Annotated in this window: 54 protein-coding genes (2 of these 54 running past the window's edge); 14 read left to right on the forward strand and 40 right to left on the reverse strand. The window is 69.5% G+C overall.

The annotated features are described in order from the left end of the window. Positions 1-1,201 carry the beginning of a DNA translocase FtsK 4TM domain-containing protein gene (locus ACQP2E_RS32775; protein WP_433826847.1) on the reverse strand. It extends 1,343 nt beyond the left edge of the window, so only the first 1,201 of its 2,544 coding nucleotides appear in the window; it begins with the start codon at positions 1,199-1,201; its stop codon lies off the left edge, out of view. Positions 1,202-1,287: 86 nt separating this feature from the next. Between ACQP2E_RS32775 and ACQP2E_RS32780 the strand changes: the two genes are divergently transcribed. Then, complete coding sequence (locus ACQP2E_RS32780; RefSeq protein WP_433826848.1) at positions 1,288-1,701, forward strand: YbjN domain-containing protein; 414 nt, start codon at positions 1,288-1,290, stop codon at positions 1,699-1,701. A gap of 49 nt (positions 1,702-1,750) precedes the next feature. Here the strand turns inward: ACQP2E_RS32780 and ACQP2E_RS32785 are convergent, their stop codons facing one another. The 5 genes from ACQP2E_RS32785 to ACQP2E_RS32805 all read right to left on the reverse strand — a co-directional run bounded on the left by ACQP2E_RS32785 (position 1,751) and on the right by ACQP2E_RS32805 (position 7,782). Then, positions 1,751-3,310 (reverse strand): S1 family peptidase, encoded by a 1,560-nt coding sequence (locus ACQP2E_RS32785; protein WP_433826849.1) that lies wholly within the window; start codon positions 3,308-3,310, stop codon positions 1,751-1,753. Between the two features lie 87 nt (positions 3,311-3,397). Then, positions 3,398-5,086, reverse strand: a complete 1,689-nt coding sequence (locus ACQP2E_RS32790; protein WP_433826850.1) for a ribonuclease J — start codon at positions 5,084-5,086, stop codon at positions 3,398-3,400. A gap of 13 nt (positions 5,087-5,099) precedes the next feature. Further along, positions 5,100-5,993: a 4-hydroxy-tetrahydrodipicolinate synthase gene (gene dapA, locus ACQP2E_RS32795; RefSeq protein WP_433826851.1), complete on the reverse strand. Its 894-nt coding sequence runs from the start codon at positions 5,991-5,993 to the stop codon at positions 5,100-5,102. 26 nt (positions 5,994-6,019) lie between these two features. Next, positions 6,020-6,544 (reverse strand): DUF2752 domain-containing protein, encoded by a 525-nt coding sequence (locus ACQP2E_RS32800; protein WP_433826853.1) that lies wholly within the window; start codon positions 6,542-6,544, stop codon positions 6,020-6,022. Between the two features lie 5 nt (positions 6,545-6,549). Continuing rightward, entirely contained in the window at positions 6,550-7,782 is a 1,233-nt protein-coding gene (locus ACQP2E_RS32805; RefSeq protein WP_433826854.1) for a winged helix-turn-helix domain-containing protein, read from the reverse strand. 40 nt (positions 7,783-7,822) lie between these two features. Between ACQP2E_RS32805 and ACQP2E_RS32810 the strand changes: the two genes are divergently transcribed. Together ACQP2E_RS32810 and ACQP2E_RS32815 are read left to right on the forward strand one after the other, a co-directional pair. Continuing rightward, on the forward strand, positions 7,823-8,392 hold the full coding sequence (locus ACQP2E_RS32810; protein WP_433826855.1) for an N-acetyltransferase family protein: 570 nt from the start codon (positions 7,823-7,825) through the stop codon (positions 8,390-8,392). Between the two features lie 4 nt (positions 8,393-8,396). After that, positions 8,397-8,768: a thiol-disulfide oxidoreductase DCC family protein gene (locus ACQP2E_RS32815; RefSeq protein WP_433826856.1), complete on the forward strand. Its 372-nt coding sequence runs from the start codon at positions 8,397-8,399 to the stop codon at positions 8,766-8,768. Between the two features lie 1,241 nt (positions 8,769-10,009). Here the strand turns inward: ACQP2E_RS32815 and ACQP2E_RS32820 are convergent. From ACQP2E_RS32820 to rimP, 18 genes are all read right to left on the reverse strand, one after another. Then, positions 10,010-10,861: an MFS transporter permease gene (locus tag ACQP2E_RS32820; protein ID WP_433826857.1), complete on the reverse strand. Its 852-nt coding sequence runs from the start codon at positions 10,859-10,861 to the stop codon at positions 10,010-10,012. Beyond that, complete coding sequence (locus ACQP2E_RS32825) at positions 10,858-11,310, reverse strand: hypothetical protein (protein ID WP_433826858.1); 453 nt, start codon at positions 11,308-11,310, stop codon at positions 10,858-10,860. Before ACQP2E_RS32825 ends, ACQP2E_RS32820 begins: the two co-directional genes overlap by 4 nt. Positions 11,311-11,401: 91 nt before the next feature. Next, positions 11,402-12,106 carry a 4-hydroxy-tetrahydrodipicolinate reductase gene (gene dapB, locus ACQP2E_RS32830; RefSeq protein ID WP_433834134.1) on the reverse strand — a complete coding sequence of 235 codons (705 nt, stop codon included), beginning with the start codon at positions 12,104-12,106 and terminating at the stop codon, positions 11,402-11,404. A 58-nt stretch (positions 12,107-12,164) separates the two neighbouring features. After that, positions 12,165-13,055 carry a phosphatase PAP2 family protein gene (locus ACQP2E_RS32835; protein WP_433834136.1) on the reverse strand — a complete coding sequence of 297 codons (891 nt, stop codon included), beginning with the start codon at positions 13,053-13,055 and terminating at the stop codon, positions 12,165-12,167. A gap of 93 nt (positions 13,056-13,148) precedes the next feature. Then, positions 13,149-14,483: a M16 family metallopeptidase gene (locus ACQP2E_RS32840; RefSeq protein ID WP_433826860.1), complete on the reverse strand. Its 1,335-nt coding sequence runs from the start codon at positions 14,481-14,483 to the stop codon at positions 13,149-13,151. Further along, positions 14,484-16,826 (reverse strand): polyribonucleotide nucleotidyltransferase, encoded by a 2,343-nt coding sequence (locus ACQP2E_RS32845; RefSeq protein ID WP_433826861.1) that lies wholly within the window; start codon positions 16,824-16,826, stop codon positions 14,484-14,486. Positions 16,827-17,015: 189 nt separating this feature from the next. Further along, positions 17,016-17,285, reverse strand: coding sequence for a 30S ribosomal protein S15 (gene rpsO / locus ACQP2E_RS32850; protein ID WP_111651421.1), 270 nt, complete (start codon positions 17,283-17,285; stop codon positions 17,016-17,018). A gap of 114 nt (positions 17,286-17,399) precedes the next feature. Further along, entirely contained in the window at positions 17,400-18,332 is a 933-nt protein-coding gene (locus ACQP2E_RS32855; RefSeq protein ID WP_433826862.1) for a bifunctional riboflavin kinase/FAD synthetase, read from the reverse strand. Between the two features lie 47 nt (positions 18,333-18,379). Then, positions 18,380-19,219: a tRNA pseudouridine(55) synthase TruB gene (truB, locus tag ACQP2E_RS32860; RefSeq protein WP_433834138.1), complete on the reverse strand. Its 840-nt coding sequence runs from the start codon at positions 19,217-19,219 to the stop codon at positions 18,380-18,382. 51 nt (positions 19,220-19,270) lie between these two features. Continuing rightward, positions 19,271-20,590: an MATE family efflux transporter gene (locus tag ACQP2E_RS32865; RefSeq protein WP_433826863.1), complete on the reverse strand. Its 1,320-nt coding sequence runs from the start codon at positions 20,588-20,590 to the stop codon at positions 19,271-19,273. Positions 20,591-21,042: 452 nt separating this feature from the next. Beyond that, the gene (locus ACQP2E_RS32870; protein ID WP_433826864.1) at positions 21,043-22,047 is read right to left on the reverse strand and encodes a DHH family phosphoesterase; all 1,005 of its coding nucleotides are present in this window, start codon (positions 22,045-22,047) and stop codon (positions 21,043-21,045) included. Further along, positions 22,044-22,502 carry a 30S ribosome-binding factor RbfA gene (gene rbfA, locus ACQP2E_RS32875; RefSeq protein ID WP_433826866.1) on the reverse strand — a complete coding sequence of 153 codons (459 nt, stop codon included), beginning with the start codon at positions 22,500-22,502 and terminating at the stop codon, positions 22,044-22,046. The genes ACQP2E_RS32870 and rbfA overlap by 4 nt, the downstream gene beginning before the upstream one ends. 74 nt (positions 22,503-22,576) lie before the next feature. Further along, a complete protein-coding gene (locus ACQP2E_RS32880; RefSeq protein ID WP_433826867.1) occupies positions 22,577-22,870 on the reverse strand; it encodes a DUF503 domain-containing protein in 294 nt (97 codons plus the stop codon). Between the two features lie 34 nt (positions 22,871-22,904). Then, positions 22,905-23,930 carry a TRM11 family SAM-dependent methyltransferase gene (locus ACQP2E_RS32885; protein ID WP_433826868.1) on the reverse strand — a complete coding sequence of 342 codons (1,026 nt, stop codon included), beginning with the start codon at positions 23,928-23,930 and terminating at the stop codon, positions 22,905-22,907. A 100-nt stretch (positions 23,931-24,030) separates the two neighbouring features. Beyond that, entirely contained in the window at positions 24,031-27,132 is a 3,102-nt protein-coding gene (infB, locus tag ACQP2E_RS32890; protein WP_433826870.1) for a translation initiation factor IF-2, read from the reverse strand. Positions 27,133-27,239: 107 nt separating this feature from the next. Beyond that, positions 27,240-27,626 carry a YlxR family protein gene (locus ACQP2E_RS32895; protein WP_433826871.1) on the reverse strand — a complete coding sequence of 129 codons (387 nt, stop codon included), beginning with the start codon at positions 27,624-27,626 and terminating at the stop codon, positions 27,240-27,242. Then, positions 27,604-28,620, reverse strand: a complete 1,017-nt coding sequence (gene nusA / locus ACQP2E_RS32900) for a transcription termination factor NusA (protein WP_433826872.1) — start codon at positions 28,618-28,620, stop codon at positions 27,604-27,606. Before nusA ends, ACQP2E_RS32895 begins: the two co-directional genes overlap by 23 nt. After that, positions 28,617-29,237 carry a ribosome maturation factor RimP gene (rimP, locus tag ACQP2E_RS32905; protein ID WP_433826873.1) on the reverse strand — a complete coding sequence of 207 codons (621 nt, stop codon included), beginning with the start codon at positions 29,235-29,237 and terminating at the stop codon, positions 28,617-28,619. Before rimP ends, nusA begins: the two co-directional genes overlap by 4 nt. A 194-nt stretch (positions 29,238-29,431) precedes the next feature. On the opposite strand from rimP, the gene ACQP2E_RS32910 reads away from it, so the two are divergent. From ACQP2E_RS32910 to ACQP2E_RS32920, 3 genes are read left to right on the forward strand one after another with little or no spacing between them, the layout of a single operon-like run. Beyond that, a complete protein-coding gene (locus ACQP2E_RS32910; RefSeq protein WP_433826875.1) occupies positions 29,432-29,911 on the forward strand; it encodes a hypothetical protein in 480 nt (159 codons plus the stop codon). A gap of 17 nt (positions 29,912-29,928) precedes the next feature. Then, positions 29,929-30,354: a ferritin-like domain-containing protein gene (locus ACQP2E_RS32915; protein ID WP_433826876.1), complete on the forward strand. Its 426-nt coding sequence runs from the start codon at positions 29,929-29,931 to the stop codon at positions 30,352-30,354. Positions 30,355-30,373: 19 nt separating this feature from the next. After that, positions 30,374-31,081 carry a nucleotidyltransferase domain-containing protein gene (locus ACQP2E_RS32920; RefSeq protein ID WP_433826877.1) on the forward strand — a complete coding sequence of 236 codons (708 nt, stop codon included), beginning with the start codon at positions 30,374-30,376 and terminating at the stop codon, positions 31,079-31,081. A gap of 85 nt (positions 31,082-31,166) precedes the next feature. On the opposite strand, the gene map is transcribed toward ACQP2E_RS32920, so the two are convergent. Next, a complete protein-coding gene (gene map, locus ACQP2E_RS32925) occupies positions 31,167-32,024 on the reverse strand; it encodes a type I methionyl aminopeptidase (protein WP_111651597.1) in 858 nt (285 codons plus the stop codon). Between the two features lie 67 nt (positions 32,025-32,091). On the opposite strand from map, the gene ACQP2E_RS32930 reads away from it, so the two are divergent. Next, positions 32,092-32,472, forward strand: coding sequence for an STAS domain-containing protein (locus ACQP2E_RS32930; RefSeq protein ID WP_433826878.1), 381 nt, complete (start codon positions 32,092-32,094; stop codon positions 32,470-32,472). Here the strand turns inward: ACQP2E_RS32930 and ACQP2E_RS32935 are convergent. From ACQP2E_RS32935 to ACQP2E_RS32965, 7 genes are all read right to left on the reverse strand, one after another. Further along, a complete protein-coding gene (locus ACQP2E_RS32935) occupies positions 32,381-34,258 on the reverse strand; it encodes an ATP-binding SpoIIE family protein phosphatase (RefSeq protein WP_433834140.1) in 1,878 nt (625 codons plus the stop codon). The two genes, ACQP2E_RS32930 and ACQP2E_RS32935, sit on opposite strands and share 92 nt — an antisense overlap. A gap of 67 nt (positions 34,259-34,325) precedes the next feature. Next, positions 34,326-35,060, reverse strand: a complete 735-nt coding sequence (locus ACQP2E_RS32940; RefSeq protein ID WP_433826880.1) for a gamma-glutamyl-gamma-aminobutyrate hydrolase family protein — start codon at positions 35,058-35,060, stop codon at positions 34,326-34,328. Positions 35,061-35,076: 16 nt separating this feature from the next. Next, entirely contained in the window at positions 35,077-35,784 is a 708-nt protein-coding gene (locus ACQP2E_RS32945; RefSeq protein ID WP_433826881.1) for a gamma-glutamyl-gamma-aminobutyrate hydrolase family protein, read from the reverse strand. A gap of 168 nt (positions 35,785-35,952) precedes the next feature. Continuing rightward, positions 35,953-36,717, reverse strand: a complete 765-nt coding sequence (locus ACQP2E_RS32950; protein ID WP_433826882.1) for a 3-oxoacyl-ACP reductase — start codon at positions 36,715-36,717, stop codon at positions 35,953-35,955. Further along, positions 36,718-38,073: an aldehyde dehydrogenase family protein gene (locus ACQP2E_RS32955; RefSeq protein ID WP_433826883.1), complete on the reverse strand. Its 1,356-nt coding sequence runs from the start codon at positions 38,071-38,073 to the stop codon at positions 36,718-36,720. Positions 38,074-38,088: 15 nt separating this feature from the next. Continuing rightward, on the reverse strand, positions 38,089-39,435 hold the full coding sequence (locus ACQP2E_RS32960) for a glutamine synthetase family protein (protein WP_433826884.1): 1,347 nt from the start codon (positions 39,433-39,435) through the stop codon (positions 38,089-38,091). Between the two features lie 13 nt (positions 39,436-39,448). After that, a complete protein-coding gene (locus ACQP2E_RS32965; protein ID WP_433826885.1) occupies positions 39,449-40,972 on the reverse strand; it encodes an amino acid permease in 1,524 nt (507 codons plus the stop codon). A gap of 1,192 nt (positions 40,973-42,164) precedes the next feature. Here ACQP2E_RS32965 and ACQP2E_RS32970 point away from each other — a divergent pair. The 5 genes from ACQP2E_RS32970 to ACQP2E_RS32990 are packed head-to-tail and all read left to right on the forward strand — an operon-like array spanning position 42,165 to position 46,565. Beyond that, complete coding sequence (locus ACQP2E_RS32970) at positions 42,165-42,575, forward strand: MerR family transcriptional regulator (protein WP_433826887.1); 411 nt, start codon at positions 42,165-42,167, stop codon at positions 42,573-42,575. A 43-nt stretch (positions 42,576-42,618) separates the two neighbouring features. Further along, positions 42,619-43,896 (forward strand): sensor histidine kinase, encoded by a 1,278-nt coding sequence (locus tag ACQP2E_RS32975; RefSeq protein WP_433826889.1) that lies wholly within the window; start codon positions 42,619-42,621, stop codon positions 43,894-43,896. Beyond that, on the forward strand, positions 43,893-44,552 hold the full coding sequence (locus tag ACQP2E_RS32980) for a response regulator (RefSeq protein WP_433826890.1): 660 nt from the start codon (positions 43,893-43,895) through the stop codon (positions 44,550-44,552). Before ACQP2E_RS32975 ends, ACQP2E_RS32980 begins: the two co-directional genes overlap by 4 nt. Positions 44,553-44,601: 49 nt before the next feature. After that, on the forward strand, positions 44,602-45,513 hold the full coding sequence (locus tag ACQP2E_RS32985) for an ABC transporter ATP-binding protein (protein ID WP_433826892.1): 912 nt from the start codon (positions 44,602-44,604) through the stop codon (positions 45,511-45,513). Next, the gene (locus tag ACQP2E_RS32990; RefSeq protein WP_433826893.1) at positions 45,510-46,565 is read left to right on the forward strand and encodes an ABC transporter permease; all 1,056 of its coding nucleotides are present in this window, start codon (positions 45,510-45,512) and stop codon (positions 46,563-46,565) included. The genes ACQP2E_RS32985 and ACQP2E_RS32990 overlap by 4 nt, the downstream gene beginning before the upstream one ends. Before the next feature lie 57 nt (positions 46,566-46,622). Here ACQP2E_RS32990 and ACQP2E_RS32995 read toward each other — a convergent pair whose 3' ends face one another. The 3 genes from ACQP2E_RS32995 to ACQP2E_RS33005 are packed head-to-tail and all read right to left on the reverse strand — an operon-like array spanning position 46,623 to position 49,996. Further along, the gene (locus tag ACQP2E_RS32995; protein WP_433826894.1) at positions 46,623-47,225 is read right to left on the reverse strand and encodes a TetR/AcrR family transcriptional regulator; all 603 of its coding nucleotides are present in this window, start codon (positions 47,223-47,225) and stop codon (positions 46,623-46,625) included. A gap of 9 nt (positions 47,226-47,234) precedes the next feature. Next, positions 47,235-49,367, reverse strand: coding sequence for a YhgE/Pip family protein (locus ACQP2E_RS33000; protein WP_433826895.1), 2,133 nt, complete (start codon positions 49,365-49,367; stop codon positions 47,235-47,237). Next, complete coding sequence (locus ACQP2E_RS33005) at positions 49,355-49,996, reverse strand: ABC transporter ATP-binding protein (RefSeq protein WP_433826896.1); 642 nt, start codon at positions 49,994-49,996, stop codon at positions 49,355-49,357. The genes ACQP2E_RS33000 and ACQP2E_RS33005 overlap by 13 nt, the downstream gene beginning before the upstream one ends. Before the next feature lie 111 nt (positions 49,997-50,107). Between ACQP2E_RS33005 and ACQP2E_RS33010 the strand changes: the two genes are divergently transcribed. Next, positions 50,108-51,088: an LLM class F420-dependent oxidoreductase gene (locus ACQP2E_RS33010; protein WP_433826898.1), complete on the forward strand. Its 981-nt coding sequence runs from the start codon at positions 50,108-50,110 to the stop codon at positions 51,086-51,088. Between the two features lie 23 nt (positions 51,089-51,111). Here ACQP2E_RS33010 and ACQP2E_RS33015 read toward each other — a convergent pair whose 3' ends face one another. Together ACQP2E_RS33015 and ACQP2E_RS33020 are read right to left on the reverse strand one after the other, a co-directional pair. Beyond that, a complete protein-coding gene (locus ACQP2E_RS33015; RefSeq protein WP_433826899.1) occupies positions 51,112-51,234 on the reverse strand; it encodes a hypothetical protein in 123 nt (40 codons plus the stop codon). 1,092 nt (positions 51,235-52,326) lie between these two features. After that, positions 52,327-52,893, reverse strand: a complete 567-nt coding sequence (locus tag ACQP2E_RS33020) for a PadR family transcriptional regulator (protein WP_433834142.1) — start codon at positions 52,891-52,893, stop codon at positions 52,327-52,329. A 186-nt stretch (positions 52,894-53,079) separates the two neighbouring features. On the opposite strand from ACQP2E_RS33020, the gene ACQP2E_RS33025 reads away from it, so the two are divergent. Then, entirely contained in the window at positions 53,080-53,919 is an 840-nt protein-coding gene (locus tag ACQP2E_RS33025; protein WP_433826900.1) for a GNAT family N-acetyltransferase, read from the forward strand. A 38-nt stretch (positions 53,920-53,957) separates the two neighbouring features. Here ACQP2E_RS33025 and ispG read toward each other — a convergent pair whose 3' ends face one another. The 3 genes in view from ispG to dxr are tightly spaced (at most 7 nt apart) and all read right to left on the reverse strand, a layout consistent with a single transcriptional unit that may run on beyond the window. Then, positions 53,958-55,130, reverse strand: a complete 1,173-nt coding sequence (ispG, locus tag ACQP2E_RS33030) for a flavodoxin-dependent (E)-4-hydroxy-3-methylbut-2-enyl-diphosphate synthase (protein ID WP_433826901.1) — start codon at positions 55,128-55,130, stop codon at positions 53,958-53,960. A gap of 7 nt (positions 55,131-55,137) precedes the next feature. Continuing rightward, positions 55,138-56,397, reverse strand: coding sequence for a M50 family metallopeptidase (locus ACQP2E_RS33035; protein WP_433826903.1), 1,260 nt, complete (start codon positions 56,395-56,397; stop codon positions 55,138-55,140). Next, a protein-coding gene (gene dxr, locus ACQP2E_RS33040) for a 1-deoxy-D-xylulose-5-phosphate reductoisomerase (RefSeq protein ID WP_433834144.1) crosses the window boundary here: on the reverse strand, positions 56,397-57,020 show its 3' portion. 585 nt of this gene lie beyond the right edge of the window; 624 of the gene's 1,209 nt are visible here — the last part of the coding sequence; its start codon lies beyond the right edge, outside the window — the gene reads right to left on this strand; it ends in the stop codon at positions 56,397-56,399. The genes ACQP2E_RS33035 and dxr overlap by 1 nt, the downstream gene beginning before the upstream one ends.

The following is a 57,020-nucleotide window of genomic DNA, read 5'->3' on the forward strand; positions in this document are numbered from 1 at the left end:
CGGCATCCACGTTGAACTGCTCGAAAACCCCGGTGAGCGCCGCCATGATCTCGTCGTTGGCGCGGCTGCGAGCCTTCGCCGGAGGGCCGGTGGCGAGGATGTTCGCCGGCGGCAGCCGGTAATCGCCCTTGACCGCCGAGATCTCCAGTTGCTCGGCCCGGGTGGGCGGCATCGGCGTGTGCTCGGGTGCCGGCTTCTTCCGGCTGGTCGGCACCTTCGGCAGGGCCACCGTGTCGTGGAGGATGATCTCCTCGTCGAAGTCGTCAAGCGGTTCCGGCTCTGTTGCGGGCTCGGCCAGCGCCGCCTGCCGCCGCCGCGGCTGGCGGCGTGGTTTCGGCTCCGCGGCCTCTTCCTCGTCGTCGTCCTCGGGCAGCTCGGCGATCGGCCGCGGCTGGTGCGGCGCCGCGCGCCCGGAAACCAGGTCGATCACCTGGATGATCCGCTCCGGGATGCGCGCGATCGGCGTCGCGGTGATCACCAAGAAACCGAAGACGAAGAGCAGGACCAGCAAGGGTACGGCCACCCAGGCGGTCACGGCCCGCTCCAGCAGGCCGCCGATGCCGTAACCGAGCAGGCCGCCGGCCTGGTCCACGGCAAGGCTGTCGCCCGGACGCTCGGAGACGTGCATCAGGGCCGCCGTCGCGACGATGATCGCCGTCCAGCCCACCAGGGTGCGCCCGCGGTGATCGGCGTCGGCGGGCTCGCGCATCAGCCGGATCGCGCCGTAGAAGAGCAGCAGCGGGAACAGCGCAGCGAGACTACCGAGGAAGAGCCGGATCGAGTCGGCCAGCCAGACGCCGACCGGCCCGCCGCTGTTCGCCCAGATCGACACCGAGACCAGGATCGCGAAGCCGAGCAGAAGCAGCCCGGCGCCGTCCCGGCGATGCTCGGGATCGATGTTGCGCGCGGTCGCGGCCTGCCGGCCCACCCCGCGGAACACCCAGCCGACGCTGTGCGCCATGCCCATCCAGAGCGCGCCGACACCGCGGCCGAGGCCGGTCGCGAGCGTGGCGCCGGCCGTGGAACGGCGGGCCACCGGACGCTTGCGTGCTGCGGTCGTCTTACGTGTCGTGCCGGTACGCGCGGCCGGTTTCCGTGCCGCGGGCTTGCGAGCGGCCGGTTGCTGGGCACGGTTGGTACCGGCGCCGCGCGGCGTGGACGCGGCGCGACCCCGGCTCGCCGGAGGAGTACGGCCCGCCATGGATGTCACCGTAGCCCGCGAGGGCCATCCTGCCGAGAAGGCGCACCGTGACAGTCCTTCGCTTTCCTGGCATTTACCATCAGTACGTGCAGCCCCTCAGCAACGAAATGATCAAGGAAGCGCTGGACGCTCGTCAGTTCGCGTACTTCGTCGATGCGGACGGCGACATCGCCGGCAACTTCCAGGGCAACCTCATCTACTTCTTCCGGCTCGGCGCGCGGCAGGAGATGCTGCAGGTCAGGGCGATGATGCAGCACGTCTTCGCGATCGAGGACGTGCCGAAACTGTACGAGTTCTGCAACGCGTGGAACCGCGATCAGCTCTGGCCGAAGGCGTACGTCCAGGTCACCGACGACGGGCAGGCCATCGTCATCGGCGAGGTCTCGGCCGACTGGGAACGCGGCGTGACCCTCGAACAGCTCGACCAGGTGCTGCTCTGCGGCATCGCGACCGGCTGCCGGCTGGGCGAGTCACTGGGCGAGCTCAAGACCTCCCTGTAAAAAGTCATGGCCTCCACGCGTGCGTGGAGGCCATGACGGTGAAAACGCCTCAGGAGACGTTGAAGCCCAGCTGGTAGGCCCCGGTGCCGCTGGACGACACCACCACGTACCGGTACGTGCCGGACCGGCCGGTGAAGCTCAGCGTCTTGTCCCCGTCGCCGTCGGCCCGCGCCACGGTACGGAACGAGCCCCGGTTGTTCTGCCGCTGCAGCACCAGGTCGAAGTCGGTGCCGTCCGGCGCGTCCAGGCAGGCCGTGTGCGTGCCGGCCCGGGCACGGTACGCCCCGCCGTCCGGCTGAACCTGCGTGGCGCCGGCCCGGGCGAAGTCACCCTCACGCTGAACCGGAAGAGCGTCACAGGCGGACGCGGTCTCGTCGTCGGCCGGCGGCGTGGTCGCCTCGGCCGGCGGTGTGGTCGCCTCGGCCGGCGGTTCTGCCGCGCCCTCGGACGTCACCAGCGTCAGGTTGTTCGTCGCCAGGATCTCGTTGACCGGCTGGAAGAACGTCTCCCCGCCGACCGTGCAGTCACCCGAACCACCCGAGGTCACACCCTGGGCCTGGTCACCGGAGAGCCACGGCCCACCGGAGTCGCCGCCCTCGGCGCACACATCGGTACGCGTCAGACCGGTGACCGCGCCCTCCGGGTACCGGACCGTCTGGTTCTTGGCGAGGATCGTGCCGCAGAACGTGCCCGTGGTGGACCCGGACCGGCAGATCGCCGCTCCGACCGGAGCCTCGGTGTTGCCGGCCACCGGCAGCTCGTTGCCCTCGAAGTCGTTGACCACCGCGCGGGGGGTCCAGTCGCCGTTCACCGCGACGAAGCCCATGTCGGCCTCGCCCGGGAAGACCGAGGCCTCCACGGTGCCCTGCGCCTCGTTGTTGAAGCCGGTGGTCGTGGTGCCCACGGCGCCGCAGTGCCCGGCGGTCACGAAGCCGCCGTCCACCGAGAAGCCGATCGAACAGCGGGCCTGCCCGCCGTCCAGATTGATGAAGTACGGGTCACCGCCGCGGACGTCGAACAGCGGCTTCGGCTGCGCCTTGCTGACCTTCACGGTCAGCGCGGAGGCCGGGACACCGGCATCGGTGGCGAACTCGAGAGCGTCGGCCTCGTCCGCCGTACGCGCGACCACCACCAGCTTGTTCGTGGGAACGTCGACGTACCAGCCGGTCAGCCCGGCGGCGTCGGAGACCACCGCGTCCAGCTTGGTCTTCGCCTCGTCCAGCTGGGCCTCGCTGCGCTTGACCAGCACCGGGACCGCGCCGGCGGCCTTCACTGCCTCGGCCGCGTCCGAACCGGTCACCGCGACCTTCAGCGTGGTGCCGTCATCAGCGAGCCACGCGCCGCCGAAATCCTCGCCGGTCTGCGCCGCGAGTGTCGCCGAGACACCGCCGGCCCACTCGGACCGGGCGAGCCGGGTCCGCGCCTGGTCGCCGCTGAGGCCCAGGTCCCGTTTCAACGCCTTGAGAAGCTCCGGCGAGACACCATCGGTGGTGACGGCCGGCGAATCGGCCGACTCGTTGGTCCCGGCGAGCGACGGCAGCGTGAACGCCACCGCCGCTCCACCGGCCACCACCACCGCCGCCGCCACGGCGATCGGTCTGCGCTGCATCTGGAGAACTCCCTCCGCCATCGGTGCCGTGGGGGCGGCACCGTGCCTGGGAGTACGCAGCTCGTCCGAGAATGGTTGAAAAACCCCTCAGACTTCCACCACAGTGGGTACGATCATCGGCCTCCGCCGGTACGCGTCGTTGACCCAGCGGCCCACCGTCCGGCGCACGACCTGCTGCAACTGATGCGGGTCGGTGATGCCGTCGGCTGCCGACCGGTGCAGCGCCGCGGTGAGCAACGGGATGACCGGATTGAACGCGTCCGGGTCCTCGGAGAAGCCCTTCGCGGAGATGCTCGGCTCGCCGACCACCTTGCCGGTCACCGAATCGATCACCACGGTGGCGGAGATGAAACCGCCGTCGCCGAGGATCCGCCGCTCGGTGAGCAGCGACTCGCTGACGTCGCCGACCGCGAGGCCGTCGACGTAGACGTACCGGCTCTTCACCCGGCCCACCACGCGGGCGTGGCCCTCGACCAGGTCGACCACGTCGCCGTCCTCGCAGAGCACCACCCGGTCCGGCGCGACACCGGACTCGATGCCGAGCTGGGCGTGCGCGCGCAGGTGCCGCCACTCGCCGTGCACCGGCATCAGGTTGCTCGGCCGGACCACGTTGAGCAGGAACAGCAGCTCACCGGCCGGCGCGTGCCCGGAGACGTGCACCTTGGCGGTCTCCTTGTGCACGACAGTGGCGCCGGCCCGGGACAACTGGTTGATGACCCGGTAGACCGAGGTCTCGTTGCCCGGAACCAGCGAGCTGGCGAGCACCACGGTGTCGCCGGAGGCGATCGAGATGTGCCGGTGGTCGCCGGTGGACATCCGGCCCAGGGCGCTCATCGGCTCACCCTGCGAACCGGTCGACATGAAGACGATCTCGTCGGGCGGCAGGTGGGTCGCCTCGTCGAGGCCGACCAGCAGGCCGTCCGGGATGCGCAGCAGGCCCAGCTCCCGGGCGATGCCCATGTTACGGACCATGGAACGGCCGATCAGGGCGACCTTGCGCTCGTGCTCCCAGGCGGCGTCCATCACCTGCTGCACGCGGTGCACGTGCGAGGCGAAGCTGGCCACGATGATCCGGCCACGCGCCTTGCCGAAGATCGAGCTGAGCACCGGGCCGATGTCGCGTTCCGGTGTGACGAACCCGGGGACCTCGGCGTTCGTCGAGTCGGAGAGCAGCAGGTCGACGCCCTCCGCCCCGAGCCGCGCGAAACCGGCCAGATCGGTGATCCGGCCGTCCAGCGGCACCTGGTCCATCTTGAAGTCGCCGGTGTGCAGGATCAGACCCGCCGGGGTGCGCACGGCGACCGCCAGCGCGTCCGGGATCGAGTGGTTGACCGCGAAGAACTCGCACTCGAACGGGCCGAGCCGTTCGACACCGCCCTCCCGGACGGTGAGCGTGTACGGATCAAGGCGCCGCTCGGCCAGTTTCGCCTCGACCAGCGCGAGGGTGAACTCCGAGCCGACCAGCGGGATGTCCGGCTTGTGGGCGAGCAGGTAAGGCACCGCGCCGATGTGGTCCTCATGGCCGTGCGTCAGCACGATCGCCTGAATGTCGTCGAGCCGATCGAGGACCGGCGCGAAGTCGGGCAGGATCAGGTCGACGCCGGGTTGCTCGACATCGGGGAACAGCACTCCGCAGTCGACGACGAGCAGCTTGCCGTCGTACTCGAAGACCGTCATGTTGCGGCCGATGGCGCCGAGCCCACCGAGCGGAGTGACGCGGAGTGCGCCCTCCGGCAGCGGCGGTGGCGGACCCAGCTCCACGTGAGCTTGACTCATTCGCCTCTTCCTGTCAGAGCACGATGCCGGCTGCGGCGGCGTCCTTGCGCAGTTGGTTCAATTCGTCCGCGCCGGCGTCCACCAGCGGTGATCGGACGGGCCCCGCAGGCAGCCCGGAAGCATTCAGTCCCGCCTTGACCAGCATGGTCCCCGGTGACCGGAAGATGCCGGTGAACAGCGGCAGAGCCTGCCGGTGCCGGGCCAGAGCGGTCGCGGTGTCACCGCGCTCCCACGCCTCGATCATCTCCTTGGCGAGCACACCGGTGAAGTGCGTCGACGTGCCGACCAGGCCGACCCCGCCGATCGAGAGCAGCGGCAGGGTGGCCGCGTCGTCGCCGGAGTAGTAGGCCAGGTCGGTCCGGGAGAGGACCCAGGACGTGGCGATCAGGTCGCCCTTGGCGTCCTTCACCGCGACGATCCGCTCGTGCTCGGCGATCCGGCACATGGTCTCGGTGGCGATCGCCGTACCTGCCCGGTGCGGGATGTCGTAGACCATGATCGGCAGCCCGCTGGCGTCGGCGACCGTGCGGAAATGCCGCTCGACGCCCGCCTGCGGCGGCTTGTTGTAGTACGGCGTGACGACCAGCAGGCCGTGCGCGCCGGCTTTCTCGGCGGCGTTGGCCAGCTCGATGGTGTGCGCGGTGTTGTTGGTGCCGACGCCGGCGACAACCTTCGCCCGGTCGCCGACAGCGTCGACCACGACGCGCAGCAGGGTGTCTTTCTCGGCGTCGGTAGTGGTCGGCGACTCCCCGGTGGTCCCGCTGACCACGAGAGCGTCGTTGCGCTGCTCGTCGACGAGGTGGGCGGCGAGTCGTGCCGCGCCCTCGAGGTCCAGGGATCCGTCCGGGGTGAACGGGGTCACCATGGCGGTCAGCAGCCGTCCGAAGGGCCGCGGGTCGTGCGTCATACCTGACAACCTATCGGACGCTCCGGTCACACGTAGAAAGCGGTGAACGGGGCCCATGGGAGGTTACGCAGGATGCTCCAGACCGCCCAGACCCCCATGAATGTGATCATGGCGGCCGGACTGATGGTCAACTGGGGCAGCCGCCAGCGGAACAGCTTGCGCCCGGCCCAGGCCACGTAGATGTAGAGCAGGAACGGCACCGCGAAAACGAAGAGCGCGTGGTGCCGGGCCGCGGCCGGCAGGTCACCGTGCAACAGGTACCAGGCGGCGCGGGTGCCGCCGCAGCCCGGGCAGACGAAACCGGTGACGTATTTCAGCAGGCAGGTCGGCTCGGCGCCGGCCTCGGCCGAGACCGGATCGGTGACAAGCGTGTATCCCGCGGCGGCGCCCATGCAGGCGAGCAGCGCGACCGGGGCGAGCCAGATCGGGGAGCGTGCCATCACCCTGTCGACGAACCGGGTCACCCGGTCCTGCTGGGGTGGCGGGTATTGATAAGTCAGCCACTCCGGGGGCATCGGCGGCCCCTGGATCGGCGGCTGCTCACTGCTCATGGCGGTCACGGTACACCCGGCTCGCCCGCCTTGAGCGCGACCGAAAGCGCCTCCGCCAGGTCACCCCGCTCCGGCGGCGCCACGCGGGTCAGCCCGAGCCACCCGGCCAGCCGGATCAGCTCCGCGGCCAGCGCGGTGGCCGTCTCCTCCGGGCCGGCGCCCGGCTCCAGCCAGGCCGCCGGCACCTGCAGCTCGCCGGTGCGCCGCTCAGCTTTCAGATCGACCCGGGCCGCGAACCGGTCACGCAGCAGGAACGGCAGCACGTAGTAGCCGTACAGCCTCTGGGGTTTGGGCACGTAGATCTCGATGCGGTAGGTCATCCCGAACAGCCGCTCCGTGCGGGCCCGCTCCCAGATCAGCGGGTCGAACGGGCTGACCAGGGTCTGCGCCGCGATCCGGCGCGGCAGACGGGCGTCACGATGCAGGTAAGCCCGCTGTTTCCAACCGGCGACCGTGACCGGCAGCAGGACCCCGTCCTCGACCAGCTCGGCGATCGCCGGTTTCGTCGCCTGCGCGGGCAACCGGAAGTAGTCACGCAGCTCCGGCTCGGCCGCCACACCCAGCGTGCGGGCGGAGAGCTCCACCAGATGCCGGAACGCTGACTCGGGCGTCGGGGTCGGCGCCTCCAGCACCGCGGCCGGCAGCACCCGCTCGGTCAGGTCGTAACGCCTGGCGAACGAGTTGGTCCGGTCGGCGGCGGTGATCTGGCCGGTGAAGAAGAGCCACTCGAGGGCCTGCTTCACCACCGACCAGTTCCACCCCCAGTGGTCCTTGCTGCGGGGCGCGTCGTGCTCGATCTCGGCGGCCGTGATCGGGCCCCGGGACCGGACCTCGTCGAGCACCCAGGCGACCAGCTCGGGTTGCTCGGCGACGATCCGCCGCATGTTGCCCCAGGCGAACTCGGCAGCCCGCGCCATCCGCCACCGGAAGAACGGCTGCAGGTCGGTGCGGATCAGCGACGCCTCGTGCCCCCAGAACTCGAACAGGTCCCGTGGTCGCTTGTAGGCGGCCCGCTCCAGCAGGTCGACCGGGTAGGGGCCGAGGCGGCTGTAGAGCGGCATGAAGTGGGCGCGCTGCAACACGTTCACCGAGTCCATCTGGATCAGGTGCAGCCGGCGCAGCACCCGGCGCAGGTGGCGCATGTCGGTGGCGCCACCCGGTTTCGGGTCGGCGAAACCCTGCGCCGCCAGGGTGATCCGGCGGGCCTGCGCGACGGAGAGCGAATCGGGGACAGCCACGTGAAGCAACATAGGACAGGGGTGTGACAAAGTTGCGGCCATGGCTCTCGGCTTCGTCCGCCCCGCGCGTCCCGAGGACGCCTCGGAGATCGCACGCATCCAGCTCTCCACATGGCGCACCGCGTACCGCCGGATGTTCCCGCCGCACGTGCTGGCGAACCTCGACGAGGCGTACCTGGCCCGCGGCTGGACCGAGGCGATCACCGCGCCCCCGTCGGTCCGGCACCGCGTCCTGATCGCCGTGGAGCAGAGCGACACGGCGAAGAACGTCGTCGGTTTTGCGGCCGCCGGCCCCGCCGACGAGCAGGCCCTGGCCCCGTCAGAGAACCCACTGCCAGAGGATGTCGCCGCCGTCACCGACCTGCTGATCGAGCCCCGCTGGGCCCGTCGCGGCCACGGCAGCCGGCTGCTGGCAGCGGTGGTCGACCACTGGCGCGACGACAAGTTCCGCTCCGCCGTGGCCTGGGCCTACGAAGCCGACAGCGCGATGCTCAAGTTCCTCGGCTCGACCGGCTGGGAGCCCGATGGTGCCGGCCGCGCCCTCGATGTGGACGACCTGCTCGTCCCCCAGATCCGCCTGCACGTAGCGATCGACCTCGACGGAGAATAGAAAAGTGACACCCACCTTCGTCTTCGACGGCGACTGCTCGTTCTGCACCCTCTGCGCCGATTTCATCGAGCGCCGCATCCCCACCCGCGCCAAGGTCATCCCCTGGCAGTTCGCCGACCTCAAGGCCCTCGGCCTCACCGTCGAGCAGTGCGAAGCCGCCGTCCAATGGGTCGCCTCGGACGGCTCCACCGCCGCCGGCCCGGACGCCATCGCGCTCCTGCTGAAAGACGCAGGCCGTTTCTGGTCACTCCCCGGCGCAGCGCTCACCCTTCGCCCGGTCCGCTTCGCGGCCTGGCCCGCTTACCAGTGGGTCGCCGACCACCGCCACCTCATGCCGGGTGGCACAGCCGCCTGCGCAGTCCGCCCCCACCCCTGACCTTTGGGTACGTCTCCACAAAGCCAGAGCTACCCACCGCCGTGGTGGCGTCACCAAGGCGCCCGCGGCCAACCCGAAGCCGACCCGCCACGGCGACGGCTTCCCAGAAACTCGTGAGCCCCCGGCGATCGACCGACTCTCGGGTTTCGCCACTCAAGGGCCGGTAGCGGGTTCGTAGCGCGGTGGCGACGTAACGCGGTGGCGACGTAACGCGGTGGCGACGTAACGCGGTGGCGACGTAACGCGGTGGCGACGTAACGCGGTGGCGACGTAACGCGGTGGCGGCGTAACGCGGTGGCGGCGTAACGCGGTGGCGGCGTGGCGGTTTCTCAGGGCGAGGTACCGCTCGAAGATCTTGTGCGGTTTAGCCGGTCGATCAACCACAAGTGCACGAGTTCGCGAAACGGCCATCCGTGGCATGTCGATTTCGGGTCGCTGGCGAGCGTTGTGACGACGCTCTGCCACCACAGCAGGCTGACGTACCGGATCTTGGAGACCAGCGGGTGTTCCTATGCCCCACCGGTCTCCAAGTTTCGGCCAACGCGGCACTTCACAGGTTCGACGTGGTAATGCGGTGCTTAGCAGGTCCGACGCCGCTAACGCGGAACTCCACCGATCTTGTGGATTTCGGCGAACCGTTTGCGCACAACTCCACAAGATCCAGGCCGAGCGGCGCGGCGCGGCGCAGCGCGGGGCGGGGCGGCGCGGCGCGGGGCGGGGCGGCGCGGCGCGGCGCGGCGCGGCGCAGGGGGCGCGGCGCGGGGCGGCGCAGGAGGGCGGGGCGGGGCGGCGCAGGAGGGCGGGGCGGGGCTTCACCGATCTTGTGGACTTCGGCGGACCGTTTGCGCGGAACTCCACAAGATCGGCCAGGCCTGTTCGATCTTGTGGAGTTGTGCGGACACGTCTGCGGGGAAATCCACAAGATCCAGGCCGAGCCGGGCGACGCGGCACAACACGGCGCGGGGCAGCGCGGGGCGCGAGGCGTGATCCGGGCACACGGTGTCGTTGTGTGCGACCTGACCCACCCGAGCACCCCACCCCGCCCCACCCCGCCGGGCTGGCTGGCTGTGCTGGCTCGGGCGCGAGTTCCGCGCCGCGTATCGGCCACGGGTTCGGTCCGCGCCTCAGCGGTTCTCCTGGTCAAGCGGGTGGTGGGGCCGGCCCTGCCGTCGGCCGGGACGGTGCACCGGTCGCCGTAGGGCGCGCAGCGGCCTGGGCGGCGCTCTGGGGTCGCGGGGGACTCACGGGGGCGCGTCGACTGCTTTTGTCCGGGCCCGAGACGCGTACCAATGGAATTTGATCTTCTCTAAGGGTAGGAAACTCGCCATCGCGACCAGATGCGGGGCGAAAGAGATGGTGATCGTGGAGAAAGTGATCACGTGGAAGCTGTAGAAGAAGGCGACGACCGCGCTGCGCCAGCGGGGTGGCACGACGAAGATTAGCGGGCTGAGCAGCTCGAACGCGATGATGCCGAACTGGGCGAGGATCAGCAGGCCGGGTACGCCGGCGATCAGATCGGCCAGCGCGGTGCCGCGGCGGATGATCGCCTGGGCGAGGACTGAGCTGGTCACCCAGTCGATGCCGCCGAAACGGAGCTTCGCCAGCGCCGCCAGGAAATAGGTGCAAATAACCGAAATCTGGGTTACGCGCAGAGCCCATCCGCCGGCTTCTGTCCGTTCCTGATCACCGTGCCGGGCCGCACCCACAGTGGGCAGAACCGCCAGCGCGACGAGCAGGCCGACGCGGTCGTGATCGACCTTGCCGTAACTCATCGCGATGATCATCCACTCGAAGTAGAGCAGGAAGACCGTCCAGCCGAGCAGGCGCGGCGCGCGGCCGGTCGCGGCCGCGACGGCCAGCACGATGAGCGCCCAGAAGATGCCGTTCACCAGCAGCGGGCCGGGCGTCGGCAGGTGCAGCAGGCGGCCGACCAGCAGCGGTTCGTAAAGATCGCCCGGCGTGTTCGCGTGCGAGCGCACCCAGGGCGTGAAAACAACAAGATCAAGAGCGACGAACAGATAGACCAGGGTACGGAATGCCGCGATCCGGCCCTTGGGAACCGGTTCGGTCAGCCAGCGAACCAGGCGGTTCACTGTTTCACCCAATCGGCGACGACCTCGTCGGTGAACGTGCCGGTGGGGCGGCTGTGCTCGACCAGGTGCCAGCGGATCACGATGCGCACCTCACGCAGCGCAGGAGCGCCTGGCGTGTGCTCGGCGTAGGCATCGGCGATCCGGCTCAGCCGCGACGGGTCGGCCTCGTAAGCCGCCTGCTGGCCCTCGATCTCGGCACGGCGGATGCCGCTGTTCGTCTCGGTGATCGTCACGACGGCGCCGGTCACGTCCACACCCTCGACCCGGGTGTCCTTCGCGGCGCCGTTCGGATCGGGCGCCGTCGAGTACATCCGGAAGGGGCCGAACGGGAAATCGTCGTCCTGGCCCCAGAACGTGCCGGCCAGCAGCAGAACGAGCCCGGCGACGGTCACCAGGACACGAACCCTGCGGCCAGTCGTCGTCAGCTCGGTCGTCGTCTGCTCGGTCATCGACGCCAACCTAGCCACCGCACGCAATCAGCCCAACAGCGGGTCAGGCCAGCAGCCGGTCAGGCCAGCAGCCGGTCAGGCCAGCAGCCGGTCAGTCCAGCAGCCGGTCGAGGCCGATGGTCAGCCCCGGGCGCTGCCGCACGTTGCGGACCGCGAGCAGCACACCCGGCATGAACGACGACCGGTCCAGCGAGTCGTGCCGGATGGTCAGCGTCTCGCCGGTGGTGCCGAACAGCACCTCCTGGTGGGCGACCAGACCGGCGGCCCGGACCGAGTGCACCCGGACGCCGTCGATGTCGCTGCCGCGGGCGCCGAGCTGCTCCTCTTTCGTCGCGTCCGGCATCGGCGGGCAGTTCGCCGCGGCGCGGGCCTCGGCGATCACCTTGGCGGTGTGCATCGAGGTGCCGCTGGGCGCGTCGAGCTTGCGCGGGTGGTGCTGCTCGATGATCTCGGCGGACTCGAAGAAACGAGCCGCCCGAGCCGCGAACTGCATCATCAGGATGGCCCCGATGCCGAAGTTCGGCGCGATCAGGACGCCGACCTCGGGCTTGTCGGCGAGCCAGCGCCGGACCTGCTCGAGCCGGTCCTCGGTGAAGCCGGACGTGCCGACCACCACGCTGATGCCCTGCTCGATCGCCCACTGCAGGTTGTCCATCACCACGTCGGGGTTGGTGAAGTCGACGAGCACCTGAGCGCGCGTGTCCGAGGCCTGGAAGAGCAGATCACCCTGAGCGATCATGGCGACCAGCTCAAGATCGGCGGCCGCGTCGACCGCCTTGCAGACCTCCAGGCCCATCCGGCCCCGAGCTCCGAGGACACCGACACGAATGGGTTCAGGCAGGTCTGTCACACCGTCAATTTAACGTACGGCGGCGGGCCTCCCACCACCGCTCCACGCTGCCCACCACCAGGAAGACCAGGCCCACGTACGCCCAGCCGACCAGCACGTCGATCACCCAGTGCTCGGCCGAGTAGACAAGCGTGAAGGTCATCGCGAGCGGGTACGCCAGCAGCAGCGGCCACCAGCGCCGCCGAACCACCGGCAGGAAGAACACCACGGCCATGAACGCGAAACCGGTGTGCAGCGACGGCATCGCGGCGACCGGGTTCGACGCCTCGACCTGAAGTGCGTTGAGGGTGTTGCCGGCGCCGTGCAGGCCGATCGCGTCCCAGCCGTTCGTCGAGATGCGGGTCGCCGAGATCAGCGAGCCGTGCTCCGGTTCGGCCGCCCACCACGGCGGGGCCGCCGGGTACAGGAAGTACGTGACCAGGCCGAACACGCAGAGGGTGAACCAGCGGCGCATGAACCGGGCCCACTGCGGACGGGACCGCATCCAGAGCACCACGGCGATCGTCGGCAGCGTCAGGAAGTGCGAGAAGTAGACGATCGAGGTGACCACCTCCCACCACTGGACCGTGTCCGGCTGATAGAGGTGGTTCTGCAGCCACTCGGTCGGGGTGAGCCCGCCGGTGAACCAGCCGAACATCGCTTCGTCGATGGCGATCAGCTCGGTGACGTGCGGCGCGAACAGCTTGTCGGCGTAACCGCGGGACACGTTGTAGATCACCAGGAGCAGGCAGATCGGCAGCCAGTCCCGCAGGAACCGCAGGTGCGTCTTCCACGGCTCGTAGTTGCGCCACGCGATGGTGGCCAGCCACAGCCAGCCGAAGGCGATCAGCGGGTCGCTGGTGGGCACCCCGATGAAGTAGATCCCGACGGCGAAGACCACCGCCCAGATCAGCATCCCGATGATCCGCCGCCTCCGGAGTTCCGGTGGTGGTGGGGTCGCGGGTGTCTCGGGCGGTGTCTCCAGCGTTGTCACGGGGTCCAAGGGTAATCAGGCCGAAAAATCGGCCTCGTCGAACGGGCCCACCACGGCCAGCGAGCGCCCGCCTCTGCCTGCGAACAGCTCGGCCGCGACCGCGTTGACCTCGTCGACGGTGACCGCGTCCACCCTGGCCAGCAGGTCGTCGACACCCATGATGTCGCCGTGCAGCAGCTCGGATTTGGCGAGACGGCTCATCCGCGACCCGGTGTCCTCCAGGCCCAGCACGTACGAGCCCTTCACCATGCCCTTGCCCCGGAGCAGCTCACCCGGAGTGATGCCGTCCGCGGCGACCCGGTCGAGCTCCACCCGGATGAGGTCGAGCACCTCCTGTGCCCGGGTCGGCGCGCAGCCGGCGTAGACGCCGACCAGGCCGGCGTCGGCGTGCTGGCTCGCGTACGAGTAGACCGAGTAGGCCAGGCCGCGCTTCTCCCGGATCTCCTGGAAGAGACGGCTCGACATGCCGCCGCCGAGCACATTGTTCAGCACGCCCAGGGCGAACCGGCGCTCGTCGTGCCGGCCCAGGCCGCCGCCACCGAGGACGATGTGCGCCTGCTCGGTTTCGCGGCGCACGACCACGGTCGAGGGCTTCTGCAGGCGTACCGGCTTCTCCCACGGACGGGTCGGCGCGGGCGCGGCCGGCTCGGTGTCCAGCGGGGTGCCGGCGAAGGCTTTGCGGACCAGTTTCACCACGGCGGCGTGGTCCAGGTTGCCGGCTGCCGCGATCACGACCTCGGGGGCCGTGTAGCGCTTGCGGTAGAACTTGTTGATCTGGTTCCGGGTCATTGGCGTGATCGACTCGGGCGTACCGGAGATCAGCCGCCCGAGCGGGTGATCTCCGAAGATCGCCTCGGAGAAGATGTCGTGGACCTCGTCACCCGGCTCGTCCTCGTGCATGGCGATCTCTTCGAGGATCACGCCACGTTCGGTCTCGACGTCGTCCGGCTCCAGGAGCGAGTCGGCGAGCGCGTCACACAGCACGTCGACCGCGAGCGGCAGATCAGCGTCGAGCACCCGCGCGTAATAGCAGGTGTATTCCTTCGTGGTGAAGGCGTTCGTCTCGCCGCCCACCGCCTCGATCTCCGCGGAGATGTCCAGCGCGGTGCGCCTGTGCGTGCCTTTGAAGAGCAGGTGCTCGAGGAAGTGCGAGGCGCCGTGCAGTGACGGCGTCTCGTCCCGGGAGCCGATGCCCACCCAGATCCCGAGCGCAGCGCTACGGGTGTGCGGGATGGACTCGGTCAGGATGCGCAGGCCGCTGGGCAGGACCGTCTTCTGAATTCCATCAGGAAGGGTCCGGGTGACGGCGCGGGCCGGCCTTTCGGCCGGCCCGCGGTTGTTCGCTGTCACTTAGTCGCGGCGCTCGCCGGCCGGACGCTGCCGGCGACGGCGGGGCTCGCCGCCACCCTCACGGGGCGCGCCACCCTCACGGGGACCGCGGTCCTCGCGCGGCGCCCGCTCCGGACGGCCCTCACCAGAGGCTGCCGGCGCGGCGGCCGGGGCCTCCTCGCCCTCCGGGCGGACCTTGTCGAGGTAGATCTTGCCGCGAGCGTCGATGTCCGCGATCGAGACCTCGACCTTGTCACCGACGTTCAGGAAGTCCTCGACCTTGTCGACCCGCTTGCCGTCGCCCACCTTGGAGATGTGCAGCAGGCCGTCGCGGCCCGGCAGCAGCGAGATGAACGCGCCGAACGCGGCCGTCTTCACCACGGTGCCGAGGAACTTGTCGCCGGCCTTCGGCATGGTCGGGTTCGCGATCGCGTTGATCCGCTCGACCGCGGCCTCGGCCGACGGGCCGTTGGTCGCGCCGACATAGATCGTGCCGTCGTCCTCGATGGAGATGTCGGCGCCGGTCTCGTCCTGGATCGCGTTGATGGTCTGGCCCTTCGGCCCGATCACCATGCCGATCTTGTCGACCGGGATCTTCACCGTGGTGACGCGCGGCGCGTACTCGCTCATCTCGGCCGGGGCCTCGATCGCGGCGGTCATCACGTTGAGGATCGTGGCGCGGGCCTCGTGGGCCTGCTGGAGAGCGCCGGCCAGCACGTCCGACGGGATGCCGTCGAGCTTGGTGTCCAGCTGGAGCGCGGTGACGAACTCACTCGTGCCGGCGACCTTGAAGTCCATGTCGCCGAACGCGTCCTCGGCGCCGAGGATGTCGGTGAGCGCGATGTACTGCGTCTTGCCGTCGACCTCGTCCGAGATCAGGCCCATCGCGATGCCGGCGACCGGCGCCTTCAGCGGGACACCGGCGGAGAGCAGGGCCAGCGTCGAGGCGCAGACCGAGCCCATGCTCGTCGACCCGTTGGAGCTCAGGGCCTCGGAGACCTGACGGATCGCGTAGGGGAACTCCTCACGCGTCGGCAGCACGGGCACGAGGGCCCGCTCGGCCAGCGCGCCGTGGCCGATCTCGCGGCGCTTCGGCGAGCCGACCCGGCCGGTCTCACCGGTCGAGTACGGCGGGAAGTTGTAGTTGTGCATGTAGCGCTTGGTCTTCTCGGGAGCGAGAGTGTCCAGCGACTGCTCGAGGCGCAGCATGTTCAGCGTGGTGACGCCCAGGATCTGGGTCTCGCCGCGCTCGAACAGGGCCGAGCCGTGCACGCGGGGCAGCACGCCGACCTGAGCGGTCAGCGGGCGGATGTCGCGCGGGCCGCGGCCGTCGATGCGAACCTGCTCGCGCAGGACCCGCTGCCGGACCTCGGACTTGGTGATCGAGCGGAAAGCCGCGCTGATCTCTTTCTCCCGGCCCTCGAACCGCTCGTCGAGCAGCTCGTGCGCCTTCGCCTTGACCAGGTCGAGGGACTCCTCGCGCTCCTGCTTGCCGGCGATCTTCAGAGCCTCGGCGACCTCGGCGCGAACCGCGTCGCTGACAGCCTGCAGAGCGTCGTCCTGGTAGTCCAGGAAGACCGGGAAGTCGGCGACCGGCTTCGCGGCGATCTCGGCCAGCTCGCTCTGCGCGCGGCAGAGCTCGCGGATGGCCGGCTTGGCGGCCTCGAGGCCGCTAGCGACGATCTCCTCGGTCGGGGCGGCGGCGCCACCGGCGATCAGCTTGATCGCGTGCGGGGTGGCCTCGGCCTCGACCATCATGATCGCGACGTCGCCGTCGGCGGTCACCCGGCCGGCCACGACCATGTCGAAGGTGGCCCGCTCGAGCTCCTCCAGGGTCGGGAACGCGACCCACTGACCCTCGACGTGCGCGACGCGGGTCGAGCCAACCGGTCCGCTGAACGGCAGGCCGGAGAGCTTGGTGGACATCGACGCCGCGTTCATGGCGACGACGTCGTACGGGTGCGCCGGGTCGAGCGCAAGGATGGTCTCGACGACCTGGACCTCGTTGCGCAGGCCCTTGGTGAACGACGGGCGCAGCGGCCGGTCGATCAGGCGGCAGGTGAGGATGGCGTCCTCGCTGGGACGGCCTTCGCGGCGGAAGAACGAGCCGGGGATCCGGCCGGCCGCGTACATCCGCTCCTCGACGTCCACGGTCAGCGGGAAGAAGTCGAAGTGCTCCTTCGGCTGCTTGCTCGCGGTCGTGGCGGAGAGGACGGTGGTGTCGCCCAGCTGGACGATCACCGAACCGGCGGCCTGCTGTGCGAGGCGGCCGGTGGAGAAGACGATCTCGCGGGTGCCGAACGATCCGTTGTCGATGACGGCGGTGCGGGATTCGGTGCCGAGAGCGGTGTTCTGCTCTGTCATGAAGTGCGGTACTCCTTCGTCGAGGACCCGGCGGTCTACAGCGCGTTCCAGTCGAGCCGGTCTTCGATCGAAGTGCCCAGGTCGAAGGCCTGGGAACCACTACCGAGGACCGGTGCTGACGGTGTGATCCGCGCGGGTCCGTGGGGTGAAATTCCAAGGGAGCGGCCAGCCGGCCGCTCCCTCAGCAAACTATCGGCGCAGGCCGAGACGCTCGATGAGCGTCCGGTAACGCGCGATGTCCTTCTTCTGAACGTAGTTCAGCAGGCGGCGACGCTGGCCGACCAGCAGCAGCAGGCCACGCCGGCTGTGGTGGTCGTGCTTGTGCACCTTGAGGTGCTCGGTCAGGTCGGCGATCCGCTTGGTGAGCATGGCGACCTGAACCTCGGGCGAACCGGTGTCGCCCTCCTTGGTCGCGTACTCACCCATGATCTTGTTCTTGGTCTCTTGATCGAGCGCCATGTTCTCCGGACTTCTGTGTTGCCGATTGCACGGTTACCCCGCGCCCCGCGGCGTCGGGCAGGCAGGCGGGACCGGTGTCGGATATTCCAACGACCATTCCACACTACCAGCCGGTCACGCGAGCATTACCCGGGTCTGTTCGACGTCGGCCTGGATCTGGGCGATCAACGGCTCGATCCCGTCGTATTTGCGCTGCTCACGGAGGTGACCGACGAAGTCGAGGCTGAGCCGCTCACCGTACAGATCGCCGGAGAAATCCAGCACGTACGCCTCGACCCGGCGCTCACGGCCGGAGAACGTCGGATTGGTGCCGATCGACACACTCGCGGCCCAGCGACCGGCGTTCTCCCCGGTGCGGGTCAGCCACGCGGCGTAGATGCCGTCGGCCGGGACAGCGGCGTACCGATGGACCATCAGGTTGGCGGTGGGGTAACCGAGTTCCCGGCCACGCGCGTCACCGCGGACCACCACGCCGGTGAGCCGATGCGGCCGGCCCAGCGCCATCGACGCGGCCCGCACGTCACCCGCGTCGACGCAGCTGCGGATGTAGGTCGAGGAGAAGACCAGCCCGTCCTCGGAGACCAGCGGAGCGTCCTCGACGGTGAACCCGAAGGTCCGGCCGAGCGTCTCCAGCATCGTCACGTCACCGGCCGCCTTGTGACCGAACCGGAAGTTGTCCCCCACCACGACCACGGCCGTGTGCAGCGCCTCGACCAGAACGTCGTGCACGAACGCGTTCGGCGTCTGCTTCGAGAAGGCCGGGGTGAACGGCACCACGCAGAGCGCGTCGACGCCGAGCTCCTCGATCAGTTCCGCCTTGCGGACCGGCTCGGTCAGCACCGCCGGGTGCGAGCCCGGGCGGACCACCTCGGCCGGGTGCGGGTCGAAGGTCACCACGACCGACTGGAGGCCGAGGTCGCGCGCCCGTTTCACCGTGTGCCCGATGATCGCCTGGTGCCCGCGGTGCACGCCGTCGAAGACGCCGATCGTCACGACCGAACGGCCCCATCCACCGGGGACCGACTCGTAGCCCCGCCACCGCTGCATCGAAAACACTCCCTGTCGAATCTTCGTTACCGGCTCAGCGTATCGACTCAGGCGGGCGCCAGGACGATCTCGGCCCTGGCCTTTCCGTCACGCTCGCTGACGATCGCGAGGAGCACGCCGCCGGGATCGAAGACCGCATAGGGCCCCTCGATGCCGGCGGGCGACAGCGGACCGCCGTGCCGGAGGACTCCGGTCTCCTCCGCGGAGGCCACCCGCTGCGGAAACGCCCGGCGAGCCGCCTCGGCCATCGGCAGCGAGACCACGTCCGGCGCGCGCTCCTCCAACTCGGCCAGGGTGGCCGCCGCGTCCAGGGTCATCTCGCCGACAGCGGTCCGGCGCAGGGCCGTGAGGTGGCCGCCGATGCCGAGCGCGGCGCCCAGGTCGCGGGCGATCGCCCGGATGTAGGTGCCGGAGGAGCAGGTCACCTCGATGTCCACGTCGACGACGTCGCCGTCGCGGCGGATCTCGAGAACATCGAGCTGATGAATCGTGATCTGCCGGGCGGGGATTTCCACCGCCTCGCCGTCCCGGACGCGCTTGTAGGACCGGACACCCTTGATCTTGATGGCACTGACCGCACTGGGCACCTGGCTGATCTCGCCGACCTGGGTAGCCAGAAACGCCTTTATCGCGTCATCGTCGATGTGCCCAGCGGGAACGGTCGCGACAACCTCACCCTCGGCGTCGTCGGTGATCGTCGTCTGTCCCAGGCGGATCGTCCCGGCATAGCTCTTCGAGGCGCCGATCACGTAGGTGAGCAGGCGCGTCGCCTTGTTGACCCCGATGATCAGGACGCCGGTCGCCATCGGGTCCAGCGTGCCTCCGTGCCCGACCCGCCGGGTCTTCGCCAGCCGCCGGATCCGGGCGACGACGTCATGCGACGTCATGCCGGCCGGCTTGTCCACCACGATGAGTCCGTCCACGTTCACCGGAAAACCCTAGCGGGTGGCGCCGACCACGACCCATCGTGGTGACCGCCACCGCCAGACAAGAGTGACGAATCGGATCAGGGTGAACAGGCCGAGCCCGGCCCACACCCCGCCGAGGCCGAGGTCCAGCGCGTACGCCAGCCAGATCGCCGGCAGGAACCCGAACAGCGCCGACAGGATCGTGACGGTACGCAGAAACGCCACGTCCCCCGCTCCGATCAGGACCCCGTCCAGGGCGTAGACCACGCCGGCGAACGGGAGCAGCCCGACGAACCACGGCCAGATGATCATCGCCTGGTCGTGCACTGCCGGGTCCGGCGTGAACCAGCCCGGAATCACCGGCGCCCCGGCCGCCGCCAGCGCCGCGAAGACGACCGCCGCCACGCCACCGGCCACCGTCACCCGGCGGGCCACGTCCCGGGCCTGGTCCGCGTCGCCGGCGCCGAGGGCCGCGCCGACCAGCGATTGCGCAGCGATCGCCACGGCGTCCAGAGCGAGCGCCGCGAAGAACCAGAGCTGCAGCCCGATCTGGTGTGCGCCGACCGCCGCGATGCCGAACCGGGACGCCACCGCCGTGGCGGAGAGGAAGCACGCCTGAAAGGCCGCGCCACGGATCAGCAGGTCACGGCCGAGAACTACCTGACGCACGATGATCGAGGGCACCGGCCGCAGGTCGCGGGTCTCGCGGATCAGCGCCAGCAGGAAGAGGCCGCCACCGACGCTCTGCGCGGTGACGTTGGCGATCGCGGAGCCGGTCAGGCCGAGTCCGAGCGGGTAGACCAGCACCGGGCAGAGCACGGCGGAGAGCACGTTGGCGCCGAGCACGATCCACAGTGGGCGCCGGGTCTCCTGGACGCCGCGCATCCAGCCGTTGCCGGCCGCGGCGAGCAGCAGGCCGGGCGCGCCGAAGGCGGCGATCCGCATCCAGCCGGCGGCTGCCTCGGCGGTCTGCTCGTTGCCGGCCAGCAGGTGCGCGACCGGGCCGGCCCCGACCACGCCGAGCAGCGCGAGCAGCAGGCCCATGCCGAGCGCGAGCCAGGACGCCTGGACACCCTCGGCCACGGCGGCGGCACGGTCACCGGCGCCGAACCGGCGGGCGGCGCGGCCGGTGGTGCCGTACGCCATCAGCGTGCCGAACCAGGCGGCCACCGACATCACGGTGCCGCCGACGGCGATCGCGGCCAGCTCCAGCGGGCCGAGATGGCCGACAACCGCGGTGTCCACCAGGACATAGAGCGGCTCGGCGGCCAGCACGACGAGCGCGGGGAGCGCCAGAGCGGCGATCCGCCGGGGTGTTGCGGTGGATTCAGACGCGACAGGCGGGCTCATGGTTGCCCATGATGCCCGCCCGACGAGAAAGAGCGGTTACTGACGGGTGTCCAGCGAGGCCTGGAGCGCACGGCGAGCCTGCTCGCGGGCGTCGTCGGCGGGCTTGGGCTGGGGCTTCTGCTTGGCAGCCATGAGAGGGCTTCCTTCCACACGGTGGGTGTGGGCGCGCCGCACGGGGACGGGCGCCCAGAATCGGTCGAGCGGGGCGTCACAGGAGGGCCGGCCCGGGATCGCCGGGTCCTTGGCGGAGATGACGCCGGCCCGGGTCGGTGGACCCGGGAGGCTCGAGATCTCACGGAGAGGCGGTGGTGTCAGCCGCGTGAAACCAAATCACCGTTCAGGTCCCAAACTAACGTTCACTCGGCGGACCGTTGGGTGGATCCCGCCATCCGGGACAACGAAGATGGGGGCCACCCGTTCGGGTGACCCCCATTCAACTGCGCAAACGTCGATCAGTTCAAAAAATCGTCCAATAGGTGACGCACGGTGGCCACCACATCATCAGGCTCCCCATAACCGGTGAAACCGGCCGCCAGCCGGTGACCGCCACCGCCCTGGGAGATGGCCACACCACTCACATCCACCGCGCCCTTGCTCCGCAGCGACACCGACCACTCGCGCGTGCCGACCTGCTTCACCAGCACCGAGACGTCTGCCTCGGCCACCGAGCGGACCGGGTCGATGAGCGTGTCCAGCACGTAGGGCGGCTGGGAGTACCGTTCCAGGTCACTCAGCGTCGCGTAGGTCCAGACCATGCCGAGGCCGCCGGCCGCCGCCGGGTCGAGCACCGCGCGGCCCAGCACCTCGCCGGTCAGTTTCATGGCGCCGAACGGCTTGCTGTCGAAGATCCGCCGGGAGATCTCACCGGGACGGATCCCGGTCGCGATCAGCCGGGCCGCCAGCTCGTGCACCGCCACCGTGGTCATGTCGAACTTGAACGAGCCGGTGTCGGTCGCCAGCGCCACGTAGAAGCACTCGGCGATCTCGGCGTCCAGCGGCACGCCGAGCCGGCTCAGCAGTTGCTCGGCCACCACCGAGGTGGCCGCGGCCAGCGGGTCCACCAGACGAACCTGGCCGAAACCGGTGTTGGAGGCGTGGTGGTCCAGCACGACGCTGCGGGGCGCGGCCGCAAGACGGCCGGCGAGCCCACCGAGGCGGGACTCGCTCGCCACGTCGAAAACCATGACCATGTCCGGGTCACCGCAGGCGTCCGTCTCCGGCACCAGAAGATCAAGACCGGGCAGAGCAGCGTACGGGTCAGGAATGCTGAACTGGCCCGGGAACGTGGCCTGGATCCGGGTGAATCCGAGCCGCCGCAGTCCGAGGGCGAAGCCGAGCATGCTGCCGAGCGCGTCCCCGTCCGGGTTCACGTGGCAGATCAGCAGGACCTCGTCGCCGGCGCCGGCCGAGCGGACCGCCGCCACCGCGGCGGCCCATTGCTCGGCGGAAGGACTCACCCCTTGTCCTCGGCGGCACCCACCGACTCGGCGTCCTCGTCCTCGTCGCTCTTGTACGGGTCGGCGTCGCCGGCGTACTGCTTGCCGGCTGCCAGCCGCTGGACCTCTTCGTCCCGGTGGCGCGCCTGCTCCAGGAGGTCGTCGATCTCCTTGACCGTGTCGAGCACGTTGTCCAGGACGAACGCGAGGCTCGGCGAGTGCCGCAGGCTCAGCGCGTGGCCGACCCGGGTCCGCAGCATGCCTTTCGCGCTCTCCAGGGCCGCCGCCGTCGAGGCCTGCTCGGCCACGTCACCGAGGACCGTGTAGAAGACCGTCGCCTCACGCAGGTCGCCGGTGATCCGGGCATCCGTGATCGTCACCATGCCGAGGCGCGGGTCCTTGATCTCCCGTACCAGCGACGCCACCAGCTCACGGATTCGCTCTGCGTGCTTCCGTGTCTTGGCCGGATCCGCCATCTAGCCCACCTCCGACTGTCTATCCCGCGGGTCGGTCAACACCATCCCGCCCTAACCGCGCAAGCCTACCTAGGTCAGTCGTCGTCGGAGTAAAGCCGTCGCTTCACCGAGAGCAACTCGATCTCGGGACGGCCGGCCACCTGGTTCTCGCAGGTGTCGACGACGCTGCGGGCCTGTGCCGGGTCCGGCGCCACCACGGCAACGCCGATCTGGGCACGGCCGTGCAGGTCGTGGAAGCCGACCTCGGCGACGCTGACCTCGAACTTCTTCAGCATCGCGATGATCGGGCGGAGGTAGGAACGCTTCTGCTTCAGCGATTGCGCGTCACCGGGCAGGAGCAGGTCGAAGACTGCGGTTTCGATATACATCAGCGAGCAGGGTACGCCCGGACGCCCCCGGACTTCACGTGTATTTGCGGGCCACCACGACGTCACGCTCGATGCCCTGGTCCACCCGGTGTGACAGGGGCTGGTACTCGATCAGCTTCAGGCCGTTCGCCACCAGGATGTCCTCGGCCAGCTCACGCTTCGCGACCTTGGTGTTCCAGGAAATACCGACCGCGCCGCCCGGGCGCAGCAGCTTCAGCCACTCCGGCACCGCTCGCTCCAGCAGGTCCAGCGGACGGCGGGTGATGCCGCCACCGTCCTCGTCGTAACTGCCGTGCGCGACACCGTACGGCAGGTCCGTGACGATCAGGTCCGCGACATTGCCCTTGATCAGGCCGTCCAGGCCGGTGGTGTCGGCGTTCAGCACGGTGATCTTCTGTACCGCGCCGGCCTTGTGGTCGTCCTTGCTGGCCGCAAGCGTCACCTCCAGCCGGCGGGCGGCCCTCCGGCCCTGCCGGCGCACCGGGATCAGGTCAGCGGTGTGTTTGAGCCGCTTGCGCTTGAGCCAGGTCTGCAGGAACAACTTGTACGCCTCGACGTCCTTGCCGTCGATCTCCACGCCGATGCCGTCGTAGCCGTACATCAGGGCCTGGTTGAGCGTGGTGCCGCGGCCGCAGAGCGGGTCGAAAACGGTGAGGTTGCCGTCGAGCATCCGCCGTGCGAAGGCGGAGCCGAGCAGGGTGAGGTTCAGCACGAGCTTGGTGAACTGCTCGTTGGTCTTGCCGGCGTACTTCGGGATGGTGATCAGGTCACTGTCGTACCGGGCGAGCGGGGTGAGCGTGAGCGGCCGCAGCAGGTCCTCGACCCGCTCGAAGAGCGCGTACGCCGAGGAGAGGTTCGAGAGGTACGCGATGTCGAGCTCGGTCAGCTCGGCGGAGAACGTCAGGTACTCCACGCCGCCGATCTCGGCCACGTCGACCTCGTCGATCCCGGAGGAGAGCACCGGCGCGAACCCGGCCAGCTCCGCCTGGGATATGCGCGCCGCCTGATCGGCGTAGACACGGTTGGCGGACGGTGCGAGCAGCATGGCGTAGCGGGACATGCGGTCATTCTTTCAACGACTGCTGAGCGTGCTTGAGGCGTACCCCGGAAAAGACGGACGGCCCCGGCGCTTTCGCGCCGAGGCCGACCGTCGCGGGGTGTTACGCCCGCGCCTTCTCACGCATTTCGAAGGTCTCGATCACGTCGCCGACCTGCGGCGAACCGTAACCCTGCAGCGTCAGACCACACTCGAAGCCCTCGCGGACCTCGGTCGCGTCGTCCTTGAACCGCTTGAGCGAGCTGATCGTGACGTTGTCGCCAACCACGACGCCATCGCGCAGGATCCGCGCCTTGGCGTTGCGCTTGAGCAGGCCCGTCCGGACGATACAGCCGGCGATGAGTCCGATCTTCGACGAGCGGAAGACCTCGCGGATCTCCGCCGTGCCGAGCTCGACCTCTTCGTACTCCGGCTTGAGCAGGCCCTTCAGGGCCGCCTCGATCTCCTCGATGGCCTGGTAGATCACGCTGTAGTAGCGGATCTCCACGCCGGCGCGGTCGGCCATTTCCTTGACCTTGTTGGAGGCCCGGACGTTGAAGCCGATGATCGTGGCAACCTGCTCGGAGGACGCCGACGCCAGGTTGACGTCGCTCTCGGTGATCGCACCCACACCGCGGTGGATAACCTTGAGCTGCACCTCGTCCGGGATCTTGATGTTGAAGAGCGCCTCTTCGAGGGCCTCCACCGATCCGGAACCGTCACCCTTGATGATCAAGGTGAGCGAAGCCTTCTCGCCCTCCTTGATGTCGCGCATCATCTCGTCGAGCGACTTCGGACGACGCGAGTTCGCGAACATCGCCGCACGACGGCGAGCCTGCCGCTGCTCGGCGATCTGACGCACCGTGCGGTCGTCCTCGGCAGCGAGGAACGTGTCGCCCGCGCTGGGAACCGAGGTGAGACCGAGCACCAGGACCGGACGGGCAGGACCCGCCTCGGCGATCTGGGCGCCGTTCTCGTCGAGCATGGCCCGGACGCGACCGTGCGCGCCACCAGCCACGATCGAGTCGCCGGCACGCAGCGTGCCCTTCTGCACCAGGACGGTGGCGACAGCGCCGCGACCCTTGTCCAGGTGAGCCTCGACCGCGACACCCTGAGCGGGGCCGTCGATCGGGGCGGTCAGCTCGAGCGCCGCGTCGGCGGTCAGCAGGACGGCCTCGAGGAGGTCGTCGATGCCGATGCCGGGCTTGGCGGCCACGTTCACGAACATGGTGTCGCCGCCGTACTCCTCAGCGAGCAGGCCGTAGTCGGTCAGCTGCTGCCGGACCTTGTCCGGGTTGGCGTCCGGCTTGTCGACCTTGTTCACCGCGACCACGATCGGCACGTCGGCCGCCTTGGCGTGGTTGAGCGCCTCCACCGTCTGCGGCATGACGCCGTCGTCGGCGGCGACCACGAGGATGACGATGTCGGTCACCTTCGCACCACGAGCACGCATGGCGGTGAACGCCTCGTGACCCGGGGTGTCGATGAAGGTGATCGCCCGGTCTTCGCCCTGGTGAGGGACGACGACCTGATAGGCGCCGATGTGCTGGGTGATGCCACCCGCCTCGCCGGCGACCACGTTGGTCTTGCGGATCGCGTCGAGCAGCTTCGTCTTACCGTGGTCGACGTGACCCATGACGGTCACGACCGGCGGACGAACGACCAGACGGTCCTCGGCAACCTCGGCGTCGAGGTCGATGTCGAACTGCGCGAGCAGCTCACGGTCCTCGTCCTCGGGGCTGACGATGACAACCTCGAAGCCCAGGTGCACGCCGAGCAGCTTGAGGGTGTCGTCGGACACCGACTGCGTGGCGGTCACCATGTCGCCCAGGTTGAACATCTCCTGGACGAGCGAGCCCGGGTTGGCGTTGATCTTGTCGGCGAAGTCCGACAGCGACGCACCGCGGGACAGCCGGATCTCCTGGCCGTTACCGCGCGGGGCGCCCGAACTCATCTGCGGAGCAGAGAGGTTGTCGAACTCCTGACGCCGCTGCTTCTTCGACTTGCGGCCACGAGTCGGCCGGCCGCCGGGACGCCCGAAGGCACCCGCCGCGCCACCGCCACGACCACGGCCACCGCCGCCACCCGGACGTCCGGGAGCGCCACCGACCGGGCCACCGCCACCGCCACCGGGACCACCGGGACGGAAGCCGCCACCAGCGCCGCCACCGCCACCGGGACGGAAGCCGCCACCAGCGCCGCCACCGCCACCAGGACGGAAGCCGCCACCAGCGCCGCCGCCACCGCCACCGCGGTAGCCGCCACCGCCGCCACCGGGACCGCCGGGACGACCTGCGCCGCCACCGGGACCGCCGGGACGGCCAGCGCCGCCACCGGGACCGGCCGGACGACCCGGACGCTGCGACGGCATCGACGCGGGGCTAGGCCGCGGCGGCATCGAAGCAGGGCTGGGCCGCGGCGGCATGCCGGGCTGGTTGGGACGCGGCATCGAAGCCGGGGACGGACGGCCTGCGGCCGCGCCACCGGAGACGCCGAACGGGTTGTTACCGGGACCACGCGCCGGCGGACGAGGTGCGCCACCGGCAGGGCCGGGACGCGGTCCACCAGGAGCGCCGCCCTGGTTGGGGTTACGACCGGCCGCGGGCGAACCCGGACGCGGCGGAACCATGCCGGGACCCGGCCGCGGGCCGGCGCCACGCGGCGCGCCACCGTCGGCCGGAGGCCGGCGCTCGGCGTCCCGGGCACGTGCGGCCTGAGCAGCCTGAGCCGCCTTGACGGCCGCTTCCTGCTCAGCCTTCAACGCCGAGGCGCGCGCCTCAGCGGCCGCCACCTCGATGTCGTGCGCACTGGCCGGCTTGGTGACCGGACCGGGTGTCGGGCCGGGACGGCCCGGAGCCGGCTTGGGCCGGACGAACGGTCCGGGCGACGGAGCCGGCGAAGTCGGGGCGGCGCTGGGCGCACCACCCTGCGGCGGGCCGGGACGACGCGGCGGCTGAGGCCGCCCCATCGGCGGGCCCGGGCGCGGGCTGCCACCAGGGGCGGCCGGCGCGCTGGACGCGGAGGGACCGGACGCCGGCGACGAAGGCGAAGCCGGAACGGCGCCACCTGCCTCGAGGGCGCCACGAAGCCGCCGGGCCACCGGGGCCTCGACGGTGCTGGACGCAGATTTGACGAACTCGCCCATTTCTTTCAATGTGGCGAGCACGGTCTTGCTGTCGACCCCGAGCTCTTTGGCGAGCTCGTGAACGCGGGCCTTGCCTGGCACTGCACTCCTCACTTCGAGGTCGTGCGAGCAGTACCCGCACAGACCTCACTCGTGCACTAGAAGCCTGGTCATTTCAGGGACTTCATCGTGTGCTCATCTGGGTCGTCCTACCTTGCTGGGTCGTGACGAGACGCCGACGCCTCGTCATCGGTGGGTCCGAACGGCACGGAGACCGCACGGATGTGCTCGGCAAGCAACTCGGTGTCAGCAACACCGGTGAGACGTAGCGCACGCCCGAAGGCGCGACGCCGCTCTGCCTGCTCGAAGCAGGCCGGAACGGGATGCAGATGCGCTCCCCGTCCCGACAGTCGGCGGCCCGGATCGGGTAGAAGCCGAAGGTCTCCCCCGGATCCGACCGCGACGAACCGCAGCAATGATGCGGCCGGCGCGCGATTACGACAGCCGACGCAGGTTCGCGTCGGGCCGACCGTCACCAAGTCTACCCCTCGATCGCGGCGAACGCGTATCCGGTCAGTTCCCCGCCCCGGCCGCATCCCTGTCGGACACTCCGGTGGGCTCGTTGTCCGGCCGGATGTCGATGCGCCATCCGGTCAGCCGGGCGGCCAGCCGGGCGTTCTGACCTTCCCGCCCGATCGCCAGCGAGAGCTGGAAGTCCGGCACTGTCACCCGAGCCGTACGGGTGGCCGCGTCGACCACCTCGACCCGCAGCGCCTTCGCCGGCGAGAGCGCGTTGCCGACGAACTGGGCCGGGTCCTCCGACCAGTCGATGATGTCGATCTTCTCGCCGTGCAGCTCGCTCATCACGGCCCGGACCCGCTGGCCCATCGGGCCGATGCACGCGCCCTTGGCATTCACACCGGAGACCGTGGAACGGACCGCGATCTTGGTGCGGTGACCCGACTCACGGGCGATCGCGGCGATCTCCACGGTCCCGTCCGCGATCTCCGGCACCTCGAGGGCGAACAGCTTCTTCACCAGCGCCGGGTGGGACCGGGACAGGGTGATCTGCGGGCCGCGGAAGCCCTTCGCCACGTGCACCACGATGCTGCGGATCCGGGAGCCGTGCTCGTACCTCTCGCCCGGCACCTGCTCGGACTGCGGCAGAACCGCCTCGAGCTTGCCCAGGTCGACGATCACGATGCCCTTCTCGGCACGGGCCGCGTCGGCCTGCACCACACCGGTGACCAGGTCGCCGTCGCGTCCGGCGTACTCGCCGAAGTGCTGCTCGTCGGTCGCCTCGCGAAGGCGCTGCAGGATGACCTGCTTCGCGGTCATCGCGGCGATCCGGCCGAAGTCGTGCGGTGTGTCGTCCCACTCGCGGACGACGGTGCCGTCCGCGTCGAGCTCCTGTGCCAGCACGGAGGCCACACCGCTCTTGCGGTCGATCTCCACCCGGGCGTGACCTTCCGCGCCGTCGGTGTGCCGGTAAGCGGTCAGCAGTGCGGTCTCGATGGCCGCAAGAATGGTGTCGAACGGGATCTCCCGCTCGCGCTCCAGGGCGCGCAGCGCCGCGAGGTCGATGTTCATTCCTCGCCCTCCCCTTCGTCTTCTTCGTCGTCGTCTTCTACGTCGCCGAATTCGGCTTCGTCCATGCGCTTGAACTCGATCTGGACCTTGCCCGACCCGAGCTCGGCCCAGGCCAGCTCACGGGTCGTGCCGTCCACGTCCAGCGCCACACCTTTGTCGTCGGTCGAGAGCACCCGGCCGGTCAATCCGTTCACCGCGACCAGGCGGCCGGTGTTGCGGCGCCAGTGCCGGGGCTCGGTCAGCGGCCGGTCCACACCCGGTGAGCCGACCTCCAGCTGGTACTCCCCCGGCAGCACCTCGCCGCCGGCCTCCTCGGCCGCGTCGAGCGCGTCGGAGATCGCCCGGGAGATGACCGCCACATCGTCCAGGCTGATGCCACCGTCGGTGTCCACCAGGATCCGCAGCACGAACCGGCGGCCCGCCCGGGACAGGTGCACGTCCTCCAGGTCGTAACCGGAGGTGGCGACCACCGGCTCGATCACTTCACGGACCCGGGCACGAGCCGCGGTCAGATCGACGCGGGGAACAGCGGGGGTACGTGTTTCGGCTTCCGGCCTGGTACGGCGGCTACCGGGGTGCCCACCGGGCCGGGCCCCGGCGCGACCACGCTGCGTCATCGGGCTCGACCTCTCACTAGCTTCGTGCTGGAACGACTATATGCCGCCGGGCAGCAATCGGCCCCGCAGCTGACGCAGAGCGTAACGTGCCGGGACCCCGGCCGGAGCGCCGCCGCTCCGATTCCACCCGGCGTGCAGGTCAACGGGCCGTGCCGGAGGCCTTCGATCCGATGGTGTTGACTGGCCCGGTGCGGATGAGCGATTCGGTACACACACGCCGGCGGATACTGACCGCGACCGGCGCGATCGTGGCGGCGGCCACGCTGGCCGGCTGTGGCCTCTTCGACGACGAGCCGGAGCCCGAGCCGGCTCCCGACCCGCTGCAACCGATCCTCGACGAGGCGCTGGCCCTGGCCGCCGCGTACGACCTGGCGATACAGGCTCAGGCCACGCTGGCCGAGCAGCTCACCCCGCTCGCTGAGGACCACCGGGCGCACGCCGCCGCGCTGGCCACCCTGATCGGCGCGGTGCTGCCGTCGGGCGCCGCGGCGCCGGTCGCGTCCGCCGCCCCGCCGGCCGGGTCAGCCGACGAGACGCTGGCCCAGCTGCGCAAGTCCGAGCAGGCCGCGCAGACGACGGCCGTCGCCGCGTGCCTGGCGGCGCCGGCCGGCCGCGCGGCCCTCGTCGGATCGATCGCCGCCTGCCGGGCCACCCACGCGAGCGCGCTGCGCTGAGTAGCAGGAGGATTGCCGTGAAGGAACAGCTGACCGCCGCGCTCGCCGCCGAGGAAGCGGCGATCTACGCGTACGGGCTGATCGGTGTCCACCTCACCAAGGAGCGCGAGGTGAAAGGCGCCCGGGACAGCGAGCAGGTGCATCGGCAGCGCCGTGACTACCTGGTCGACCGGATCGCCGAGCTGAAGGCCAGCGCCGCGCCGGCGCCGGCCGGGTACGCCCTCCCGTTCGAGGTGACCGACCGGGCGAGCGCACTGAAACTGGCCGTGCACATCGAGGACGGTGTGGCCCAGGCGTGGCGTGCCGTGCTGCCGGTCACCGAGCAGAGCCAGCGCAACGCCGCCCTGTCGGCCATGACCGATTCCGCGGTACGCGCGACGGCCTGGCGCAAATATTCCGGTACGGCACCGCTGACCATGGCTTTCCCCGGACGTCCGGGCTAAAAGTCTGGAGAATGAGGCGGTGATCGGCGAGCTCGACACCACCTCAGTCCGCGGGTCGCTCGCGATCCGGCTCCGTGACGTCGTCCAGCAACGGTGGCCGGCCGAGGTCCAGGCCATCGGCGTCCGCGGTTCGGTCGCGCACGGCGACGACGTCGATTCCAGCGACGTGAACGTGGTCGTGGTCACCTATCGCCCGAAAACCGGCCCGAAACCGACCCGCCGCAAGGTCGAGGGCGTCCGCGTCTCGCTGGCCGTGGTCACCGCCGAGGACGGCCTGGGCCTGGCCCGGGTCCTGACCCCGAGCTGGCCGCTGGTGGCGGACGGATATCTGACGACGCTGCCGCTCCATGACCCGCACGAGTGGTTCGCCGACCAGCGCGAGGCCCACCTGACCCTGCTCTCCGAGGCCCGACCAGCCGAGTTCACCCGGCTGGCCCGCCACAACTGGGCCCTGGCGAGCAACGCGCACGCCCGCGCGGTCCGGCTGACCCAGTGGCACGACACGGACGCCGCGATGGTCCTGATGGCCGAGGCCCGGGTGCACGCCGCACTCGTCGCCGGCCTGCTGACCAGGACGTACTTCCGCAACGAGGCGGACGCGGTGAAACACACCGGCGTCGCGATGGCCGACATGCACGAACTCGACGCGATCCTGAATTACCAGGCCGAGGAGCTGGCCGCCCGAGGCCGCCCGGTCGACGGAACCCTGGGCGAGCTTTTCGACTGACCCTGCTCGGGGTGGCCGGGCCGGGGTCAGGCGCCGAGCATCGTGCCGATCAGGAACGTCGGCGTGATGGTGCCGGCCGGCAGGGTCACGGGAGGGTGAGGATCTCGTAGCCGTCGTCGGTCACCACGAGGGTGTGCTCGAACTGGGCCGTCCACTTGCGGTCTTTCGTGACGACCGTCCAGCCGTCTTTCCAGATGTCGTACTCATGGGTGCCGAGGGTGATCATCGGCTCGATGGTGAAGGTCATGCCCGGTTCCATCACGGTTTCCAGGCGCGGGTTGTCGTAGTGCGGGATGTACAGCCCGGAGTGGAACGTCTCGCCGATGCCGTGACCGGTGAAGTCGCGGACCACGCCGTAACCGAAGCGGCGCGCGTACGCCTCGATGACCCGGCCGATCGCGTTGATCGGGCGGCCCGGCGCCACCGCGCGGATGCCGCGCATCATCGCCTCGTGGGTGCGCTCGACGAGCAGGCGGGCCTCGTCGCTCACCTCGCCGACGCAGAACGTGGCGTCGGTGTCACCGTGCACGCCGTTCAGATAGGCCGTCACGTCGACGTTGATGATGTCGCCGTCCTCCAGGACCGTGGAGTCCGGGATGCCGTGGCAGATCACCTCGTTGAGCGAGGTGCAGCAGGATTTCGGGAAGCCCTTGTAACCCAGCGTCGACGGGTACGCCCCGTGGTCGAGGATGAATTCGTGCACCACCCGGTCGATCTCGTCGGTGCTGACGCCCGGCTTGCAGTGCTCGCCGGCGAGCTCGGTGGCCTGCGCCGCGATCCGGCCGGCGACGCGCATCTTCTCGATCGTCTCGGGAGTCTGCACATGGGAGCCACGCCACTCGCGGGGCTTCTTCTTGCCCACGTACTCGGGGCGGACGATCTGTGCCGGGACCGATCGCTCGCGCGACTGCTTTCCCGGGCTGAGAGGGGCACGTACCGACATGTTCACAGCCTATCCGCCCGGCAGCCCTGTTCTTGCCGCCCTCCGACCCCTGTGAAAACCTGTTCCGGTGGATCAAGACTTCTCGGTGACGGGCGCGGTCGACGGCGGCCACGTCACGGTCATCGTGACCGGCGAGGTCGACATGTCCACCGCCGACGTACTGTTCAGCACCGCGACACCGCCGGACGCGGCGGCCGCCACGGTGGATCTGCGCGGGGTCAGCTTCTTCGATTCGGCCGCCATCCACGCCCTGATCCGGCTGGCCGAGCGCTACCCGGCGGGGCAGCTCACGGTGTTCCCCTCGTCCCGGGTTCTGCGGGTGCTGGAGATCTCCGGGCTGGCCGGGCAGCCGTGGCTCAAGCCGGACTCAGCGGGCTCGGATTCAGCGGGCTCGGATTCAGCGCGCTCGGATTCAGCGGGCTCGGATTCAGCGGACGCCGCAGAGTAACCGCGGTGCCCTGCGGGGAGCGGTGCACGGACAGCTCGGTCAGCGCCCCGATCAACGCCAGGCCACGCCCGCGGAAACCCGCCTCGGTGGCCGGACGCCATCGACCGGTGTCGTGGATCGTCACGACGACCGCGTCACCGGTGTGCGACGCCTCCACCACGATCACCGGCTCGTCCGGGTCGAGCGGGTGCTCGATCGCGTTCGCGGCGGCCTCGGAGACCGCGACCACCAGGTCGAACGCGTCGTTCTCGGGTACCGAGTGCGCGGTCAGGAAGTCCTCCAGCCGGCGGCGCATCACGGTGAGCCGGGACGGGTCGGCGGGCAGCCTCAGGACGAACTCGCGGGGTTCGGTCACCTCCAGCGCGATCAGCGCGATGTCGTCGCGGCGCGCGTGCCGGGCCGCCTTCACCAGCAGCGAGTCCAGCAGGTCCTCCACGTGGTCGGCCGGCCGGGCGACGTCGGCGGTCAGCTCGGCGAGCCCGGAGTCGATGCCCTGCCTGCGGTCCTCGACCAGGCCGTCGGTGTAGAGCAGCAACCGGCCGCCGGGCCCGAGTTCGCGTTCCCGGGTCGGGTAGGTGACGTTGCCGAGCGCGCCGATCGGCGGCCCCATCGCGGTGGTGTGCAGGAACTCACCCGGCTTGCCGCCTTCGACCACGATCGGTGACGGGTGCCCGGCGGAGGAGAACCGCAACCTCCGGGTACGCGGATCGAACGCCACACAGACGACCGTGGCGAACTGCCGCCGCCCGAGAGTGTCGACCAGCCGGTTCAGCCGGGTCAGCGCGGCACCACAGTCAAAACCCTCCAGAACGTACGCCCGAAGCGCGTTCCGCAACTGGCCCATGCCCGCCGCGGCCTGCACGCCCTTACCCACGACATCGCCGATGACCAGGAACAACTCGCCGTCCGGGGCGGCGATCGCGTCGTACCAGTCGCCGCCGACCCGGGCCTCGCTGCTGCCCGGCACGTACCGGCTCGCCACGATCGCGCCCGGCACCCGGGGCAGCGACTGCGGCAGCAGGCTGTGCTGCAACGTGGACGCGATCCGGTGCTCGGTCTCGTAGAGCCGCGCGTTCGCCAGCCGCAGCCCGATCAGCCGGGCCAGCTGGTTGAGCAGCGCCGGTTCGGCCGGCCCGTCCGCGCCGTCCCAGACCCGCAGCTCGCCGAGCGGCGGCCCGGCGTCGTCCGGCGAGCTGTCCGACGGCAGCGGCAGCACCACGTCCGGTTCGGACGGTGGCACGGTGGCACCGCCGTCCTGCTCGGCCCGGGCCTCCGGCGCCGTCACCACGACCCGCCCGGCCGACGTCATGGCGAGCACGTGCCGGGCCGCGACGTCGAGCACCTCGGCGGTGGTCGGCACGGCGTTCAGCGAGGAGGCCACGTCGACCAGGCCGCGTAGCCGGCTCACGATCTCCCGGAGGCCGCCTGCGGCCGCGGTCCTGTCGGTGATGATGCCGAGGACGCCGGCAGGCCGCCCCTCGGCGTCCCGGATCGGGTCGAGCGTGAAGGGGTGATCCTCGGACGCGAACGACTCGTCGTTCGCGAGCACGCCGTCGAGCAGCGCCCGCACGTCCCAGGTCTCGGCGACGGGCCGGCCGGGCTCGCCGCCGATCACCGACCGGGACGCGTCGTTGTAGAAGGCGGTGTGCTCCGGCCCCCAGCAGACGACGATCGGCGCCCGCGAGGCGAGCATCGTGACGATCGCGCCGGTCAGCTCCTCCGGCCAGCCGGACGGATCGCCAACAGTGGTGGCGGACCAGTCCAGCGCGGACAATCGCGCGCCCATCTCGCCGCCTCGGTCGAAGGCGATGCGCAACCGGCTCGGCAGCCCCAATGCGGACCTCCCCAACGTTTTATGCCGGAATGATCGCACCTACCGAAGCGGCCTCGGTCAGCGCGGTGAACGCCCGCAGATCCGTGGTCCGTTCCGGGTGCCACTGCACGCCCAGGGCGAAGGTCAGCCCCGGGTGTTCGATAATCTCCACGACCCGGTCGTCCGGGCACCAGCCGACCGGTACGAACGCACCCGGATCGGCGACCGCCTGATGGTGGAACGAGTTCACCGTCAGGTGGCGTCCGAACAGCTGATGTGCCCGGCTGTTCTCGTCGACGGTGACGTCGTGCCGGCCGAAGTCGGAGGCGCCGGCGGCCAGCGCGTCGGTGCCCGGGGCGGCCCGGTGCCGCTCGTGCCCGACCAGGTCGGGCAGGTGCTGGTGCAGCGATCCGCCGGTGGCGACCGCCATCACCTGCATGCCCCGGCAGACGCCGAGCACCGGCAGGTCGGCCTCCAGCGCGGCGCGCATCAGCATCAGCTCGGCGGCGTCGCGTACCTCGTCGACCTCGGTGGCCGGGTGACGCTCGGCCTGCCAGGCGACCGGGTCGACGTCGCCGCCACCGGTGAAGACGATGCCGTCCAGCGATTCGAGCACGTCGGTGCCCGGATCGTCGGGGGTGACCAGAACGGCTCTGCCGCCGGCGGCGTGCACCGCTTTCACGTAGTTCATCGGCAGCATTGCGGCCATCAACTCGTTGCGCTGGTACTGGATGTGCTGCGCGTAGCAGGTGAGGCCGATCAGCGGTCTGCGCATGCGGTGCCGTTCTCCTTCATCCCCGATTTTCCTTGATGGCTCTGCGAGCTGCGTCGACTAATGCCCCGAACAGGCGCTGGTCCCTGCGGTATTCCGGATGCCACTGCACACCGAGGACGAATCGCCCGTTCGGGTTCTCGACCGCCTCGGGGGTGCCGTCGTCCGCCCGTCCGGTGACGGTCAGCGATCCGGCGTCGGCGACGCCCTGGTGATGGAAGCAGTGGATGGCGCGGTCCTCACCCATCAGCTCGGCGATCCGGCTGCCCGGGGTGAATGTCGCTTCGTGCTCGCCGTACACGCCCGGCGCCGGCCGGTGCCGGGCATGCCCGAGCGTCTCCGGCAGGTGCTGGTGCAGCGAGCCACCGGCCGCGACCGCGAGCAGCTGCATCCCCCGGCACACGGCGAGGATCGGCAGGTCGGCGTCGAGGGCGGCCCGCAGCAGCAGCATCTCGCCGGCGTCCCGCTCGGCGCGGAACTCGGTCGCCGGATGCGCAGCAGCGCCGTACAGGGCCGGGTCGACATCCGGCCCACCGGCCAGGACCAGGCCGTCGAGGGCTCGGAGCACGTCGGCGTCCCGGTCGTCCGGAGGCAGCAGAACAGCCCGGCCACCGGCCAGCGTGACCGCTTCGACATAGTCGTGCGGCACGAGGGTGGAGGGGAGGTTCTGCCAGACACCCCAGGTGGCCGGAACCACATAGGACGTTATTCCGATGATCGGACGCATCGCACCACCGTAGTCACAGGCGCGCGGCGCCGGAGAACCGGCGCCGCGTGACGGGTCCATCTGTCCCACCTACACGGGGATCGACCCGCGCGGGCGGGGATTCGACCCCTACACCTAGTTGAGCTGGGCGTATGTTGTCTCATCCCCACCGTAACGGGTCTTGAAACATCACAGCGGCGTTACATACGCACCCGTGATCCCGCCGTCGACGACGAACTGGTTCGCCGTCATGAACGAGGAGTCGTCGCTCGCCAGGAACGCCACCGCCGCCGCGATCTCCGACGGCTCGGCGAACCGGCCCATCGGCACGTGCACGAGGCGGCGCGCTGCCCGTTCCGGATCCTTCGCGAAGAGATCCATCAGCAGCGGCGTGGCGACCGGCCCGGGGCAGAGCGCGTTGATCCGGATGCCCTCGCGGGCGAATTGGACGCCCAGCTCACGGGTCATCGCGAGCACCCCGCCCTTGCTGGCGGTGTACGCGATCTGCGAGGTCGCGGCGCCGAGCAGAGCCACGAACGACGCGGTGTTGATGATCGAGCCCTTGCCCTGCCGCTGCATGTGCGGGATCGCGTACTTGCAGCAGAAGAAGACGCTCGTGGTGTTGATCCGGATGACGCGTTCCCACGCGTCGATGCCGGTCACCAGGATCGAGTCGTCGTCGGGCGGCGAGATGCCGGCGTTGTTGAAGGCGATGTCGACCCGGCCGTGCCGTTCCACGACGCCGTCGAAGAGCGCTTTGACCTGCTCCTCGTCGCTCACGTCGCAGGCCACGAACTCGCCGCCGACCTCCTCGGCGACTGCTTTGCCCGCCTCTTCGGAAATATCGACACAAACCACGAAGGCGCCTTCGGCGGCGAAACGCCGCGCCGTGGCCAGCCCGATGCCACTACCGGCACCGGTGATCACGGCAACGCGGTCCTGCAGACGCTCCACTCAAGCCCCCATAGAGATAAAGACATTTTTCACGTCGGTGAACGACAGCAGCGCGTCCGGACCCAGCTCGCGGCCGAGGCCGGACTGCTTCATCCCGCCGAACGGGGTCCAGTACCGCACCGACGAGTTGCTGTTGACGCTGAGCGCGCCGGTCTCCACGGCCCGCGACATCCGCAGGGCCCGGCCCACGTCCCGGGTCCAGACCGAGCCGGAGAGGCCGTACTCGGTGTCGTTGGCGAGCTGGATCGCCTCGGCCTCGTCGCGGAACGGCAGCACGCTCACGACCGGGCCGAAGATCTCCTCACGCCAGTGCGCGTCGTCCGCCGAGCCGGCCAGCAGAACCGTGGGCGGGAACCACCAGCCATCCTTGAAGTCGGCGGATCCGCGGAACGCCACGTCGGCGCCATCCACATAGGAGGCGACGACGTCCCGCTGACCGGAAGAGATCAGCGGCCCCATTTCCGACATCTCGCTGGACGGGTCCAATACCCGGAATTGCGTAACGGCCGGCTCCAGCAACGCCAGGAACTTGTCGTACACAGAGGCCTCGACCAGAAGCCGGGAACGAGCACAACAGTCCTGTCCGGCATTGTCGAAGACAGCGCCGGGAGCGGCCGCCGCGGCGGCCGCCAGATCAGCGTCCGCGAAAACGATGTTGGCGCTCTTGCCACCCAGCTCCAGCGTCACCCGCTTCACCTGGTCGGCACAGCCCGCCATGATCGATTTGCCGACCGGCGTCGACCCGGTGAAGCAGACCTTGCGCACCGCCGGATGGGTGACGAACCGCTGCCCCACCACGCTGCCCTTGCCGGGCAGCACCTGGAAGACGTCCTCCGGCAGGCCGGCTTCGAGAGCCAGCTCGCCGAGGCGGATCGCGGTGAGCGGGGTCAGCTCGGCCGGCTTGAGCACCACCGTGTTGCCGGCCGCGAGAGCCGGCCCGAAACCCCAGGCGGCGATCGGCATCGGGAAGTTCCACGGCACGATGATCCCGACGACGCCGAGCGGTTCGTGGAACGTGATGTCGATGCCGCCGGGCACCGGGATCTGCCTCCCGGAGAGGCGTTCCGGCGCGCCGGCGTAGTAGTTCAGCACGTCCCGGACGTTGCCCGCTTCCCAGCGAGCGTTGCCGATCGTGTGCCCCGCGTTGCGTACCTCAAGAAGCGCGAGCTCCTCGATGTGGTCCTCCACCACCGCCGCGAAGCGGCGCAACAGCCGCGCCCGGTCCCCGGGCGCGACCTCGCGCCATTTCCCGAAAGCTTTCTGTGCACGCTCGATCGCCGCGTCGGTCTCCGCCAGACCCAGCGAGGGTACGGTCGTGAGCACCTCGCCCGTCGATGGGTTGATCACCTCAGTCACGACTTGATCATCCCCTCAGAGACGTTCGAATCCGCGGCGCAACTCCCAGTCGGTGACCGCCGCGTCATAAGCGGCCAGCTCCACCTTCGCCATGTTCGCGTAATGGGAGACGATTTCGGACCCGAATGCCGCTTCCGCAACGCCGCTGTCCGACCAGAGCGCGGCCGCGTCACGCAGCGTTCCGGGCACCCGAGGCGCGTCGGCGTCCAGGTACGCGTTCCCGGCGAACTCGTCCTCGAGTGACAACTCGTTCTCGATCCCGTGCAGCGCGCCGGCGATCAGCGCGGAGATCGCCAGGTACGGGTTGACGTCCCCGCCCGGCACCCGGTTCTCCACCCGCATCCCCTCGCCGTGCCCGGCGATCCGCAGCGCACAGGTCCGGTTGTCGACACCCCACCGCACCGCGGTCGGCGCGAACGAACCCGGCTGGTACCGCTTGTACGAGTTGATGTTCGGCGCGAAGAGCAGGCTGAACTCGCGCATCGTGGCGAGCAGCCCGGCCAGCACCCGCTGACCGGTCTCACTGAGATGGGCGGGCCCGTCGCCGAGCATCGCCGACTTGCCCTCCTGGTTACGCAGCGAGAAGTGGATGTGGCAGGAGTTGCCCTCCCGCTCGTTCGGTTTCGCCATGAAGGTGAGCGCCATGCCCTCCTGCGCGGCGATCTCCTTCGCGCCGTTCTTGTAGATCACGTGCCCGTCGGCGGCGGTGAGCGCGTCCGCGTACCGAAAGGCGATCTCGTGCTGACCGAAGTTGCACTCGCCCTTCGCGCTCTCCGGGATCAGGCCGGCGCCGTACATCTCGTTGCGGATCCGGCGCAGCAGCGGCTCCACCCGGGCGGTGCCGAGCAGCGAGTAGTCCACGTTGTACTGGTTGGCCGGCGTCAAACCGCGATAACCCAGTTCAAAGGCCTTTTCGTAGGTGTCCCGGTACAGGACGAACTCCAGTTCCGTACCCGCGAAAGCGGTCAGACCGTGCGCCGCCAGCCGGTCGAGCTGGCGGCGCAGGATCTGCCGGGGTGAGGGCGCCACCGGCTGCCCCGCCGTGTCGTAGAGATCGGCGAGGACCAGCGCGGTGCCGGGCTGCCACGGGACGCGGCGCAGCGTGCTGAAATCCGGCCGCATCACGAAGTCGCCGTACCCGGTGGACCACGAGGACATCTCGTACCCGTCGACGGTGTTCATGTCCACGTCGACGGCGAGCAGGTAGTTGCACCCCTCACTGCCGCCGGACACCACCTCGTCCAGGAAGTAGCGCCCGTGCAGCCGTTTGCCCTGCAACCGCCCCTGCATGTCGGTCAGTGCCAGCAGCACCGTGTCGATGGTGCCGTTGTCGACCGATACGTCGAGCTCCTCGAGATCCATGAATCCAGTCCTATCAGTCGGTGGGCTCGCCGTGGGCGGCCTTCTCGATCAAGTTCTGCTTCGGGCCGGTGAACCACTTACGCGCGCTGGCGAACCACCAGATCGTGGCCGCGCCCAGCACCACCGCCACGGCGACGATCGTGTAGTTGAACGTCGACGCGGTGATCGGGCTCGCGGTCGGCAGCACGAACAGCACGCAGATGACACCTACCCAGACGATCGCGATCCAGCCGATCGGGGCGCTCCATTTCCCGAGGTTCCACGGTCCCGGCACGAACTCGTCGCCCAGCCGGCGGCGCAGCAGCACCGGTCCGACGTACGCGATGTAGAGCCCGATCACCGCGATCGAGGTGGCCGCCAGGTACGCCGTCGTGTTCCACAGCGACGGGAGCACCAGCAGGATCGACAGCGTCACGCACAGCCAGATCGAGTTGGTCGGCGTGCCGGTACGCGCGTTGACCTTCTTCCAGATCCGCGAGCCGGGGATGGCGTCGTCGCGGGCGAACGCGTACGACATCCGGGAGTTCGCGGTGACCGAGGCCATGCCGCAGAACCACTGCGCCACCATGCAGATGAAGAGCAGGAACGTGCCGAGGTCGTGCCCGGCCGCGTCGATGAAGATCTGCGCGGGCGGCAGCGCGAGATCACTGGTACGCGCGCCCTCGTAATCCTGGATCGACCAGGTGATCGCGAAGAGCAGCACAAAACCGGCGATCACCGAGACCACGACGGACAGCACGATGCCGCGCGGTGCGGCCCGGGCGGCGTCGTGCGTCTCCTCCGCCACGTGCGCCGAGGCGTCGTACCCGGTGTAGGTGTACTGCGCCATCAGAAGGCCGATCAGCACGGCGTAGACGCCCGCCCCGGAGAAGCTGAAGCCTGTCGCGTTCTGCACCTCGAAGAACACTTCGGAGACCGGCTTGTGCTGGTCCGGCACCACGGCCAGCACGCCGACGATCACCGCGACACCAACCAGGTGCCACCACGCGCTCACGTCGGAGAGCAGCCGCACCAGGTTCACGCCGAACGTGTTCAGCAGACCGTGCACGATGATGATGACCAGGAAGATCAGGAACGTCCGCCCGGTCGTCACCTCCATGTCGAAGGTAAGACTCAGGAACGCCGACGTGGTGATCGCCGCACCGAAGTCGATGGCCGCGGTCACCGCGATCTCACCGAGGAAGTTGAACCAGCCGACGAACCAGGCCCACGCGGGCTTGTTCTTCTTGGCCAGAGCCGCGGCCCACCAGTAGAGGGCACCGGCGGTCGGGTAGGCCGAACACACCTCGGCCATCGCCAGCGCCACGAAGGTCACCATGATGCCGACGAACAGCCAGCCCAGCGTGATGGCCATCGGGCCACCCGCCGTCATGGCTATGCCGTACGAGGTGATCGCACCGGCCAGAATGGAAATGATCGAGAAGGAGACGGCGAAGTTGGAGAAACCCGACAGGCGCCGATGCAGCTCCTGCTTGTAACCGAGTTGTGCGAGTCGTTCTTCATCAGAAGTAGGGGCGATGCCGTGATCAGCGCTCATCTGAGTGCTCCCTTGCCCGGGTGTGACCTGGACCACGCGATGCCGTGATGATCTCGCCGCCGTGTTACAGCCGTCAATGACGCGCGTTAATTGATCAACCAACCCCCACCGAAAACCGTCCAAACAGCCCCGCGAAAGTCAGCGCGGCCTTTATGGAGACAGCTAGGGGGCGGCGGCGCGAGGTGGGCGCTTGCGCGTGGGGGGCGCGCTGAAGAGAGAGGTGACCGCACCCCGCACCGCCGCGAAGGGCCATCACGAGTGGCCCTGGACTCACGAGCCGTCCGAGGACCCGCTTGCCACCAAGGCTCGCACCCCCGTTTTCCCCGAGCAACGCATTTACCTCACCCTTCCCCTTTCAGTACGCGCAACCGTGGCCGCCCAACCGCATCAACCCCGCCCTCAAGAGTCCGGGCGCATGCCCACTGCCACCCAAGCCCCCAACGCGCCCCCAGCCCCGTGCAACCCCCGCCGCGCCCCGCCCCACCGCGCCTTGCCGCGCGCCGCCCCGACTGGATCTTGTGGACTTCCCCGCAGACGTGACCGCACAACTCCGCAAGATCGAAGAGGCTTAGCCGATCTTGCGGAGTTGCACACAAACGGTTCACCGAACTCCACAAGATCTGTGAAACAGCGCGCTCACGCCACGCCAAGCACGACCGTCCCGCAAACTCGTGCACTCGTGGTCGATCGGCCGGCCAAACCTCACAAGATCTCCGAGCGGCACCTCGCACCGAGAAACCACCACGCCACCCCGAACCCACTACGGCTGTGTCCGCCACGCTTCCCGGTGACGACGCCGAGGAGATAGGCCATTGATCGGTGGCACATTCTTGCAGGTCAATTAGGGTTGGCTCGAAAAAATCTACAGCGGCGACTCTAGAAATCTGGCGAGGAGAGGCATACATTCAATGGGTCGGTCACGGCCGACGGAGCCGGTTCTCACAGACCGGTTAGCAATGGCACAGACGCTGAGTTGGAGAAGGAGGACGAGATACCGCAGAAACGCGTAATCACAACGTCCCCGGCCCGACATGAGGTGATCGCAGCCGATGCTCATCACTCCGGTCGACCGCTAGCGGCACGCAGCTGGTCGACCAAAATGCGCCGACGATGATCGGCACAAGAATTGAAAATCCAGGGCTCCGGTTACCCGCCGGGGCCCTGGACCTATGCGGGGACAGACAGGGAGAGCATGGCCGCGGAGACCAGTGATGTTGCCGCGTTCACCATGGGCCAGGCCGCCGAACTGATCGGCGTGACCGCGGCCTTTCTGCGTAGCCTGGACGAAACCGGGCTGATCGAGGCGGAACGCTCATCCGGAGGCCACCGCCGTTACTCCCGCCATCAACTCGACCTCGCGGCCCGTGTCCGGGTGCTGCTCGATCAGGGTTTCCTGCTCGCCGCCGCCTGCCGGATCGTCACGCTGGAGGACCGCCTCGCCGCCGCGCACCGGCACATCGTCGCGCTCGGCGGCACGCTCGAACCCGGCGAGGACGCCACGATCCCGACACAGGCCCGCCCGACGGTCCCAGCCCACCCGACAGCCCCAGCCCACCCGACAGCCCCAGCCCACCCGACGACACAGGCCCCCGCAGGGATCTGACCCCTCAGGCCCCTCACAGATTCGCCCGTGCGATGGTCACTCCATGTGCACGCGGGACATCGAAGAATGGCGTCGTCCGGGGCCGACCGCCGCGCAGCGCCGGAACGATCTGTGGATCGGGCTCGGCGTCGCGGCCGGCGCGGTGCTCAACCTGTTCCTCTCGCGCAGTTTCGGCATGCTGCACAGCGAGGACGCCCCGGCTCGGATCGAGCAGATCGCCTGGGCGCTCGGCACCACTCTGCCACTGATCTGGCGGCGCAGCAGGCCGGACGCGGCGGCGATCGTGATGTCGGCGCTCTTCATCGGCGGCCAGTTCCGCGGCGCGCAGGAACAGCAGGTCGCTTCGTACGCCCTCTTCGCCGTGATCTACACGCTCGGCGCGTGGGGGCCGGTCCGGCATCGGGCGCGGAACCTGCGGCTGGTCATCATCGCCGCGATGTTCGTCTGGCTGACCGCCGCATTCGTGATGTCCTGGGACGAGATCATCGGCGACGGGTTCGACGGCGCCTCCGGTGAGCTGCCGGCGCTCTGGTCCCTGGTCTTCAACCTGTACATCGTCAACGCGATCTTCTTCGTCGCGGTCTACCTGGTGGGCGACGCCGCCTGGCAGGCGGCCCGCCGGCTCGACACTGTCGAGTCGCAGGCGGCGCAACTGCGCGCGGCCCAGACCGCGGCGGCCGAGCGCGCGGTGATCGACGAGAGGGTACGCATCGCGCGGGAGCTGCACGACGTCGTGGCCCACCACGTGTCGGTGATGGGCATTCAGGCGTCCGCGTGCCGGCGTGCTCTGGACAAGGATCCGGCCCGGGCACGGACCGCGCTCACCGCGATCGAGGAAGGCGCCCGGACCGCGGTGGACGAGCTGCGGCGGATGCTGGGCGCACTGCGGGCGTCGGGTGCGACAGCCGAGGCTGCCACCAGCGGCGTGGACCGGATCCCACAGATCGCCGAGAGCGCGCGGGAGGCCGGGCTGACCGTCCACTTCGCAGTCTTCGGCGACCCGGTGCCGCTGCCGGACTCGGTGTCGCAGGCGGCGTACCGAATCGCGCAGGAAGCCGTCACGAACACGCTGAAGCACGCGCGGGCGACCACTCTGGACATCCGCCTGCGCTACCTGAGCAGCGAGGTCGAACTCGACGTGAGCGACGACGGAAAAGCTGATAAATCAGATAGCTCCGGTGGGATGGGCCTGATCGGCATGCGGGAGCGTGTGGCTGTCCACGACGGCGTCCTGGAGAACGGCCCGCGATCCGGCGGCGGCTACCGGGTACGCGCGAGGCTCCCGCACACCGCGTCAGTCATGGCAGGAGAAACCACGTGACGATCACCGTCCTGCTCGCGGACGACCACGCGCTCGTCCGCACCGGTTTCCGGGTCATCCTCGAGATGGAGGAGGACATCTCTGTCGTCGGCGAGGCCGCGGACGGCGAACGCGCCACCGAGCTGGCCCTGCGCCTGCGCCCCGACGTGGTGCTGATGGACGTCGAGATGCCCGGCGTCGACGGCCTGGAGGCGACCCGCCGGATCGCCGCGGCCGGCGGCCCGTCGGTGCTGATCCTGACCACGTTCGACCGCGACGACTATCTGTACGCCGCACTCCAGGCCGGCGCCAGCGGCTTCCTACTGAAGAACGGCACACCCGAGGCCCTGACCGAGGCGGTACGCGTCATCGCCGCCGGTGACGCCCTGCTCGCCCCCGCGGTGACCCGCCGTGTCATCGCCGGGTTCACGGCGCCCCGGCCACGCGCGCCGGAGCCCACGGTCCGCCTCGGCGACCTGACCCCGCGCGAGCACGAGGTGCTGGTCCTGCTGGCCGGCGGCGCCACCAACGCCGAGATCGCCGCCGGCCTGCGCCTCGGCGAGACGACAGTGAAGACGCACGTCAGCCGGGTACTGATGAAACTCGGCGCCCGCGATCGGACGCAGGCGGTGGTTCTCGCGTACGAACTCGGGGTGGTTCGTCCTTCGCAGGGATGACGTTCTCCAGCCGGACGACAGCGGCCCGGTCCGGCCATAGCGTTTACCCATGACCACCGTCCTCAACGTCGATGCCGTAAACCGGTCCTTCGGCGACCGGCACGTTCTCAAGGACGTGTCCTTCGCCGTGGACGCCGGCCGTCTGACCGGCTTCGTCGGCGCGAACGGCGCCGGCAAGACCACCACGATGCGGATCATCCTGGGCGTGCTCGGCGCCCAGTCCGGGCAAGCCACCTGGCGGGGCGCCCCGATCACCCGGGAGGTGCGGCAGCGCTTCGGCTACATGCCCGAGGAACGCGGGCTGTACCCGAAGATGTCCGTCGCCGAGCAGGTCGTCTACCTGGGCCGGCTGCACGGGATGAGTGCCGCTGACGCGAAGGCGCGTACCGCCACGTTGCTGGAGCGCCTGGATCTCGGCCCGCGCGCCGGCGACCTGGTGGAGAAGCTGTCGCTGGGTAACCAGCAGCGGGTGCAGATCGCCGCCGCCCTGGTGCACGAGCCGGAGCTGCTGGTCCTGGACGAGCCGTTCTCCGGGCTGGACCCGCTCGCCGCCGACACCGTGGTGGCGGTGCTGCGTGAGCGTTCCGCGGCCGGTGCCGCGGTGCTCTTCTCCAGCCACCAGCTGGACCTGGTGGAGCGCCTCTGCGACGACCTGGTGATCATCGCGGACGGCACGATCCGCGCCGCCGGTCCCCGCTCCTACCTGCGCGAGCAGTACGCCCTCCCCCGCTATTCGATCGAGGTGGACGTCGACGCGGGCTGGCTGCGCGACGAACCCGGCGTGACCCTGGTCGACCTGGACGGACCGCGCGCCGTCTTCGACCTGTCACCAGAAAACGAGAACCAGCCCGGGAACGACGACCAGCGGGTCCTGCGGGCCGCCCTGGACCGCGGCCCGGTCCGCTCGTTCGGCCCGGTCCGCCCCTCCCTCGCCGAGATCTTCCGAGAGGTGATCCAGTGACAACGTTCGAGGCCACCCGGCTTGTCGCGGCCCGCGAGCTGCGGACCAAGCTGCGTGACAAGGCGTTCCTCTACAGCACCGCGTTCTTCCTGGTGATCGTGATCGCTTCGATCGTGCTGCCGGCAATCATCGACGGCGGACCGGCGAAGGTGGCGTCGTCCGAGCCGGCCGCGACCGCACCGCTGCGACAGGCCGGGTTCGAGGTCGTCGAGGTCACCGACGTCGCGGCCGCCGAGCGGCTGCTGCGCGACGGCGAGGTGGAGGCCGCGGTGGTACCGGGTCCCGAGGTGCTCGCCATGGAGGAGCCGCCGTCCGAGGTGGTGGCCGCGCTCAGCGTCGCCCCGCCGGTACGCCTTCTCGAAGCGGGCGACCTGGATCCGTTCCTGAAGTTCCTGATCCCGTCGATCCTGGCGATGCTCTTCTTCATAACCTCGTACACGTACGGTCTGCAGATCGCGCAGAGCGTCATCGAGGAGAAGCAGACCCGGATCGTCGAGATCCTGGTGTCCAGCGTCTCGGTCCGGGCGCTGCTGGCCGGCAAGGTCGCGGCCATGACGTTGCTGGCGTTCGGTCAGATCGCCCTGCTCGCGATCGTGGCGTTCGTCGGCATGAAGGTGACCGACGTGGACACCGGCGTGGTGAACGCGGTCGGCCCGGCGCTCGGCTGGTTCCTGCCGTTCTTCGTGCTCGGCTTCCTGATGCTGGCGACGGTCTGGGCCGGTGTCGGCGCGCTCGCCTCCCGGCAGGAGGAGATCACCAGCACGTCGTCGCCGGTGCAGATGGCGGTGCTGATCCCGTTCTTCGCGGTGCTGTTCCTGCTGGACAACGCGGAGGCGCAGCGGATTCTGTCGTACATCCCGTTCTCGTCGCCGATCGCCATGCCGATCCGGATGTTCAACGGTGACGCGGCGGCCTGGGAGCCGCTTGTCTCGCTGCTGATCCTGGCGGTCACCGCGGTGGTGCTGCTGGCTGCCGGCGCCCGGATCTACCAGGGTTCGCTGATGCGGACCCGGCAGAAGACCTCCCTGCTGGCAGCCTGGAAAAACGCCTGATCGAAGCGCGGCCCGGTAAACGCCTGATCGAAGCGCGGCCCGGAAAACGCCTGAGGCTCAGCCGACGCGCCGGACGATCGCCAGCAGCGACTCCTCCACGTCGGCGATGTCGCGGTCGGGCTGGAACACCAGCCAGTCCACCGCGACGACCAGCCCGACGCCGAAGAGCGCCGCCGACGCCACCCGCACGTCCAGCTCCGCGGGCAGGTCGCCGGAGTCCACGCCGGACTGAACGGTTTCGGCGATGACTCCGATGACCTGCTCGCGGAGCAGGATCAGGGTCTGCTGCCATTCCCGGTTGGTACGCCACATCTCGGACAGCAGCAGCTGGGCGAATGCCCGATAACGCCGGATGTAATCCAGCTGGGCGTGCACCAGCGCCCGTACCGCGTCGCGGGCCGGCAGGCCGGCAACCGCGGTGCGGAACTCCTCGGTGAGCAGACCGACGCCATGCCGGAGCAGCTCCTCGAAGAGCTCGTTCTTCGACTTGAAGTTGTAGTAGACGGTCCCCTTGGCGACGCCGGCGCGCAGCGCGATGTCGTCGACAGTGGTCGCCGAGAAGCCCTGCTCGGCGATCAGCTCGACCGCTGCTTCGAAGAGCCGCTGACGGCTGTCGACACGCCGCCGGCTCCGGCCATCCGCCCCTGCGAGAGAACCCACGAGTGAACCCTAGAGGACCAGTTCGGGGTGCAGGTCCGCGGCGGTCATCCGCCGTTTCCGGCCGGCCAGCACCCCGGTGAGCAGCGCCGCGACCACCCCGAACCCGGCCAGGATCAGCGCCGCGTGTGCCACGGTCGTGCCCGAGCCGCCGTCGATCGAGTGCCGCATCGCCTCGACCACGTACGTCATCGGCAGCAACGGGTGGATGACCTGAAAGATGCCCGGTGACGTCTGCACGGGGTACGTCCCGCCGGACGAGGTGAGCTGGAGCATCAGCAGGACCAGGGCGGCCACCCGTCCGGCCGGGCCGAGCGCGGCGCCGAGCAGCTGGATGATCGCCGCGAAGACGGCGGCCGTGCCGAGCATCAGCCCGTACGTCGTCAGCGGATGCACCGGTGAGAGCCCGAGCGCGAACCGGACCACCAGGAACAGCAGCGTGGCCTGGACCGCCCCGATCGCCACGCCCGGCAGCAGACCGGCCAGGGCGACCCGGTGCGGCGGTGCGCCGGACGCCAGATAGCGCCGGTTCAGCGGCCGCAGCAGCATGTAATTGATCATCGCGCCGACCCAGAGTGCCAGCGCCAGGAAATATGGGGCGAAGCCGACGCCGTAGGTTCCGGCCGGGTGCCGTACGACGCGGTCCAGCGAGACCGGGTCGGCCAGCACGTCGGCCCGGTCCCTGGTGTCGCTGTACGCCGGAATCTTGTCGGCGCCGTCGGCGAGCCCGTCGGCCAGTTTCGAGGCGCCGCCGGTCAGCTGGGTGAGCCCGGACGCGACCTGGTGCCCACCGGTGGAGAGCGTGCCGAGCCCGTCCTCGATCTGCCGGGCGCCGCTGGAGAGCTGGTAGACGCCGTTGCGCAGTTCGGTGGCGCCGTCGGATGCCTGCCCGAGGCCGGTGTCCAGTTTCTTGGCGCCGGTGGCGAGGTCGTCGAGGCCGTTCGCGAGCTTGTCGACCTGGGTGCGAGCGGATTTCACGTCGTCGGCGAGATGCGGGGCGGCTGCCGCCACCGCACGGGCGTCCTTCGACACCTGCTTGAGCCGGGCGCTGAGCCCATCGAGATCGGCAGCGTCGATCTTGGTCTGGATGCGCCGCGCGTCGGCGACCAGTTCGGCGGCCAGGGCGCGGGCGTTCTCGACACCCTCGGTGTCATCCGGGAGCGAGTCTAGATATTTCTGCAATTTTCGGGCATCAGCCACGGCCTGCGAGGCCGCGTCGTCGATCGCGCCGACATTCCCGGCCAGCGTGTCCGCACCCTTGGCGACGAGCAGCGCCGCGTCGGCAATGGTCTGCGCGTTCTCCCGCAGCACCGGCTCGACCCGGTCAGCAACCCCGTCAACCGCGTCAGCCAGCTTCCGGCCACCCCGCGCGGCGTCCGCCGTCCCCGACGCCAACTGTGCAGAACCGGTCTCCAGCCGCCGCAGGCCGTCCGCCAGCTGATCCGCACCGGATCCAGCCTTGTCGATCCCGTTCGCCAGCTTCCCGGTCGCCGCTTCAGCGTCGTCGATCCCATCAGAGACGCGACCAGCTCCGCTCTCCAGCTCCGCGGAACCGTCCCGCAGCTGCCCGGCGCTGTCCGCCGCCTGCTGCGTCTGCTCCTTCAGATCGGTGAACCCGATCAGCATCTGGTCGAAGTACCGTGCCGACGCGCTCGACGCCGCGGCCGCGCGCACCTCGTCGAACGCGGTCCGCGCGAAGACACCGGAAAGATAGTTGGTGGCGTCGTCACTCACCGCGCTGAGCTGCGCGGTCCGCGGCATGCTGTCCGCGTCCGGCGCGGTCGCCAGATCCGCCGAGAACCCGGCCGGGATCAGCAGCTCGATCTGATACTTCCCGTCCTCCAGGCCGCGCTCCGCGTCCGCCGCGTCAACCACGTGCCAGTCGAAGATCTCCCGTCTGATCAACTCATCGGCGAGGTCCTGCCCGGCGCGCACGGTCTCGCCGTCGGACGCCTTCGCGGAGGTGTCCTCGACCACGAGCGCCGCCGGGATGTGATTCAGCCGGCCGTAGGGATCCCAGAACGCGTACAGATACAGCGCCCCGTACAGCAGCGGCACCACCGCGAGGACCGCGAGCGCCGCCGCCGTCAGCCGTCTGCGCAGGAATCGCCTTAATTCAAAACCCGCGAGGGTCAGGCTCCGCATTTTCGGTCACCCTTTTCCAGACCACCCATCCGTACGGTCGTCAGCCCCGGTTCGTCCGTCTGCGGATCGTTGAGCAGCACGATCCGGTCCACATCGGCCGGATCCACCTCGCGGGCGGTCAGCAGCACCGCCACCCCGCTCGCCGCGATCTCGCCGAGCAGCTCCCACAGGGCGGCCCGCTCGGCCGCGTCCAGTCCCGCATCGACGCCGTCCAGCGCGATCACCGAGGGACGTTCCATGCACGCCAGGACCAGCCCGAGAACCTGCTTCTGGTACGGCGTCAGGTCCCGGCCGCGCAGCCCCGGGTCCAGCCCGTGCAGCGGCACGTCCTCGCCACGTGTCCGGCCGAGCAGCGCGAGCCTCTCGGTGATGTGCTCCGCCACGGTGAAGACCGGTTCCGGTTCCTCCACATCGGGCACATGGCCCAGTGAAGCCGTACCCACGATCTCGACCGTGCCGGCAGAAAGCCGCAGCCGTCGTGTCAGGGCGAGTAACGCGCTGGTGCGTCCGCTGCCCGGTGGACCGGTGACCGCGACCAGCTCGCCTGGCTCGACCCGCAGGTCAAGGTCTTGCACAAGCCAGCGACGGCGGTGCCGGACCCCGGCGCCGGTCGCGGTGAGCACCGACATGGCGGCTCCCTTTTAAACTGACTGGTCAGTTCAAAAACATACCCACGTGGGTACGCGTCAACATGGTCAGGTGGTGGACATCACGCGCCGCCGACCGGCAGGATCAAGGGCATGTCGATGCGATGGGGCATGACCGTGCCGCTCAATGGCGTTCCGCTCGCCGAGCACGCCGCCGTTTACCGGGGCCTGGCCGACGCCGGATTCACCGACGTCTGGTCGTCGGAGGTGAACGGCACGGACGCGTTCACACCGCTGACGCTCGCCGCCGCCTGGGAGTCCCGGCTGAAACTGGGCACCGCGATCACCCCGGTCTTCACCCGCGGACCCGGCCTGCTCGCGATGACCGCCGCGGCGCTGGCCGAGACCGCGCCCGGCCGTTTCCAGTTCGGCATCGGCGCCTCGTCCCCGGTCGTCGTCGGCGACTGGAACGCGGTTGACTTCACCGAGCCGTTCGCCCGCAGCCGTGACGTGCTTCGTTTCCTGAGGTCCGCGCTGGCCGGCGAGACGATCGACGAGCAGTACCCGTCGTTCACCGTCCGCCGATTCCGGCTGGAGCGCCCGCCGGCGGTCCCGCCGCAGCTCCTGCTCGCCGCGCTGCGCCCGCAGATGCTCCGGCTCGCCGCCGCCGAGGCCGACGGCGTCATCCTCAACTGGCTCTCGGCCACCGACGTGGCGACAGCGCTCGCCGAGACGAAAGAGGCCGGCCCCGGGTTCGAGGTGGCCGCCCGGATCTTCGTGATCCCGACCGAGGACGCCGCCTACGCCCGCGCGGTCGGCCGCCGCATGATCACGTCATACCTGACCGTTCCGGCGTACGCGGCGTTCCACCGCTGGCTCGGCCGCTCCGAGATCCTCGATCCGATGTGGCAGGCCTGGAAATCGGGTGACCGCAAGGGCGCGCTCGCCGCGATCCCGGACTCACTCGTCGACGAGCTGATCGTGCACGGCACACCGGCCGAGTGCCGCACCCGCGTCGAGGCGTACGCCCGGGCCGGCGTGACCGTCCCGGTGATGGCCCTGATGCCGACACCGGAGCTGGAACGCGGCGGCGCGGCAGCGCTTGGCGAGCTGATCAACGTGCTGGGCAGGTAACTGCCGGCTCACCCGCCCTTCCCTTACAGCCGCTCCAGCCGCGCCAGCCGCTCCAGCCGGTCCAGCCGGTCCAGCCGGTCCAGCCGGTCCAGCCGGTCCAGCCGGTCCAGCCGGTCCAGCCGGTCCAGCGCGGACAATCCCAGCACAGCCTCACCCCGCCAACCGGGCCAAGAGCCCACGGTGCGATTCGGCAAACCGCATACAAGGGCCCACGGTGTACCCCCAGGCCGCCGAATCGCGGGCACGCTGTTGGCCCCCACCCACCCGAATCGAAGACACACCGTGGGCCCCAACCATCGAATCAAGAGCACACCGTGGGCTCTCAACCACCCGGATCGAGGACACACCGTGGGCTCCCAACCACCCGGATCGAGGACACACCGTGGGCTCCCAACCACCCGGATCGAGCGCACACGGTGAGCGCCCGTGACTTCGACCGTGGGGGCGCGCTGAGAAGCCCGCCAAGCCGGCGGGCAGCGGCGGCGAGCGGCGAGCGGCGGGCCCTGCCGGGTCGGATCTTGGGCTTGGCGAGCAGATGGGCGGAACGCGGGCACACGAAAGGCACCGACAACAGGGATGGGCCCGCACCGAGTGGCTGTGTGAGTTCTCGTCTCGGCCCTGCCGTGGATGAAGCCGCACCGAGTCGTTGGGTGCGACCTCATCTCGGTTCCGCGAGGCGGCACGGCGTCCACGATTCTCGTCGGCTGCGGCTGCGGAAGTAGCACGAGCAGTGGCACCACGAACAGCACGAGCAGCAGGACAGCGGCAGCACGAGCGGCAGCGGCAGCAGCAAGGCAGCGGCAGCCAGCCTGCGTCGCTCTTCCACCGAAAGGCAGCGGCAGCCAGCCTGCGTCGCTCTTCCACCGAGCCGTCACGGAGGGTGGGCACCCAGCCGAGCAGCCGGCCTGATCTTGGCAAGCTATAGGTGCTCTAACCACCACAGGTCCCCACGAAGCCGAACCCCCCACCAACACAGTGGCAACGCGTCACCCCGGGAGCTCGCCAAACCACCCCGAAGTCGACACGCCATCCCCGGGCCTCCCCCATTCCCCCTCAGAGCGGCCGAACTCCACGAGATTCAGCGCCGGCCCTGGGTTTGAGGGTGACCATGCAGCGGTAGCGATCCGCGCCGAGCGGCCTGGACTGGGCAATTGGTCGCGGTGGGTGCCACGGGGGCTTGCGGTTACGCGTAAAAAGAACGCGCGCTCAGAAAGTCTGAGCGCGCGTTCCCGGGGGTTTTACTCACTGTCGGCGAGGATGGCGTAAAGCTTGCGCTTCGTCTCGTTGAGCACTTCCAGCGCCTTCTGGCGCTGCTCGGCGGTGCCGGTGAAACCGACCTGCTTCAGGGCTCCCATGATGCCGACCGCTGCGTCGCGGAAGTCCTGCACCTGGGACATGGCGTCCTCGCCGAACTGGGTCCACGGCGGGTTCTGCGCGGCAGTCTCGGCCTCGGGGCGGCCGTCGGCGGTGAGCTGGTAACTCTTGCGGCCGCCCTCGGCGGTGACCTCGATGAGGCCCTCGTCCTCAAGGAGCTGGAGCGTCGGGTAGACCGAGCCGGGGCTCGGGCGCCAGATGCCGTTGGTGCGTGCGTCGAGCTCCTGGATCATCTCGTAGCCGTGCATCGGCCTCTCCAGAAGGAGCGCGAGGATGGCGGGCCGCACGTTCTGCCGGCTGCCTCGGCCACCTCGCCGGGGGCGGTGTCCCGCGAAATCCGGCGGGACGAAGCCGGGGCCGCCAGGGCCGGGGCCACCGCCGAAGGGGAACCCGGGCGGGAAGCCGAAGCCGCGCCGGCGGCCCTCGAACATCCAGCCGCGTCCGCCGTGTCCACCGAAACCGTGGCCGCGCTCGCCGTCGTTTGTGTACCTCATGATCTTCTCCGTTCGTTCGTCGATAGTTAGACGATATATCGGCGAACAGTCGGCCGCAAGGGTTTCTGGGATCGTTGGGTTGCGGTAGGTGTCGAGCACCCGGCATCTGGCAATCTGGTACCTGTGTTGACGGTGCCCATTCGCCAGCTCGGCGAGCCCGAGCGCCCGGCGGTCCAGCGGATCCTGGACGCCGACCCGTACGCGGGTGCCCAGATCGCCGAACGGGTGGCCTCGCACGGGCTCAACTGGTGGCGCTCCGACGGGCGGATCTACGGGTACGAACCCGCACGCCGCATCGAGTCGATCATCTGGTCCGGCGCGCATCTGGTGCCGGTCGGCGCCACCCCGCCGGCCGTCGCGGCCTTCGCCGACCTGCTCGGCGCCGAGGCGCGGATCTGCTCGTCGATCATCGGCCGCTCGGAAGCGGTCCTTGACCTGTGGGATCGCCTCAGCGGCCATTGGGGTCCGGCCCGCGACGTGCGGCCCAACCAGCCGCTGCTCGTCACCGACCGAGACCCTTTGGTACGCCCGGACCCCGACGTCCGCCTGGTCCGGCCCAGCGAGGTCGACCTGCTCTTCCCGGCGGCCGTGGCGATGTACACCGAAGAGGTCGGCGTCTCACCGATGCAGGACGACGGCGGGCGCGGCTACCGGCGACGGATCGCCGAGCTGGTGAAAGGCAAGCGGGCGTACGCTCGGTTCGACGGCGATCTGGTGATCTTCAAGGCCGAACTGGCGATCATCACCCGGCGGACGACTCAGGTGCAGGGCGTCTGGGTCCACCCGGATTACCGGGGACAGGGCCTCGCCACCGCGGCCATGGCGGCGGTGGTGTCGGACTCACTGCGGCGGGTGGCGCCCACGGTGAGCCTGTACGTCAACGATTACAACCGAGCGGCGCGGCGGGTCTATCAGCGCTGCGGGTTCGTCTCGGCGGGGTCGTTCGCGACGGTGCTTTTCTGATCTTGTGAAGATGGGCGGGCTTTCGCCCGCCCATTCAATTAGTGAACCGTGACCGTCGGGCCGGGGAGCAGGTCGCGCAGCTCCTCGGGGAGGTCGGCGCCCATCTCGTCGGCCAGCCGCAGCGCTTCCTCGACGAGCGTCTCCACGATGATCGACTCGGGCACCGTCTTGATGACCTTGCCCTTCACGAAGATCTGGCCCTTGCCGTTGCCGGAGGCCACACCGAGGTCAGCCTCGCGGGCCTCGCCCGGACCGTTCACGACGCAGCCCATCACCGCGACGCGCAGCGGGACCGGGAAGCCGTCGAGAGCGGCGGTGACCTGCTCGGCCAAGGTGTAGACGTCGACCTGGGCTCGCCCGCAGGACGGGCAGGAGACGATCTCCAGGCCGCGCTCGCGCAGACCCAGGGACTCCAGGATCTGGTTGCCGACCTTGATCTCCTCGACCGGCGGGGCGGAGAGCGAGACCCGGATGGTGTCGCCGATGCCCTCGGCCAGCAGCGCGCCGAACGCGACAGCACTCTTGATCGTGCCCTGGAACGCCGGGCCGGCCTCGGTCACGCCGAGGTGCAGCGGGTAGTCGCACTGCTCGGCCAGCTGGCGGTACGCCCGGATCATCACGACCGGGTCGTTGTGCTTCACCGAGATCTTGATGTCCCGGAAGCCGTGCTCCTCGAACAGCGAGCACTCCCAGAGAGCCGACTCGACCAGCGCCTCGGCGGTGGCCTTGCCGTATTTCTCCAGCAGCCGCTTGTCGAGCGAGCCCGCGTTCACGCCGATCCGGATCGGGATGCCCGCGTCGCCGGCGGCTTTCGCGATCTCCTTCACCTTGTCGTCGAACTGCCGGATGTTGCCCGGGTTGACCCGGACCGCCGCGCAGCCCGCGTCGATCGCGGCGAACACGTATTTCGGCTGGAAGTGGATGTCCGCGATCACCGGCAGCTGCGATTTCTTGGCGATGGCGGGCAGCGCCTCGACGTCGTCCTGCGAGGGGACGGCGACCCGGACGATCTGACAGCCGGACGCGGTGAGCTCGGCGATCTGCTGCAGCGTCGAGTTGACGTCCGAGGTGAGCGTGGTCGTCATCGACTGCACGCTGACCGGTGCGCCACCACCGACAAGCACGCCGCCGACATTGATCTGGCGGCTCTTGCGGCGCGGAGCCAACGGCGGAGGGGGTACGGCCGGCATTCCCAGACTGATCGCAGTCACATTCAGCTCACTTGAAGATCGTAATGGGGTTGATGATGTCCGCGGTGACCGTGAGCACCGTGAACGCGCCACCGATGAGGATGACTGCGTACGTCACCGGCATCAGCTTGTAGTAGTCGACCCGGCCCGGATCAGGCCGCCGGAAACGCTGGTAGAGCCACGAGCGAACTCTTTCGAACCATGCGATGGCGATGTGGCCGCCGTCGAGCGGGAGCAGCGGCAACAGGTTGAACAGGCCGATGAAGATGTTGAGCGAGATGAAGACCTGCCAGAAGACCTCGGGCACGCCCTTCTCGATCGCTTCGCCGCCGATCCGGCTCGCGCCCACCACGCTGATCGGGGTGTCCGGGTCACGCTCCTCGCCGGTGATCGAGTTCCACAGAGCGGGTACCTTCTCCGGGATCCGCGCCATGGCCTTGAAGGAGTTCTCCACCACGTACCAGCTGAAGTCGCCGGCCGCCGGGACAGCCCTGAAGGCACCGTACGTCAGAACCGACGGCTGGTCCGTGGTCCAGCTCACGCCCGCGACAGCGACCTGCGACACCGCGCCGTTCGGGTCGTCGAGCGGGGTGCGCTCGGCGCTCACCAGGTTCACCGTGGCGGTGGCGGTCTGTCCGTCGCGCACGTAGGTGAACGGGGTGGGCCCGGCCGCCGAGGAGCGGATCGCGTCGGTCAGCTGGCCGTAATTGGCAACCGCCGTGGCGCCCACCTTGGTGATCAGGTCACCGGTTTCCAGGCCCGCGGCCTTGGCCGGCGCCGCCACGGCACTGCCTGTGCCGGGCACGCACTCGGTGCTGGTGTCGGCGAGCGTGGTGCGGATGCAGTCACCCACGTAGATCATCGCCGGGGCGGATCGCTGCGCCTCGGCGGTCTGCGGGATGTCCGTGTTCGGCAGGCCGACGGTGAGCGCCATGAAGTACGCCCCGACGAACGCGAGCAGGAAGTGAGTGATCGAGCCGGCCGACATCACGACGGTCCGTTTCCACACCGGGAACCGCCACATCGCGCGGTGCTGGTCCTCCGGAAGGACGTCCTCGTCCTGCGGCGTCATGCCGACGATCTTGCAGAAGCCGCCGAGCGGGATGGCCTTCAGGCCGTACTCCGTCTCGCCACGCTTGAACGAGAAGATCGTGGGGCCGAAGCCGACGAAGTACTGCGTCACCTTCATCCCGAAGCGCTTGCCCGTGATCATGTGACCCAGCTCGTGCAGGCTCACCGAGATCAGGATGGTCAGCGCGAAAGCCGCCGCACCCAGCCAGAAAAGCATCAGGCTCCTTCAGCCACTGTCGCGATGGTCCGCTGTGCCTGGGCCCGCGCCCATGCCTCCGCGGCAAGCACGTCATCGACGGTACCGGGTTCCGCGAAATCCGGGGCCGCCGTGAGCACCCGCTCAAGGGTGTCGACGATGCCCAGAAAAGGTAGCCGACCGGAGACGAAAGCGGCCACACACTCCTCGTTGGCGGCGTTGTAGACCGCCGGCAGGCAGCGGCCGGCCCGGCCCGCCTCCTTCGCCAGCCGGACCGCCGGGAAGGCCTCGGAGTCGAGCGGGCGCAGCTCCCAGTTGTGTGCCTGCGTCCAGTCGACCGCCGCCGCCGCTTCCGGCACCCGGTCCGGCCAGGCCAGCGCCAGGGCGATCGGCAGCCGCATGTCCGGCGGGCTGGCCTGCGCCAGGGTGGAGCCGTCGGTGAACTCGACCAGGGAGTGCAGCACGGACTGCGGGTGGACCATCACCTCGATGTCGTCGTACGGCACCGCGAACAGTTCGTGCGCCTCGATCACTTCGAGCGCCTTGTTCACCATCGTCGCCGAGTTGATCGTGACGACCGGGCCCATGTCCCAGGTCGGGTGCTTGAGCGCTTCCTCCGGTGTGACGCTGCCCAGCTCCTCGCG

Origin of the sequence: Actinoplanes sp. CA-015351 (assembly GCF_050955685.1) — a bacterium.
Lineage (GTDB): Bacteria > Actinomycetota > Actinomycetes > Mycobacteriales > Micromonosporaceae > Actinoplanes.

Coding starts and splice junctions, on each gene's coding strand:
- ACQP2E_RS32845 (WP_433826861.1), bottom strand. CDS start 16,826: ATGACAGAGCAGAACACCGCTCTCGGCACCGAATCCCGCACCGCCGTC.
- ACQP2E_RS32945 (WP_433826881.1), bottom strand. CDS start 35,784: ATGCGTCCGATCATCGGAATAACGTCCTATGTGGTTCCGGCCACCTGG.
- dapA (WP_433826851.1), bottom strand. CDS start 5,993: ATGACGCACGACCCGCGGCCCTTCGGACGGCTGCTGACCGCCATGGTG.
- ACQP2E_RS32880 (WP_433826867.1), bottom strand. CDS start 22,870: ATGTATATCGAAACCGCAGTCTTCGACCTGCTCCTGCCCGGTGACGCG.
- ACQP2E_RS33000 (WP_433826895.1), bottom strand. CDS start 49,367: ATGCGGAGCCTGACCCTCGCGGGTTTTGAATTAAGGCGATTCCTGCGC.
- dapB (WP_433834134.1), bottom strand. CDS start 12,106: ATGGGCCTGGAGGTCTGCAAGGCGGTCGACGCGGCCGCCGATCTTGAG.
- ACQP2E_RS32865 (WP_433826863.1), bottom strand. CDS start 20,590: ATGAGCCCGCCTGTCGCGTCTGAATCCACCGCAACACCCCGGCGGATC.
- ACQP2E_RS32810 (WP_433826855.1), top strand. CDS start 7,823: ATGGCTCTCGGCTTCGTCCGCCCCGCGCGTCCCGAGGACGCCTCGGAG.
- ACQP2E_RS32885 (WP_433826868.1), bottom strand. CDS start 23,930: ATGTCCCGCTACGCCATGCTGCTCGCACCGTCCGCCAACCGTGTCTAC.
- ACQP2E_RS33020 (WP_433834142.1), bottom strand. CDS start 52,893: ATGTTCGAGGGCCGCCGGCGCGGCTTCGGCTTCCCGCCCGGGTTCCCC.
- ACQP2E_RS32935 (WP_433834140.1), bottom strand. CDS start 34,258: ATGGGCGCGCGATTGTCCGCGCTGGACTGGTCCGCCACCACTGTTGGC.
- ACQP2E_RS32835 (WP_433834136.1), bottom strand. CDS start 13,055: ATGCTGATCTGGGCGGTGGTCTTCGCCGTCGGGATCTACTTCATCGGG.
- ACQP2E_RS32895 (WP_433826871.1), bottom strand. CDS start 27,626: ATGCGGCCGGGGCGGGGAACTGACCGGATACGCGTTCGCCGCGATCGA.
- ACQP2E_RS32985 (WP_433826892.1), top strand. CDS start 44,602: ATGACCACCGTCCTCAACGTCGATGCCGTAAACCGGTCCTTCGGCGAC.
- ACQP2E_RS32785 (WP_433826849.1), bottom strand. CDS start 3,310: ATGCAGCGCAGACCGATCGCCGTGGCGGCGGCGGTGGTGGTGGCCGGT.
- nusA (WP_433826872.1), bottom strand. CDS start 28,620: ATGAACATCGACCTCGCGGCGCTGCGCGCCCTGGAGCGCGAGCGGGAG.
- truB (WP_433834138.1), bottom strand. CDS start 19,219: ATGACGTCGCATGACGTCGTCGCCCGGATCCGGCGGCTGGCGAAGACC.
- rpsO (WP_111651421.1), bottom strand. CDS start 17,285: ATGGCGCTCGATCAAGAGACCAAGAACAAGATCATGGGTGAGTACGCG.
- map (WP_111651597.1), bottom strand. CDS start 32,024: ATGTCGGTACGTGCCCCTCTCAGCCCGGGAAAGCAGTCGCGCGAGCGA.
- ACQP2E_RS32800 (WP_433826853.1), bottom strand. CDS start 6,544: ATGAGCAGTGAGCAGCCGCCGATCCAGGGGCCGCCGATGCCCCCGGAG.
- ACQP2E_RS32970 (WP_433826887.1), top strand. CDS start 42,165: ATGGCCGCGGAGACCAGTGATGTTGCCGCGTTCACCATGGGCCAGGCC.
- ACQP2E_RS32910 (WP_433826875.1), top strand. CDS start 29,432: ATGAGCGATTCGGTACACACACGCCGGCGGATACTGACCGCGACCGGC.
- ACQP2E_RS32965 (WP_433826885.1), bottom strand. CDS start 40,972: ATGAGCGCTGATCACGGCATCGCCCCTACTTCTGATGAAGAACGACTC.
- ACQP2E_RS33005 (WP_433826896.1), bottom strand. CDS start 49,996: ATGTCGGTGCTCACCGCGACCGGCGCCGGGGTCCGGCACCGCCGTCGC.
- ACQP2E_RS32975 (WP_433826889.1), top strand. CDS start 42,619: ATGTGCACGCGGGACATCGAAGAATGGCGTCGTCCGGGGCCGACCGCC.
- ACQP2E_RS32855 (WP_433826862.1), bottom strand. CDS start 18,332: ATGCAGCGGTGGCGGGGCTACGAGTCGGTCCCCGGTGGATGGGGCCGT.
- ACQP2E_RS32940 (WP_433826880.1), bottom strand. CDS start 35,060: ATGCGCAGACCGCTGATCGGCCTCACCTGCTACGCGCAGCACATCCAG.
- ACQP2E_RS33010 (WP_433826898.1), top strand. CDS start 50,108: ATGTCGATGCGATGGGGCATGACCGTGCCGCTCAATGGCGTTCCGCTC.
- ACQP2E_RS32825 (WP_433826858.1), bottom strand. CDS start 11,310: ATGACCGAGCAGACGACGACCGAGCTGACGACGACTGGCCGCAGGGTT.
- ACQP2E_RS33035 (WP_433826903.1), bottom strand. CDS start 56,397: ATGCTTTTCTGGCTGGGTGCGGCGGCTTTCGCGCTGACCATCCTGATC.
- rimP (WP_433826873.1), bottom strand. CDS start 29,237: ATGACGCAGCGTGGTCGCGCCGGGGCCCGGCCCGGTGGGCACCCCGGT.
- rbfA (WP_433826866.1), bottom strand. CDS start 22,502: ATGGCGGATCCGGCCAAGACACGGAAGCACGCAGAGCGAATCCGTGAG.
- ACQP2E_RS32960 (WP_433826884.1), bottom strand. CDS start 39,435: ATGGATCTCGAGGAGCTCGACGTATCGGTCGACAACGGCACCATCGAC.
- ACQP2E_RS32790 (WP_433826850.1), bottom strand. CDS start 5,086: ATGAGTCAAGCTCACGTGGAGCTGGGTCCGCCACCGCCGCTGCCGGAG.